The organism is Sphingomonas yabuuchiae (genome assembly GCF_001477495.1).
GTDB lineage: Bacteria > Pseudomonadota > Alphaproteobacteria > Sphingomonadales > Sphingomonadaceae > Sphingomonas > Sphingomonas yabuuchiae_A.
The window spans coordinates 1-42528 of the sequence record NZ_LDTF01000102.1; the positions used below are offsets into that span (position 1 = coordinate 1).

Sequence of the window (42528 nt, forward strand, 5' to 3'; positions counted from 1 at the left end):
ACCATGCGGCGCACCTCGTCCTGCCGATCCTGCACGGCCCAGGCGGGCATGCCGGTATATTTCACGCCGTGCTGGAGAATCCAGAACAGCTGCTTGTCGGTCCATTCGCGCGCGTTGACCGACAGGTCGGGCGCGGGCGGGGTGGCGGCCTGCATCACGGGGGCGGGCTTTTGGCCTGGGGCGCCGTGACAGACCGCGCAGCTATTGGCGAAATGCCCGGCGGCGCTCACCAGCCCGCTGGCATCGGCGGGGTCCTTGGGTGCGGTGAAGGCGGCATGGGTGCGCACCGAATTGCGCATCGCCCAATGCAGTAACCAGTCGGTGATCGCCCAATGCCCGCTGGAGGCGGCGAGATTGATGACGCCCGACCAGGCCACGCCCATGCCGAGCAGCGCCAGGCCGAGCAGGGCCGCGAGCGCCCGCTTCCAAGTGATGCGGATCGTCATGCGTGCGCCTCTTCTTTGGTCTGGAGCAGGCGCGCGAGCATCGCCAGCCCGCCGCACAGATAGGCGACGCCCCCGACCAGCAGCATCACGACGCCCGCCATCTGCTGATCCGCCAGCGCCCCCATGTCGTGATGGCTGTAGAGCGGCCGTGGGGCTAGGCCGATCAGCGCGCCCAGCAACGTCATGTGCATCGAGGTGACGAGCAGGGCCGCGACCCCGGCGGCCCGGTGGCGCGGTGCGAGCACGGCGGCCCACAGCAGCAGGCCGACCGCCAGGAAGCTGACCTGTTCGGCGACCAGCCAGAACAGTCCATGGTCCGCCAGTCGCCGCAGCGCCGGGACGTGCCAGCCCCATACCACGACCGCCTCGATCATGGCGGCGGCCAGCGGGGTGGCGAGCCGGGGCAGGCGGACCGCCGGATCGAAACGGGTGCCCTGAAGCCCCAGCGCGATCGGCGGCGCGGCGACCGCCACGGCGATCATGTGCGCGACCATATGCCCGGTCATGCCCCAGGTGCTGAAGGCCCAGCCGACGGACAACAGCACCAGCCCCAGCATCAGCCAGTTGCGCCTCATCGACAGTCACCCAGCATCAGGACGGGCATCGCCGTGAAGATCACCGCGACGAAGCTCAATCCCGCCAGCAGCATCGTCGAATAGGCCAGAAAGCGTAGCCGATCGATATCGGTGCCCTCGTTATGCGGCGGCGGGTCGCCGGGGGTGCGCGACTGCTGCCACGCGATCACGCCCGAGGCGAGGATGACGATCAGCGCGACGACCGTCCCGATCGCGAAGGCCGTGGGGAACAGTGCCCATCGGCCGATCCGCTCGCAACTGATCGCGACCCAGAGATAGGAGAAGAGGAAATGCACCGCCCAGGTCGTCGGCGGCACGATCAGCGTCCAGAGGGTGACGCGCAGCCGGTGCGCGCCCTTCAGCCAGCGCTTCATAGCCCTGTCTCCGGAAACAGGCCGATGGTCAGATAGGTGACGATCGCGGTCAGCGCGAAGAAATGCATATAGACGGTGATGTTGCGGATATCCGCGTCATGGGTCGGCGTCATCCTGCCCGCCATGCTGCGCGCCAGCGTGTAAAGCTGCATGATGGTCCCGACGGCGGCATGCACGACGGTCCAGACGACCAGCACCCAGACGATCGCCGGATAGACATTGGCCTCCGGGTCCAGCCCGTCCAGGCAGCGCAGGCCTGCGAACAGGCTGGCGATGGCGGTGACGGCGCCCGCGACCAGCAGCCCTCGCGCGGCATTGACCGAAGCCCGGTGATGAACCTCGCGCGCGGTCAGCGTGGCGACCCAGCTCGCCAGCGACAGGGCCAGCGCGATCATCGGCCCGCCGCTGCCCGGCCCGTCGAACCCCGCGCCGAAATCGGGATGGATCGTCCAGTAGAAATAATAGCCGAAGACGAGGCCGGAAAAGGCGGTCGCATCCGCCATCATGGTGATGAACATCGCCCACCAGCCGGGCGCGGCCGGGCCGGAGATATAGAGCGGCAGGCGCATACCATGACCGATCGGCTTTTCCGGCTTTTCCGGAATTTCGGCGGTGTCCCACAGCCACCACAATATGCAGCCGAGCGTCACCACGCCGCCCAGCGCCGCGATCAGGTAAAGGTGATAGGTCGTCAGGATGAACACGCTGCCCAGCGCGACGGCGGTCATCATCGGCTTGACGCTGGGCGTGCCCAGGCGGATCACCGAAACGGGCTTGGCGTCGAGGACCGAGGTGATGATCGTCTCGCGGCGGCCTTCCTCGGCATCGGGCAGGAAGAAGCGGCCCTCATCGACCTTGGCGACGAAGTCCTTTTGGTCCCAGATGGGATAGCGGCTTTCGACCAGCGGTACCGAGCGGATGCCCCAATCCTCGTCATCCGGGTGGGCCAGCCATTCCAGCGTGCCCGCATTCCAGGGGTTGCGCGGCGACTTGGCGCGGGTCGGCGACAGCATCAGGTCGACGACCAGCACCGCGACCCCGGCTGCGAACATGTATGACCCGGCGGTCGAGGCAAGGTTGAGCCAGCCGATGCCCAATTCCTCCGGATAGGTGAAGACACGACGCGGCATGCCCTCCAGACCCGACAGGTGCATCGGGAAAAAAGTCAGGTTGATGCCGACAAACATGATCCAGAAAGCGATCCGTCCCAGCCGGTCGGACAGCTTCTTGCCCGTGATCAGCGGCCAGTAATAATAGAGCCCCCCGAACAGCGGAAGCAGCGTGCCGCCGATCAGGACATAGTGGAGGTGCGCGACGATGAAATAAGTGTCGTGCGCTTGCCAGTCGAACGGCGCCACCGCGACCATCACGCCGGTCAGGCCGCCGATGACGAACACCGCCAGGCTGCCGCTCGCGTAGAGCAAAGGCGTCGACCACTTCACCTTGCCCGCCCAGAGTGTGGCGATGAAGGCGAAGATCTGGACCCCGGTCGGGATGGCGACGGCTTCTGAGGCGGCAGAGAAGAAGGCCAGGCTGATCTTGGGCAGGCCGGTCGCGAACATGTGGTGGACCCACAGCCCGAACGACAGGAAGGCGGTGCCCACGGCGGCCAGCACGATCCATGGATAGCCCAGCAGATGGCGCTGCGCGAAGGTCGGGATCATCATCGCGAACAGCGCGATGGAGGGCAGGAAGACGATATAGACTTCCGGGTGGCCGAAAATCCAAAACAGGTGCTGCCACAGCAGCGGATCGCCGCCCCGTGCCGCGTCGAAGAAGGGCCAGTTGAGCAGCCGCTCCATCTCGAACAACAGGTCGCCCGCGATCAGCGGCGGGAAGGCGAACAGGATCATCACCGCCACGACCAGGATATACCAGGCATAGAGCGGCATCAGGTTCAGCCGCATCCCCGGCGGGCGGCATTTCAGGACGCCGACGATCAGCTCGACGGCGGCGGCCACCGATGATACCTCGATGAAGGACAGGCCCAGCATCCAGATATCGGCGCCCAGCCCTGACAGGTCGGTGCGGGTGGTCAGCGGTGGATACATGAACCAGCCGCCATCGGGCGCGGCGTTGAAGAAGATCGAGCCGCCGACGAACACGCCGCCGATCAGGAAGCTCCAGTAACCAAAGGCCGACAGGCGCGGAAAGGGCAGGTCGCGCGCGCCCAAAAGCTGGGGCAGCAGGATGATCGACACCGCCTCGAACATGGGCACGGCGAAGAGGAACATCATCATCGAGCCGTGCAGCGTGAACAGCTGGTTGAAGGTGTTCGCCGAGACGAGGTCGTTGTCCGGCACCGCCAGCTGGGTGCGCATGATCAGCGCCAGCACACCCGCGAACAGCATGAAGCCGAAGGCGGTCAGCGTGTACCAGACGCCGACCCGGTTGTTGTTGGTGTCGGTCCAGCGCAGGAACACGCCGCTGGGTGGTTTCCACACCGCGCGCAGCCGCTCTTCCTGGGCGGCGCGAAGCTGGGGATCGTCCTGCGCGTGGAGGCTCATTTCAGGCCCTGAAGATAGCGGGCGAGGGCAATTGCCTCGTCATCCGACAATTGGGGGAAGGACGGCATCCGGACGCCGGGCTTGGTCTTTTCGGGATGGCGGATGAAGGATGCGACATTGGCCTCCGTCATCGGCAGGATGCCGGCCGCCAGCGTCCGGCGCGATCCGAAATGGGTGAGGTCGGGGCCGATCCGGCTCGGCGCGTTGACGCCCCTGATGCCGTGGCAGCCGCCACAGCCATTCTCGGCAAACAGGCGTGCGCCGGGGGTATCGCTCGGCCGGGCGGGGCGGGCCTGTTCGGCCAGCCAGGCGTCGAAGGCGGCGGGCGGCATGGCGATGACGTCAAACGCCATCAGCGCATGGGACAGCCCGCAAAATTCGGCACATTGCCCGCGATAGCGGCCGGGCTTGTCCGCCCGCACGACCAGGCTGTTGATGCGGCCGGGGATCATGTCCATCTTGCCCGCCAGCCCCGGTATCCAGAAGCTGTGCACCACATCGCCGCCGCTCAGGCGGAAGGCGACGGTCCGCCCGGTCGGAATTCGGATTTCATTGGCACTGAGAATGGGCGGGCGGCCCGGTGGCGCATAGGCGACGCGCCACCAGAATTGCTCGCCATCCACCGCGATGGTCAGGTCGGCGGGCGAGGCCGGGCGCGGCTTCATGTACGGGAGCGAATAGGCGAGCAGCCCGAGTAGTATGACGGTCGGGATGATCCCGCCCAGCCACAGGACGATCCGCATCCCCTTGCGATGATCGATCGATCCCTCGGGCGCCCGGACGGCATGGCGCATCAGCAGCGCGACACCGCCCGCGATCACCACCGCGCCGACCAGCATGATGATGAAAAGGTGGCGGATGTCGGCCGCATCCGCCCCGAACGGTGCCAGTGTGGATTGATGCGTGTTGCATCCTGCCAGCAAACCGGCCGTCACGATCGCTATGGTGCTGCTCTTCCCCCGCATGGCCCCCGAACGTTTCCTTGGCGGAATAGTTCATGTCGGCTTCATCTAAAGTTCATGTTGAGGGCATTTCTGCTATCGATTGTCGTTCCGACGCCACACTTCGCCCGCCAGCAGGGTCGCAAAGCCCAGCCACGCCGCCAGCGGCATGATGCTGACCGAGGCCGGGCGGTCGACTTTCCACGCGGTGGCGGCAAGCGCGGTGGTGCCGACCGCCATCGCTCCGGCGGCGGCAGTGCTGGCACCGGTGCGGCGTTCGCGGAAAAACAGCTCGGTCCAGCCGCCGATCATCGCGCTGTTGCCCAGCCACAGCGCGACCGAGGCATTGCGGGCGGGGGAGCCAGGTTGGCGGAGCAGGCGATAGCCTCCGGCCGCGGCCAGCGTTTCCAGCACCGGCCAGACCGCGCCGAACACCTTGTCCGGCGGGGTGAAGGCGGGCTTGTCGAGCCGCGCATACCAGCGCCGGATACGCGGGTGCGACGGATCGGGCGCGTTGCGTCGCCCGATCAACGCGCTCAGCCCCAGCACGCCCGCCGCGATGCCGCCCGCCACCAGCGGCGATAATCCCTTGTTCGTCATGGCCGTCATCCCTTCCGAATGTCGAAGGCGATAACGGCCTTCGCCCAAGCCCGTTCAATCGAGCGGATGCGCCCTGTCGCCCGGACCGATCAACCTGGGGACGAAAATGGCCGACATGCCGGTCGATCCGCCACCACGCGCTGGCCCGTCCGCTATCAAAGCTGGCGCTCGACCGCGCGCTGTTGCAGGGTCGCGCCATGGTGTACTCCCCCGCCTTCACTTTTCTCAACGGCGTATCGGGCCGTGTCGTCGACGAGATGATCGCGTTCGACTGGACGACGACCAGCCTCGGAGCCCCCGACACATGGCCCGCCGCGCTGAAGGCCCAGATCGCGACGATGATCGCGTGCCCGGCGCCCATGTATCTGGTCTGGGGGCCGGATCTCATATCCTTCTACAACGACGCCTATATCCCCATGCTGGGATATCGCGCCGCGACCGCCATGGGGACGCCTTTTCGTGTCCTGTGGGGGAGCATCTGGGACGATATCGCGCCGCTGGTCGACGTCGCATTGTCGGGCAGGGTCGCGCAGGTCACCGACATGCGGCTCGACCTCGCTCGCGAGGGCAAGCCGGAAGAGGCCTATTGGTCCTTTTCCTATTCGCCGGTCTTTGACGACCAGGGGCGGATTTCCGGCATGATCTGCGTCACCGGCGAGACGACCGCGCGGGTGTTGGCCGAGCGACACCAGCGGGAGGCGGACGAGCGGCTGGAACTGGCTCTCAGCTCGGGTGCGCATGTCGGCATGTGGGACTGGGACGTGGTCCACGATTCGATCCGTTCGGACCCGCGCTTCGCGACCATGTATGGCGTCGATCCGGCAGCGGCCGAGGCGGGCCTGCCGATCGTCGAGTTCTTCAAGGGCATTCACCCCGACGATCGTGAGCGCGTGGAGCGCGAAATCGCCGAGGCCATGGCCGGGCTGGCGGAGGGCGCAGGCGATGCCGCAGGCCGCTTCGCTTCGGAATATAGACTGGTCCACCCCGATGGCAGCGTCCATTGGGTGTCGGCGCGGGGCCGTTGCATCGCCGATGAGAACGGGCGTTGCGTACGATTTCCGGGCGTCAGCTTCGACATCACCGACCGCGTCTGCGCCGAACAGCAATTGCGCGAGAGCGAGGCACGGGCCCGGCTGAATGCCGAGCGGGTGCAACTGGCCCAGGAGGCCGGGGCGATCATCGGCACCTGGTTCTGGGATCTGGTGACTAATCGCTTCACCTGCGACGAGCCGTTCGCGCGCCATTTCGGACTGAATCCCGCCCGCGGTCATGAGGGCGTCGAACTGGAGCGGGTGGTTGAACTGGTCCATCCCGACGACCGTGCCGGTCTGTCGGAGGCGGTGCAGGAGGCGATTGCGCGGGGTGGGGCTTATGCGCATCAATATCGCGTTCGCCGCCATGACGGCTATTACCATTGGCTGGAAGCCATTGGTCGGGTCGATCATGCGGACGATGGTACGCCGATCCAGTTTCCGGGTGTCCTCATCGATGTCGGCGCGCGTCGCGCGCTGGAGGTCGAGCGCGACACGGCCATCGCCGAACTCCGTGCGCTGACCGAGCAGCTGGAACAGCGTGTCGCCGACCGCACCGCCGAATTGATGCGCGCCGAGGAGGCGCTGCGCCAGAGCCAGAAGATGGAGGCGGTGGGCCAGCTGACCGGCGGCCTGGCACATGATTTCAACAATCTGCTCGCCGGGATTTCGGGTTCGCTGGAGTTGATGGCGCTCCGGCTGGCGCAGGGTCGGGTCAGCGACGTCGACCGCTATATGGACGCCGCACAGGGCGCGACGCGGCGGGCGGCGGCTCTGACCCACCGGCTGCTCGCCTTTTCCCGGCGGCAGACCTTGGCCCCCAAGCCGACCGATATCGCCGCGCTGGTCGCGGGCATGACCGACCTGATCCGCCGTACGGTCGGGCCGGGCATCGCGCTGGAGACGCACGGATCGGCCGATCTGTGGACCGTGTTGGTCGATGCGCCGCAGCTGGAGAATGCCCTCCTGAACCTGTGCATCAACGCGCGCGATGCGATGCCGGACGGCGGGCGCATCACGATCGAGATGGTCAATAGTCGCCTGGACCAGGACAATGCCCGCTTCGCCGACATACCGGACGGCGAATATCTGGCGCTGTGCGTCACCGATACCGGCACCGGCATGACGCAGGAGGTGATGGAAAAGGCGTTCGATCCCTTCTTCACCACCAAGCCGCTGGGGCAGGGGACCGGGCTGGGGCTGAGCATGATCTATGGCTTTGCCCAGCAATCGGGCGGTCAGGTGCGTATCCGTTCGGCGCCCGGCGAAGGGACGACGGTGTTCCTCTATCTGCCGCGCCATCACGGCCCCGCCCAGCGGGATGGCGAGAATGCCGCCGGTGCCCCCGCCAACGCATCGGGGGCGGGCGAGACCGTCCTGGTCGTGGATGACGAGGCGACCGTGCGGATGATGATCGCCGACGTGCTGCGCGACATGGGATACCGGGTGATCGAGGCGGCGGACAGCGTCGAGGGCATGGCCGTGCTGCGCTCGGACGAGCGCATCGACCTGCTCGTCACCGATGTTGGCCTGCCCGGTGGCATGAACGGGCGGCAACTGGCCGAAGCATCTCGGGAATTGCGACATGAATTGAATGTCATGTTCGTCACGGGCTATGCGGAGAATGCGGTGCTGAACAGCGGGCATCTGTCGCCGGGTATGCAATTGCTGACCAAGCCCTTCACGGTGGATGCGCTGGTCACGGGGATACAGGCGGCGATGGGCGCGGGCGCGCGGCGGTACGAACCCCACGCGCCCTGATCGGCCCGGCGGCGATGGCCCCCGGCACCGCGGTACTGCGTAATGCCTGGGAGTTTCACGATGTTCATCACCGGCCGCTTGGCTTTTTCCACAATGGCCCTTCTGCTCGTCGGCGTGCCTGCCGCCGCTCAGAGCGGCCCCGACATTCCCGAGCCGATGGTGTTCGACATGATCCGCCCGCTGACCGCCAAGGCGGGCGAGATCGAGGTTAACACGCTGGCGCAGCGCGACCTGACCGGCCCGCGCGGCGAACTGGAATGGGCACCCGAGGTCGAGCTGGCGGTCACGGACGGCTTTGCGGTCGAACTGGAGCTGCCGCTCATCAATAACCGCGTGGTCCAGTACAAAATGGGGCTTCAGAAGCGGCTGGGCACCTTCCGGGGCGGGCGGAGCGTGCACGGCGTCCAGTATCTGGGGCTGCACGACCGCGAGGAAGGCGGCTGGACCTCGACCCTGTTATGGCTGCTCGGCAATCGCTTCGGCGAGCGGTGGAGCACGATGACGATGCTCGGCGTCGGCGACGTGACCCTGCGCGAGGGCAACGAGACGGGGACGATCATCAACCATTCGACCTTCTACGACGTGAATCCCGACACGGTGCTGGGCCTGGAGCTGAACCGGCAGAATGGGCAGGGCGCCTATTGGCTGCTGATGCCGCAGCTCCACCGCGCGATCGGCAAGCTGGGGGTGCAGGGCGGCGTCGGCGCGGAAAAGGCACGTGGCGAGCGGTTCCGGCCGCGACTGGGCTTGCGCCTGATCCGCGAGTTGTGATGGAAACGTGGGGCCAAATGGGAGACACTCGATGACCATCGCGCTGATCTGCCTGGATGCGGATGACACGCTCTGGCACAATATGCGGCACTTCGCGGCGACCGAGGAAGCCCTGGTCGGCCTGCTCGCCCCCTTTGCCGAGGCACGGGTGGCAAGGGCCACGCTGGAGGCCTGCGAGGCACGCAATCTGCGGCTCTATGGCTATGGGGCCAAGGGCTTCACCCTGTCGATGATCGAGACGGCGGTGGAACTGGCCGGGCCGACCCTGCCCACCGACCTGATCGCCCGCGTGCTGGAGGCGGGGCGGCAGCTGCTGGCGCACCCCGTCGAACTGCTCGACGGTATTGCCGATACGATCGAGGCGTTGCGCGAGCGGGGCAGGCTGGTGCTGGTGACGAAGGGCGACCTGCTGCACCAGGAAGCCAAGTTGGCGGCGTCCGGCCTGGGTTCGCATTTCGATGACGTGGCGATCGTCAGCGACAAGACGCCCGACACCTTTCGCAGCATCTTCGCCCGCCACGGTATCGCGCCCGAACAGGCGGTGATGGCCGGGGACTCAATGCGCTCCGACGTGCTGCCCGCGCTGGCGGCGGGCGCCTGGGCCGCGTTCATCCCGCAACCGCTGGCATGGAGCCATGAGGCGGGCGACGCACCCGTCGATCATCCTCGCTTCCGCCAGTTGCCGCGATTGGGCGACCTGCCCGGATGGATCGATATGATCGGTTGATGGCGGTTTGTGATGGGGAAGGTGAGGTCTGACCTTCCCATCTCCCCTTGCTCCACCCCGGCGAAGGCCGGGTCCAGTTACGGGCTGGTCCGGCAAGACTTACTGACGTTGACCCAACTGGATTCCGGCCTTCGCCGGGATGGCGTTGAAGAGTGTCATTAGCCGATCAGCCCGGGTCGCTTTCCTCGCCGACGATCACGCCGCTGGTCGCTTCCCCGCCGCCATGGGCAAAGCCGTTGCGGTGGATGCGGACCCCGGCCGTAGACACTGGCGTGGGCTTCGCATCGGGAATCCTGGCCAGGGCCTCGGCCCGCTGCTCGCCGCGATGGATGGTCACGCCGTACATCGCCTCGGCCATCGGGGCGGCGGCGGGGTTCTGGACGGCGGCGGGGACGGGAATGTTCGGCTCCACCCCGGCATAATTCTGGCGGAAGGACAGGTCGCGTTCCAGCGCCCCACGCCAGCGATAGAAGATATGCGTACCGACCGAGCCGATCCGGCTGAGGCTGGACGCCCACCAGGGCAGCACATAATTCGCGTGGTAGAAGGTCGCGGCCCCGATCGGCGCATAGACCAGTCCGGCGAGGGCGGCCTGCGCCACGGCGGCGGCGCGGTTCCAGGCGACGGGGTCGCGGGGTTGCAGCATCGATCCGTCGCAGGTGAAGCTGAACTGGCAACCGGTCGACCGTTCCGACCCCTGATAGACGACGCCGCAGATGCTCTTGGGGAAAGCGCGGTCGCGGACCCGGTTGAGCACGACCTGCGCGACCGCGCGCTGGCCATCGACCGGCTCGGAACGGGCTTCGTAATAGATGGCGGCGGTCAGGCATTCGGCGGCGCGGGCCGCGTCGGTCGCGGTGCGGGCGATGCCGTTGAAGGCGGGGGCGGCGGCCATTTCGATGGGCGTGTTGCCGCTGATCGCCTCGGGCAGGTCGGTGTCGGGCACGTCGAGCGCGAGCTGGCGCAGCAGCGTCCGTGCGGTCGGCGGCGGTACGTCCAGCGTCAGATGCGCCGCCCGCTCGCGGACGGGGGTGCAGGAGGTGGCAACCGCCAGGCTCGCCACCAACATCAACCAGCGCAGCACGATATCCGCTTCCCAACCCATGGCCCCAGGCCACCGCGTCTAGCGGGCCGGGGTTAGGAAGCGGTTAAGTGTACGCCATCCTCCCCGGCACGGGGAGGGGGACCACGCGAAGCATGGTGGAGGGGGATCGCCGCAAAGCCTGTCCCATGGGGGAACCCCCTCCGTCAGGCCTTCGGCCTGCCACCTCCCCGTGTCCGGGGAGGATATCCATCAGAAACGCGCGCCCAGTTCCACGCCGTAGAAGCGCGGTTCGCCCGCGATATAGGTGGGCGTGCTGAACGTGCCGCCGGTATTGCCCGCGTCGATCAGATAGCACTTGTTCGTCAGGTTGCGGGCGAAGCCGCCGACATGGAACCGCCCTTGGTCGCCGAACTCGACACCCGCGCGCAGATTGACCAGCGTATAGCCGCCCTGCGAGATCGCCTCGCTGTTGGGCAGTTCGAAAAACACCTTCGAGCGATAGGTCGCGCTGGGCGTCGCATAGAAGGTCGCCGACGTGCCGATCGGGATGCGGATATTGGCGCCGCCCGATGCGGTGGTGTCGGGCTGCAGGCGGAAGCGGTTGCCCGCGAAGACGCCGTTCGACGGGTCATTGCCGATGCCGCCATCGATATAGGCGAAGGTCCCGAACAGGCCGAGCCAGCGATGGACCGCGACGTTCGCCTCCAGCTCGACGCCGAGATTGTTGGCCGACCCGGCGCTGCGCGTCACGTTCAGGCCGTTCTCGAACACCGAGACCTGGAAACCCTTGTACCGCTGGTAGAAGACCGAGGCCGCGCCCGAGAACGCGCCGATCCGCCCCTTGATGCCGCCCTCGTAATTCCAGACGTCCTCCGCCGGAATGATCTGAAGCCGGGGGATCGCACCCGAATTGGCGACGCTCAGCGGCACGATGCGCTGCGCGTCGAGCTGGACCACCGGCGAGCGGCGGCCCTTGCTGATCGTCGCATAGACGTTCACATCGTCGCTCAGGCGATACAGCGCGTTGAAGCGCGGCAGGACCGCGGCATAGCTGCGCTCGGCGGTGAATTTCTGCCCCTTGGTATTGGCGGCGGCGAGCAGGCTGGTGAAGATTCCGGCCCCCGCCAGCAACCGGCTGTCGGGCATGACCGAGCTATAGCCCGACTGGCGATCCTCGATCAGCACGCGCGCACCCGCCGTCAGTTCCAGCGCGTCCGTCGGAATCCAGGTGGCGTCGGCAAAGACCGAATAGGTGTCGGTATTGCCGTAATTGGCGAAGCTGGCGCTGTAGGGCAGGACGGTCGCCGTCCCGCGCGACAGGATCGCGGTGGCGCGTGTTGCCGGGATGGTGCCGTTGGCGGCCACGCAGGCGGTGCCGGTCGGAAGGCCCGCGCCGTTCAGGATCTGGCGGATCGGCGCGAAGTCGCGTGCGACCGAACAGGCCAGATAAGTGCCTTCCTCGGTCGAGAAGGGCACGCGCTGCTGCCCATTCTCAAAAAAGGCGTTCCAGCCGAAGGACGCGCGGTAATGCGTACCGTCGAACGCGAAGCGGCTTTCATGGCTCCACTGGTCGCCCTTGGCGTCCTCGCCGAACTCCAGATACCAGGCGGGGCCACCGTCCGCGTCGAAGATTTCGAGCGCGTCGAACCGGCGGTAACCGTTGACCGTGGTGAAGGTGATGCCTGGCGCGACATCGACCGCGACCGTCAGGTTAGCGTCATAGACGTTGCGGGTCAGCCCCAGCTTGCGCTTGCCCAGCACCTCGGCGGAAAAGGGCGAGCCGGACAGCTCGGCATAGCCATAATCGCCGGTCTGACCGCCCGTCGGGGCGAAGACGCGGCTCTTGAACGCGGTCCCGGGATTGCGCTGTCCGTCATAGGTCAGCACCAGATCGGCCGTCACGGACGAATTGGGTGTCCAGCGCAGCGATCCACGAACGCCGCGCTGATCCTGCCCGTTCAGGTCGTCCTGGTCGACCCGGCCCTGATTTTGATTGGCGACCTTGGGATCGCCCGCGATGTTGCGGACATAGCCGTCGCGATATTTGTACGCGAAGGCGATCCGCCCGGCGAGCGTGTCGTTGCCCGCGTTCAGATAGCCCGACACCTGGGTCCGGTCGAAATTGCCATAGGAGGCCAGGATGCCGCCCTCGGTCCCGGCGCGCGGTTTGGCGGAGATGATGCTGATCGCACCGACCGCGGCGGCGGTGCCGAACAGCGTCGCCTGCGGCCCCTTCACCACCTCGATCCGCTCGATATCGTACAGGTCCTGATAGGCACCGCGCGTCCGGCTGATGTCCACGCCGTTATAATAGAGCGTGACCCGCGCACCCTGCTGCGCCGAGCCCGAGTCCGAGGTGATGCCCCGGATCACGAAGCCGGGATTGTTCGCGCTCTGCTCCTGGATCTGGAGGCCGGGGATATATTGCGCGACTTCGGACAGCGAGTTGACGCCCAGGTCCGCCATGCGCGCGCCCGTGACGGCGGTGACGGTGACGGGCACGTCCTCGATCCGCTGTTCTCGCTTCTGCGCGGTGACGATGACGTCGGGATTGTCACCCGCGTCGCGCGCATCCTCCTGCGGCTGGATCGTCGCCTGTGCCGCCGCCGCCTGGACGAAGGCCGCCTGTGACAGGCCAGCCAGCAGCACAGCCGCGCTGACGCGGCCGATCGTCGAATTCATCATTGCCCCCCGGATATTCCCCGTTTCGGCCGGACTTAGGGGCAAGGGATTACCAGTCGGTGTCCACCGCATGTCATTTCGATGACAAGCGGCGTTGTCGCCGAACCGTCACGGCCCCGCCATCGGACTGTCGCGCACCGCGCCTAGCCGTCCGGTCCGAAAGGACCGATACGATGACGATCATGAACCGACGCCGCGCGATGGCGCTGATGGGGAGCGGGGCCAGCCTGGCCCTGCCGACGACCCTGGTGGAGGCGGCGGCGCCGGCGGTGCGGTTCGATCACGGCGTGGCCAGCGGCGATCCGTCAGCCGTCGGCGCGATCCTGTGGACCCGCGCGACACCCGCGGAAGGGCAGGGGGGCGACATCGCCCTGACCTGGCATGTCGCACCGATGGGCGGCGCCGACGCGGTCGGCCTCCACACCGGCCGGGTGGCGGCCCGCGCGGCCCGCGACTTCACCGCCAAGGTCGAGGTGGCGGGGCTGCAACCGGGGCGCGACTATCGTTATTGGTTCGAGACGACGGGTGGCCAACGTTCGCCCGAGGGACGTTTCCGCACCCTGCCGCGCGGCCGAATCGAGGAACTGGCGCTGGCGGTGGTGTCGTGCCAACTCTATCCCGGCGGCCTGTTCAACGCCTATGACGCGATCGCGAAGACCGAGCGGCTCGACGCGGTGGTCCATCTGGGCGACTATATCTATGAATATGGCGCCGATGGCTATGGCACGAAGATCGGGCATGAACTCAACCGCCTGCCCGAGCCTGCGCACGAGATCGTGACGCTGGCCGATTATCGCCAGCGCCATGCCCAGGTGAAGCGCGATCCCGACATGCAGGCCGCGCACGCCCGCGCCGCGTTCATCTGCGTGTGGGACGATCACGAGGTCGCCAATGACGACTGGATCGGCGGCGCGGAGAACCACCAGCCCGCGACCGAAGGCGACTGGGGCAAGCGCAAGGCGGCCGCCATGCAGGCCTATTTCGAATGGATGCCGATCCGCGATCCCCGGCCCGGCCAGCCCTGGGCGGCGATCAACCGCAGCTTCGAGTTCGGCGATCTCGCAACGCTGGTGATGCTGGAGACGCGTCTGCTCGCCCGCTCGAAGCAGGTGGCGGCGGCCAAGGGCGAAGCGCCCCAGCCCGACGAATATGCATCGATGATGGCCGAGCGCGCACGGCCCGAGCGCGAGTTGCTGGGCGCGGGCCAACTCGGCTGGATCGAACGCACGCTGGCCGCGTCGGTGAAGGCGGGGACGCCGTGGCAGGTGATCGGCAATCAGGTGGTGATGGCGCGGATCGACGGTCCCGACCTGGAAAAGCAGATGGGGCCGCAGGGCTATGCCAAGCTGACCGAACGCCTGACGGAGGGCGAGCGGGCGCGGCTGGGCGAGGCGCAGGCTTCGTATCGTGCAGGCCTGCCGCTGAATTTCGACAGCTGGGACGGGTATCCGGCGGCGCGCGAGCGGCTCTATGCTGCGTTCCGGCGGGCGGGGTCGCGGCCGGTCGTCGTCTCCGGCGACAGCCACGCCGCCTGGGCCAACGACCTGTATGACGCCAGCGGCAAGCTGGTCGCGGCCGAGTTTGCGGGCACCTCCGTCACCAGCCCGTCCTGGGGCGACATGATGCCGGGTATCGGGCGTGAGATCGCGGCGGCCAATCCGAAGGTCGTCCGCTTCTGCGACCAGGACGACAAGGGGTATCTGTACCTGACGCTGACCCGCGATACCGCCACGGCACGCTACATGACCGTGTCGACGGTGCTGGCCAAGCCCTATGCGCTGGGCTGCGCCGCCGTGTGGCGGACACGCAAAGGCGCAGACACGCCGATCGAGGCGATCACGGCTTAAGCGTCCTTTCTCCGTTACGGGGCGGGGGAGGGCGCCCGGCGCACCGCCGCCTCGACATGCGCGACCAGATTGGCGTCGTCATGGTTGAGGTAATGGTCGCCGGGCAACGCGACGATGCGGACATTGGGCTGTTTCAGCATCGGGCACAGGCTGTCGGGCTCGCGCACGCCATAGATGCAGGTCACCGGCACCCAGTCGATCCGCCGTGCGGTGGTGATCCCCAGGCTGTCGGGCTTGCCCATATAGGCGAGCCCGGATGGGTCGGAGCGGAAAAAGGCCGTCTCGCCCGGCACCACCAGCACGACCGCCGAGATGGGCGCGCGCAGATCGTCGGGCAGATGCGCCAGCCCCGTCTGGAGCATGTCCGAGCCATAGGACTGGCCGATCAGCACGAGCTTGCGGCCGCCGCGTTCTGCCTCTGCGCGGCGGACGAGGTCGGCGATCACCGCGTCCACCTGCGCGGCGGTGCGACGCTTGCGGAACAGCACCGGCGAATTGACGCCCAGCACCTCGACCCCGTCGGCGCTCAGCGCGCGTGCGATCACCCCGCCCATGCCGTAGCGCAGGCCCATGTCCCCCGACAGCGACAGCACCAGGACCGGTTGGACCCTGCCCTGCGCCGGAAAGCGGGTGAACGGGTCCTTGTCGAAATAACTGCCCGAATAGAGAAGGATAGCGGCAATCGCGGCAAGCAGCACCAGCGCGCCGCCAAGCATAAGGCGCCATCTGGAGCGCAGGCGGGCGAGAAATTCGACCATGACGTGTCCTAATGTCTGGCGGCAACCAATGTCACGGACTGGATGAAGGACAGGCGGGGGGATCATGAAAGATCTGTAATATGGCGATCACGCGCTCTATGTCAGCGATCTGCCATCGGCTCGCTGATGGAAACGCGAGGTTAAGCGGTCGGGGGTAGTGAGCCGCCGCGGCATTCGCGTATTGGACCAAGGATCGACACCGTTGAGCAACCCGATCTTCTTTGACCCGACGGGCCGTCGGGGCACCTGGGCACGGCGCGCCGTCGCGGTGACGATCCTGGCGGTGGTGGTCGCCGCCATCGCCTTTGCCACGACGCTGGTCGCGGTGCCCAATTCGGGGGTGTTGCCGCTGCCCTTCGCCCGGCGGCAGGCGATGACGCTGGAGCCGACGGCACAGCTGAAGGGGCGGCGGGGCGAATGGCTGCCCCGCAAGTCGGTGGCGCAGAACCACACGCCGCTGACCATCGCCTTCTATACCCCGGGCAATGACTCCGCGCTGGCCTCGCTCCATGCGCATATGGGCCAGATCGACTGGCTGGTGCCCAGCCTGATGAACGTGGCGGGCCCCAAAGGCCAGCTGACCATCGGCAACGACCCGAAGCTCGCCACTCTGTTGTCGCGGGCCGCCAAGCCGCCGCGCCTGTTGCCGATGGTGCAGAACCTGTCCGACGACGAATGGGACGGCCAGACCATCGCGCGGATCATCGCCAGCCCGGCGGCGTCCGAGAAGCTGGCGACGCAGCTCGGCCAGTCGGTGACGGTCAACCGCCAGTCGGGCCTGGTGATCGACTTCGAGAACCTGCCCGCCAGCGCGATGGCGGGCTATCCCCGGCTGCTCCAGCGGATCAAGGCGCACCTGCCCAAGGGCACCGTGCTGGCCGTCACCGTCCCCGCCGAGGACGAGGCGTGGCAGTTGCAGCGTCTGGCCAAGGTCGTCGATCGCATCATCCTGATGGCCTATGACCAGCATTGGCAGACCGGCACCCCCGGCCCGATCGCGGCGCAGCCCTGGTTCCTCCAGGCGTCGGAAAAGGCGTTGCGCGAGGTCGGTCGCGACAAGCTGATCGTGGCGCTGGGCAGTTATGGCTATGATTGGCCCGCAAAGGGGCCCGCCGAGGCGCGGTCGATCGAAGAGGCATGGCTGATCGCGCACGACAGCCAGGCGAAGGTGACGTTCGACCAGGCGAGCGGCAATGCCGGTTTCGCCTATGACGAGAATGGCGAGCACCACACCGTCTGGATGCTCGACGCCGCGACCAGCTGGAACCAGCTTCAGGCGCTGAAGCGGCTGGGCATCGATGACGTCGCCTTCTGGCAACTGGGCAGCGAGGACCCCGGTCTCTGGGCCGATTTCGCCGCGTTCCGCAGCACGGCGCGTGGTGTCATCCCCCGGCTGGGCGCCATCGCCTCGCCGCTGAACGTCGATGTCGAGGGGGCGGGTGAAATCCTGCGCATCACCGCCCAGCCGACCCAGGGCGAGCGCGGACTGAAATATGACAAGGACGGTGTGATCCGGAACGAGGTCTATCGCACCTATCCGACGCCCTATGTCGTGCAGCGGGCGGGCGCCGTTCCCAAGACGATCGCGCTGACCTTCGACGATGGGCCCGATCCGGAATGGACGCCCAAGATCCTGGACGTGCTGGAGCGCGAGCATGTGCCCGCCACCTTCTTCGTGATCGGCGAGAATGCCCTGCAACACCCGCAGCTGCTCCGCCGGATCGTCGCGGGGGGCAGCGAACTGGGCAATCACAGCTATACCCATCCCAACATGGCGACGACGGGCGCGCGCACGAACAAGCTGGAGCTGAACGCCACCAAGCGGCTGATCCAGGCTTATACCGGGCGTTCGACCACGCTGTTCCGCGCGCCCTATTTCGGCGACGCCGAGCCGACGACGGCGGACGAGATCGATCCTGCCCTGATCGCGCAGAATCTGGGCTATACGGTCGTCGGCCTGCACGTCGATCCGAACGACTGGCAGCGGCCCGGCACCGACGAGATCGTCCAGCAGACGATCGACCAGGTCCACGGCGCGACGCCCGACAATTCGGCCAATGTCGTCCTGCTGCACGATGGCGGCGGGGACCGTGAACAGACGGTCGAGGCGCTGCCCCGCATCATCGATACGCTGCGGGCCGAGGGCTATCGCTTCGTCCCCGCGTCGCAGCTGGTCGGGGTCAGCCGCGACCAGGCGATGCCGCTGGTCGAGGGGCATGACTTGCTGGCGGTGCGTACCGACGTCGCGATCTTCGTCCTGCTCGCCTTCCTGTCGGCCTCGCTCGCCTGGCTGTTCTACCTCGCCATTGCGCTAGGCATCGCACGCGCGGTCGTGATGGCGGGGCTGGCCTGGTTCCAGGGGCGCAAGTCCAAGCCGGTGCCGCCCGTCTTCACGCCCAGCGTCTCGGTCATCATCCCCGCCTATAACGAGGAGCGGGTGATCGTCCGGTCGGTCGAGCGGGTACTGGCCAGCGACTATCCGGGCCTTCAGGTAATCGTCGCCGATGACGGGTCGAAGGACGGGACGAGCGCCGTGGTGCGCGAGGCGTTCGCGAACGAACCGCGCGTCCGGCTGCTGACCCTGGTCAATGGCGGCAAGGCGGCGGCGCTGAACCGCGCGCTTCAGGATGCGACCGGCGAGGTGCTGATCGCGCTCGACGCCGATACCCAGTTCGAGCCGGAGACGATCGCCAAGCTCGCGCGCTGGTTCGCCGACCCCAAGCTGGGGGCCGTGGCGGGCGATGCGCGGGTGGGCAACCGGGTCAACCTCGTCACCCGCTGGCAGGCGGTCGAATATATTACCGCGCAGAATCTGGAGCGCCGCGCGCTCGCCGGGTTCGATGCGATGACGGTGGTGCCGGGCGCGGTCGGGGCATGGCGTCGCGCCGCGCTCGACGCGGTGGGCGGCTATCCTGAAGATACGCTGGCCGAGGATCAGGACCTGACCATCGCGATCCAGCGGGCCGGGTGGCGCGTGACCTATGATCCGCGCGCCGTCGCCTGGACCGAAGCACCCGAGAGCTTCCGCGCGCTTGCCAAGCAGCGCTATCGCTGGGCCTTCGGTACGCTGCAATGCCTGTGGAAGCATCGCGCCGTACTGCGCACCGGCAAGCCCGCCGGTCTGGCACGGGTCGGCCTGCCGCAGGCGTGGCTGTTCCAGATCCTGTTCGCCGCCATCTCGCCGCTGATCGACCTGGCGCTGGTCCTGTCGGTCATCGGGACGGCGGTGCGCGTGGGCCAGCATGGCTGGGCGCAGACGCAGACCGACGTGTTCCAGATGGCGGCCTATTGGACGGCCTTCACCGCGATCGACGTGCTGTGCGGCTGGCTGGCCTATCGCCTGGACGGGAACCGGGTGCGCTACCCTGCGCACCTGCTGGTCGCGCAGCGGCTGGTCTATCGTCAGATCATGTACTGGGTCGTGATCCGCGCCATCGCGTCGGCGATCGGCGGGTGGATCGTCGGCTGGGGCAAGCTGGAGCGGACGGGGAATGTGGGGGCGTAACCTGCCATTCCTCCCCATCTCCGATCGGGAGGAATGAGGTCAGCCCAGCGTCAACCGCACCCGCAACCCCGGCGCATTATCCTCCAGCGCCACACTGCCTCCATGCAGATGCGCCACCGCACTGGCCAGCGACAAACCGAGCCCCGCGCCGCTTTCCGTCCGTGCGGCGTCCAGTCGCCCGAACCGCTTCAACGCCTCGTCCCGGCGGTCCTCGGGGATGCCGGGGCCGTCATCGGCGACGATCAGCACCGGCCCCGGCTCGACCCGGACGACCACTTCGCCCGCGCCATATTTCAGCGCATTGTCGATCAGATTGGCGACCGCCTGACCCAGCAATTCGCGGTGGACCCGTGCGACCAACGTCTCCGGCCCCTCGGCGCGGATGGTCATGCCGCGATCCTCGGCCAACGGCTCGAACATGTCGGCCACGTCACGGATCATGGCGCCCAGGTCGGCCTCGACAAAGGCGTCGCGGCCCAGCCCGGCCTCGGCCCGGCTGATGCGCAGCGCCGTGTCGAGCATGGCCAGCAGCCGGTCGCCTTCCTCCAGCGCACGGCCGACCGCGACCCGCGCATTCTCGTCCCGGCTCTCCGCCAGCGCGCGGTCCAGCGTCGCGCGCAACCGGGTCAGCGGCGAGCGCAGGTCATGCGCCAGCCCGTCGGTCGCGACCTTCAGCTCGGTCATCAGCAACGCGATCCGGTCGAGCATCGCATTGACCGCCAGCGCCAGCGCGTCGAAGGCGTCGTCGCCGCCATTGGGCGCGACGCGGCGCGACAGGTCCCCGGCGGCGACCGCATGGGCGGTGGCGACCGTATCCTCCAGCCGCCGCTCGATCATCCGCGCGGCGATCCAGGCGGCCAGCGCGGCCAGCACGATCGCCGCCGCCATGCCCACCGCCATCGCCTCTTCCATCGCCAGCGCGACGCGCAGCTCGCTCTCGACGACATGGCCCGCCAGCATCCGCGAGCCATCGGGCAGCCGGGTCGCCATCACCCGCATCCGTTCGGGCAGCGAATGGCCGATGCGGAAAATCTCGATCGTCGCGGCGCCTGGCGCGGGGACGTTGGGCGGCCATTCGGCGATATTGCCCGCCACGAAGCGCCCCTGCGCATCGGTCAGCAGGATGACCGACAGGGGCAGCCGGTCAGTGGTCAACCGCCGATCGACCGCCGCGCGCACGGCCTTTTGTCCGCCCGACAGCCACATGCCCGCCAGCTCGTCGCGCAGGTCGCTGGCGGCATCCTCGGCCTGCGCCGTGATCTCGCTGCGGGTCAGGTGGCGGATCATGACCACCATCGCGCCCGCGCCGATCAGCTGCAGCGCGAAGACCAGCAGCGCGAACCGCAGCGTGGTCGAGCGGAGGACCGCCGGTGCTATTTCTCGACCCCCAGCTTATAACCCGAACCGCGCACCGTATGCAGGAGCGGGCGGGCAAAGCCTTCGTCGATCTTCTTGCGCAACCGGCTGATATGCACGTCGGTGACGTTGGTATTGGGGTCGAAATGGAAATCCCATACCCCCTCCAGCAACATGGTGCGGGTCACGACCTGGTCGACATGCTGGAGCAGATATTCGAGCAGCCGGTATTCGCGCGGTTGCAGCTCGATCGGCTTGCCCGCGCGCCGGACGCGGTGGGCGAGCAGGTCCATCTCCAGATCGTCGCACACCAGCTTGGTCAGCGGCGCATTGCCGGTGGTCCCGCCGCGCCGGATCAGCAGGCGGACGCGCGCCAGCAACTCGGCGAAGACGAAGGGCTTGGTCAGGTAATCATCGGAGCCGGAGGTCAGGCCCGCCACCCGGTCCTCGGGCGAGGACAAAGCCGACAGGATCAGAACCGGCGATTCGATTCCCGCCGCGCGGATCGCGGCCAGCACCGACATCCCGTCCATGCCGGGCAGCATCCGGTCGAGGATGATGCAGTCATAGGTGCCGTCGGTCGCATGGAACAGGCCGTCGCGGCCATTGGCCGCATGGTCGATCAGAAAACCCTCTTCCCGCAAGCCGTTGGCGATGTAATCCGCCGTCGAGCGGTCATCTTCGATCAGCAAAATCCTGTTGGCCACGCTGTCCTCCCGAGCCGCTCCTTAGCAGCGTGATCATGAGGAGGCCATGGTCGCGCGCGACCTCAAGCCGCATGGGCGTATCGCTGGCCAGCGCGGCTTCGTCGCGCAACATCGCGAAGGACGTGGCCGGGTGGCCATCGACCGACAGGACCATGTCGCCGACATGCAGCGGCGGCTTGACCAGAGCGGCGGCATCGTCGTCGACATCGCTGCGCAGGCTGGTGACGATCAGGCCGGGGCGCCCCTCCGCCACCGGTGCGAAGGTCGCGCCGTACAGCGTCGAGGGGCGGTGGGGGCCGGCATGAAGCGGCATATGCCCGACCAGCAGCGCAAAGGCCGCGCCGCCGATCAGCGCCGCCATGCCTGCGCTCCAGCCGACGATCCGCAGGCTTTTCATCGCGGCCGCCGATCGCGCACGCGCCGCCCCGGCAAGGCGATGGCCAGCCGATTTTTCGCGACGGAGAAAGGCGATGCGTTCACGCCTCCGTCTTAGCGCTCACCACCTGAGGGAAGGGTGGGCGAAGCATGACGCTTATGTCATGAATGGCAGGAAGGGTGGATGACGAACTTGTCATGGCCCCGTAAGGCGGCGGGGGCGGCGACGCTTCTATGCCGCTGTCCGGCCGGCATATCTGGGGGCCAAAGACAAGTGAGATGGACGCGAGTGGGGCGGATATGACAGGCGGTCGGATCATGACGATCGCGAGATGGGCGGCCCTGTGACGACGCATTCCAGGCTGGCGTCGATGGTCGATCGGGTCCTCGCCTATGCCAGGGCGCGGCGCGGTTATCTGGCGGCGGGCGCGGTCCTGCTGCTCGTCGCGCTCGGCCTGTCGGCGCTGCATCACCTGACCCGGACGGTTCGCCTGAGCGACGTCCGCGCCGCCTTTTACGCCATCGACCCGCGCCAGATCATGATGTCGGTCGGCTTCACCGTCGCGAGCTATATCGCGCTGACATTCTACGACGTGATCGCGCTGCGCGTCATCGGGCGGCCCTTGCGCTGGCGGACGGCGGCGACGGCGTCCTTCACCAGTTACACGCTCAGCCACAATCTGGGGCTGGGGCTGCTGACCGGCGGATCGGCGCGCTACCGCGTCTATGCTGCCGCCGGACTGGACGGGCCGGATATCGCGCGGGTCATCGCCATCGCCAGCGCGACCTTCTGGTTCGGCGTGTTCACCGTCACCGGACTGGGGCTGCTGTTCCATGAGGGGCCGATCACCGTCGAGACGTTCGTGCTGGGCCAGGGCATCGTCCGCTGGCTGGGCGGTGCGGTGGTGGCGGGGGCGCTGGGGCTGATCCTGCTGTGCGCGTTGCGGCCCGGACAGCGGATCGGCTGGCGCGCGTGGAGCGTACCGCTGCCGACTCCTGCGCAAGCTTTGGCGCAGATCGGCATCGCCTCGTTGGATCTCGCCTGTGCCAGCTCGGCGCTGTTCGTGCTCCTGCCGGGCGCGTCGATCGACCTGCTGCCCGCCTTCCTGCTCGCCTATGCGCTGGCGATCATCGTCGCGCTGGTCAGCCATGTGCCGGGCGGCATCGGCGTGTTCGAGGCGGTGGTGCTGGCGACGGTGCCGGTCGACCGGACCGAGCTGTTCGCCGCGCTGATCGCCTATCGTGTCCTCTATTATCTCGCCCCGCTGGCTCTGGGTATCGCGCTGCTGGCCTGGGACGAGGTGCGGCGGCGACCGATCCGGGCGCTGCGCGATCTTCGCCGGGTGCTGTTGGGCATCGCGCCGACCGTGCTGAGCGCGGCCTGTTTCGGTGGCGGTGCGATCCTGCTGCTGTCGGGATCGCTGCCCGCCATTCCGCAGCGCGTGCACCAGCTCGTCCATATCGTGCCGCTGCCCTTTATCGAGGCGTCGCATTTCGCCGCCAGCCTGGTCGGCACCGGCCTGTTGCTGCTGGCGCCGGGGCTCTATCGCCGGCTCGACGGGGCGAGCCTGTCAGCGCGCGCGCTGCTGGTCGCAGGCGCGGTTTTCTCGCTGGCCAAGGGTATCGATTATGAGGAAGCGGCGGTCTGCCTGAGCATCGCGCTGCTCCTTCAGATGAGCCGCAAGGCCTTTTACCGGCGCACCTCGCTGGTCGCGCGACCCTTGTCTCCCGCCTGGCTGTTGAGCGTCGCGGTGGTGATCGTGGGCACGGCCTGGATCGGTTTTTTCGCCTATAAGCATGTCGATTATCAGGAATCGCTCTGGTGGCGGTTCGCGCTGTCCGACGACGCGTCGCGCTTCCTGCGCGCGGGGCTGGGCGTGGCGGTGATGCTGGCGGGAGCAGGGCTATGGCGGCTGTTCCTGGCGGCCCCGCCGGGCGAGACGGACCATCCGGCGATGGAGCAGGTGCTCGGCGTGGTCGAACAGGCCGAGCGGACCGACGCCGCGCTGGCGCTGCTGGGCGACAAGCGCTTCCTGTTCTCGCCCGAGGGCGATGCCTTTGTGATGTATCAGGTCCGCGGCACCAGCTGGATCGCGATGGGCGATCCCGTGGGCCCGCGTGCCGCCTGGGCCGACCTGTTGTGGCAGTTGCGGACGATGGCGGACGCCGCGCAAGGCAGGCTGCTCCTTTATCAGATCACCCCCGACGGCCTCGAAATCGCGATTGAGATGGGGTTGCAGATCATCAAATATGGCGAAGAGGCGCTGATCGATCTGTCCGGCTTCGCGCTGGAGGGCGGACGGATGCGCGGGCTTCGTCAGACGCTGAACCGGTTCCGCACGCGCGAGAATGCCAGCTTCGCGATCCTGCCCGCCGCCGACGTGCCCGCCATCCTTCCCGAACTGAAGGCGGTTTCCGACGACTGGCTGCTGGAAAAGGGGCATGGCGAAAAGGGGTTCAGCCTGGGGCGGTTCGACCCGGCCTATCTGGCGCTGACCGACTGCGCCGTGGTGCGGGTCGAGGGACGGATCGTCGCCTTTGCCAATATCTGGAAGTCCGGGGATCGGCGCGAACTGTCGGTCGACCTGATGCGCCATGTCGAGGACGCACCCGGCGGCGTGATGGACTATCTGTTCGTCGAACTGATGCTGTGGGGGCAGCGGCAAGGCTATGGCCGCTTCGCGCTGGGGCTGGCGCCGCTATCGGGCGTGGACGGGCGGCGGCTGGGGCCGACCTGGGCGAAGATCGCGGCGCTGGTGTTCCGCCATGGCGAGCGCTTCTACGGCTTTCGCGGCCTGCGCGCGTATAAGGAGAAGTTCCAGCCGGAATGGGCCCCGCGCTATATCGCCGGGCCGCGCGGGCTGGGGCTGGTCAAGGCGCTGCGCGATTTGAACGCGCTGATCGCCGATGGGGGTGAGGCCAACTGATCCTCCCCGGTACGGGGAGGGGGACCGCCGCGGAGCGGTGGTGGAGGGGGCGTGCGGCAAAGACCATCCCTTGCCGAAGCCCCCCTCCGTCAGCGCTCTGCGCTGCCACCTCCCCGTGCCGGGGAGGAATAATCAGGACTTGAACAGCGACGGGGCCTTTTCGACCCGCGTCTTTCCGGTCGCATCCGTCACCGCATAGGTGAACCCCGGCAACAGACAGAACGCCCCGATCCGCCCCCGAACATCCATCGCCAGGAAGCCGACCTGCACCCCCTTGATCGCATCGCCGCGCAAGGAAGCGATATGCTTGGCGGCTTCCTCGCACGCCGCCTGCGGGCTCATCCCATGGCGCATCGAGGCGACAACGCGCGCGGTGCCGACGGTGCGGGTGACTTCCTCGCCCAGCCCGGTGGAGGTCGCACCGCCCACGCCGCGCTCGACATAGAGGCCCGAGCCGACCTGCGGCGAGTCCCCGACGCGCCCGCGCATCTTGAACGCCATTCCGGACGTGGTGCAGGCGCCCGCCATCCGCCCGCTGGCATCGCGCGCCAGCATTCCGATCGTGTCATGGTCCAGCGCCCCGCCCGGCGTGCCGGGCCGCCCCGCGCCATAGGTGCCGGTCTCGCTATTGGCGACAGGCTTGTAGTTTTGCGTCTTCAGCCAGTCGCGCCACGCCTTTTCCGCCTCCGGGGTCAGCAGGTTGACGCGAGGGAATCCCCGGTCGCGGGCGAAGCGCGTCGCGCCTTCGCCGACCAGGAAAGTGTGGGGGGTGTGCTCCATCACCGCGCGGGCGACCGAGATGGCGTGCACCGTATCCTCCAGCGCGGCGACCGCGCCGACGCCGCCTGCATCGTCCATGATGACCGCGTCCAGCGTGACATGCCCGTCGCGATCGGGATAGCCGCCGTAGCCGACCGAATGGTTGTTTGGATCGGCCTCCGGCACCATCACGCCCGCCTCGACCATATCGATCAGCGATCCGCCACTGCGTCCCCTGGCGAAGGCGGCGTCATTGGCGGGTGCGCCGAAGTCCCAGGTGGACACGATGACGGCGTTGGACCCGGTACCTGCCGTCGTCGTTACCGTCTTGGCCAGCGCGCGCACCGGCGCGGTCAATCCTCCGCCAACGCCCGCAAGTGAGGCGATCCCGCCCAGAAAACCCCTTCGACCCTCGATCATGCCCGCTCCGTTATACCGTCCGTGCTTGCGATGGATTGTGCGTTGATGCGCGCCGGGCGGCAAGCCTGTTTGGGAAACCGATATGACACCAATTTTAAGCTGCAATTGCTGCTGGAGAGCGCAGGGACGGCAATCTCTGGGAAAGCGTCGAGGGCAGCTTAAAAAATGTCAGGTGATTCAGCTCGTTGAAGTTGCTTTCGATTGTGTCTTTTAAGTGACACGCTTCGGACAAAGAAGGATTTAGGGCTCGATAGGTATGGTTTAGGTATTGACCAAACGAGGTAAAAAATCTGTTTCCTTGCCGGCGCCCGACAACCAGACTTAGCCTTGGGCCCAGGGGAGACGTATGAAGATCCAGCATTCCGCATCGTGGTTGGCGCTGTCCGCCGCATCGATGCTGTTCGCCGCGCCCGCCATCGCAAAGCAGGTCGGCGCCAGCGACGCCCAGACCGCCGCGCCGCAGGGCGACGCCGACCAGGCTTCCAACCCAAATCCCGGAACGGTCAGCGCCGATGCGGCAGCGACCCGCTCCGCCGCGATTTCAGGTACGCCGCAGGCCGCGAGCACCGGCGACGTGGTCGTTACCGGCACCCGCATCAGCCGACCCAACCTCGCCTCCGCCGCGCCGATCACCTCGGTCACGCGCCAGGACATCCAGGCGCAGGCGGCGGTCAATGTCGAGGACGTGCTGAACCGCCTGCCGCAGGTCGCACCCGACAGCCAGCAGACCTATAACGACTCCGACGGTCGCCAGCGGATCAAGCTGCGCAGCTTGGGCTTCGAGCGGACGCTGGTCCTGATCGACGGCAAGCGCCTGGGCACTCAGAACGGCCAGGACGTCGGCATCATCCCGACCTCGCTGCTCCAGCGCGTCGACGTGCTGACCGGCGGCGCCTCGTCGGTCTACGGTTCGGACGCGGTCGCGGGCGTCGTCAACTTCGTCCTGCGTAAGGATTTCGAGGGCGTTCAGCTCGACGCCAATTACAATTTCTTCAATCACAACAACAAGGACACGATCGTGTCGCCGCTGGCCCGTGCGGCGGGCTTCGGCAGCCCACGCGGCCTGACCAACGATGGCGGCCGGGCCGACCTGACCCTGACGGCGGGCACCAAGTTGCTCGACGACAAGTTGCACGTCAGCGGCTTCGTCAACTATCGCCAGACCAACGAGATCGCGCTCACCTCGCGCTCTAACGCGGGCTGCTACCTGACCCAGCTGACGCTGAACGGCCCACTGTCGTGCGGCCTGACGCCCAGCAGCTCGACGAGCGGTCTCATCACCCCCGGCACCGGTCCGAACAAGGGAGCGCAGCTGGTCAACAATCCCGACGGCTCGCGCACCTTCGTGCCGTTCGCTGCGGGTCCCGGCAACGCGTCCAACTATTTCAGCGGCTATGCCTATCAGCGGCCGTCCGAGCGGGTGAATGCCGGCGGCTTCGTCACGCTCGACCTGGCACCGGAAGCCGAGCTCTATGCCTCGGGCATCTGGTTCCGCGACAAGTCGTACACCAACTACCCGACGATCGCGAGCGGCACCGTCAACGTCAACTGCAACAACCCCTATCTGTCGGCGTCCCAGGCGACCACGATCGGTTGTGCCGCTGGCGTGGGCAGCGTACCTGTCTCGCTCGCCTATCGCCTGGGTGAAAACAACGACCGTCCCGACACCTTCATCAACACCGGCCTGCGACTGACCGGCGGCGTTCGCGGCAAGGTGGGCGATGCGTGGACCTATGATGTCGGCGGCGTTTACGCCCGCAACCATCAGGATTATATTCCCAGCATCCGCATCCCCGGCAACCTGCAGAATGCGGTGAACGTCGGCGGCACGCAGGCCAACCCGGTCTGCAACAGCGGTGCGGCCGGTTGCGTGCCCTTCGACATCTTCAGCGCGGGCAATACCAACCCCGCCCTGATCAACTATCTGTTCGGCAATGGCACCAACCAGACGATCGGCACGCTGTACGACGTGCAGGCGAACGTCACGGGCGACCTGACCAGCTATGGCATCACCTCGCCCTTCGCCGAGCAGGGTCTGGCCATCGCGCTGGGCACCGAATATCGCAAGGACACGCTAAAGTCGCGGGCCGACGCGGCCTATCTGGCGGCGGTCGGCGGGACCGACACCGATCTCAGCCAGGATGTGATCGAGGCCAACATCGAAGTCCAGGCCCCTCTGATTCAGCACAAGCCGTTCGCCGAGCTGGTGCAGGTCAATGGCGGCTATCGCGTGTCGAAGTACAGCAGCAATCCGAAGTCGTTCAACACCTGGAAGATCGAGGGCGTGTACGCGCCGGTGAGCGACATCACCTTCCGCGCCTCGTTCAACAAGGCGCAGCGCGCGCCGACCGTGGTCGAGATCCGCCAGGCGACCAACATCGCGTTCGCGAACGGCGGTGCGGGCACCTTCACCGACTTCTGCGCCCCCACGCCGATCCCCGGCCCGAACGGCGTCACCTATGGTGCGCCGATCGCATCGCGTGAAGTCTGCCGCGCGACAGGCCTGTCGGACGCACTGTACGGCAGCCAGAACCTGTTGTGCAGCAACGGCACCGCGCCCAATGGCAGCGCCGCCTGCTCGGTGCGTTCGGGCGGCTTCACCGCCGACCCCGAAACCGCCTACACCCAGACCTATGGCCTGGTCCTGAAGCCGCGCTTCGTGCGCGGGCTGGTCTTCTCGGTCGATCGTTACCGGATCAAGATCGACAACTCGCTCGGTTATAACGACTACAGCTATTACACCGATGGCTGTCTGCGTTCGGGCGGCGACCAGTTCTTCTGCCAGGGCATCGTCCGCAACGCGAACACCGGCACGCTGTTCAACGGCGGCTATATCCGCCAGGGCACGACCAATTATTACACGTCGGTTGCGCAAGGCTGGGACTTCCAGGCGCAATATGCGCTGAACCTGGAATCGATCGGTCGCCTGGACTTCGGCTTCAACGGCTCGCTGACCACCAATGCCGGTGGGCAGGACTCGCCGCTCCAGCCGAACCGCAACTGCGCGGGCTATTACGGCAATGGCTGCGGCCAGCTGATCCCCAAGTGGAGCCATGGCCTGCGCACCACTTATACGACCGAGGACAAGAAGTTCAGCGCTTCTCTCAACTGGCGCTATGTCGGTGCATTGACCAACGCCAACAACTCGGGCGATCCGGCAATCGGCGGTACCCCGGCGCGGGCGCTGACCAACTATTACCGTGTCGACCCGCAGAACTATTTCGACCTGGCATTCAACTTCGCCATCGCCAAGCAGTTCTCGCTGCGCCTGATCGCGAACAACCTGCTCGACCGAGCCGCGCCGATCGTGCCGGACTCCTACAATATCAGCCTGGCACGCACGAACACCATCCCGCAGCGTTACGACTCGCTGGGTCGCAACATCGCGATCGGGACCACGATCAACTTCTGATGAAGGGGGCGGGGTGCTTCGGCATCCCGCCTTCGCCCGAACGGAAAAGGCCGGTCGTCCTGATGGACGACCGGCCTTATTTTTTGGTTCGATCCCAACCCGTTCGCGGCGAGCGAAGTCGAGACGCCATCCCTTGGCCTTTGACTTCACTTATGCTGAATGGAGGGCGGGGAAGGGGGATTACTCCACGAAGTCTTCCACCTCACGCCGCTTGCCGCGCATGAAGGCGTCGGCGACGTGGCGGAGCGGTGCGATGTCGACGTCCGACCGCCCACCCTGAACAAGTTCGGCGAAGCGCGCGTACAGGCCCGGATATTCCCCGTGCAGCCCCTCTTCCCGATGCGGTGTCGAGCCGTCGGGCAGGGTCAGCACCGCGCCGCCCTCGGCCAGCTTCAGCGTGCCGTCGGTCGTCTCGACGACGATGTCCCAGCTCTGATGCCCTTCCTGCCGCCAGTCGAGATCGAGCGTGACAGGTGTGCCGTCCGTCGTGCGGAAGGCCACGTCGGCCGCGATCGGCGCGTCGCGATTGGCGGGGAAGTCCAGCGTCGCCCGCTCGATGAAGAAGGGCTGCGGCATGATATGCGTCGCGATCGACAGGGCGTTGATGCCCGGATCGAACACGCCGAAGCCGCCCGCTTCCCAGATCCAGGCCTGGCCCGGGTGCCATTGGCGCACATCCTCCCGCCAGGTGATCGCGGCCGATTGGACCTTGCGGCTCGACAGCCATTCGCGGGCAGGCTCGACGCCGAGCGCATAACGCGAGTGCCAGCTGGCGAAGAGGGTGACATTGGCCTTCGCCGCCAGTTCCTCCAGCACCGCCACTTCGGCGAGCGTCGCGCCCGGCGGCTTTTCCAGGAAGACGTGCCAATTGTTCGCCAGCGCGGCGGCGGCGATGGCGTGGCGGACCTGGGGCGGGGTGCACAGCGCCACCGCATCGACCTTCACGTCGCTTTGGGCGAGTTCGGCGATGTCGTGGAAATGCGGCACGCCTTCGACACCGTTGGGCGAGCGGCTGACAGTCGCAACCAGTTCGAAGGCCGGGTTGCCGGCAATGGCGGGGACATGCTGGTCATGGGCGATCTTGCCCATGCCGACCAGTGCGAGACGGATCGTGTCGGTCATCGGTATCAGCGTGCCTTTTCGACATAAGCGCGCGCCGACACGGCGACATCCGCCGCCGGCTTGCCCGCGCGATAAAGGTTGGAGCCTAGGCCGAACCCGTCCGCGCCGTGCGCGCGCCATTCGGCCATGTTGTCGGGGGTGATGCCGCCCACCGCCAGCACCGCGACGTCGCGCGGCAGGACGGCGCGCTGCGCCTTGAGGAAGGTGGGCGAGGCGCCCTCGGCGGGGAACAGCTTCAGGCCATGGGCACCGGCCTTCAAGGCGGCGAACGCCTCGGACGGGGTGAAATAGCCGGGTAGCGAGATCAGCCCCTGCGCGACGCTGTGCGCGATGACCTCGACATCGGTGTTGGGCGAGACGATCAGCGTTCCGCCCGCCGCCTTGACCCGGTCGACCTGTTCGGTGGTCAGGACGGTGCCTGCACCGACGATCGCCCTGTCGCCGACATGCGCCGCGATCGCCGCGATGCTGTCATAGGGCTGGGGCGAGTTGAGCGGCACTTCGATCAGGGTGAAACCGGCCTCGACCAGCGCGTCGGCGACCGGGATCGCTTCGGCGGGCGTCAGGCCGCGCAGGATGGCGACGAGCGGACAGGCGGCGAACGCCTTGGCAAAGGTCTGGGCGGGGTCGGTCATGACAAATGCTCCCGAATGGCGTGAAGTCCGGCAAGGAAACCGGCATGGCTGTCGAGCGCGACGACGGTGCCGCCCCGCGCCTCGATCCCGATGGTGTAGAGGTCGGCGAGCAGGCCGCTCGACAACAGATGGACGGCGCCGCCCTCGATATCGGGCACCGCACCGATGTCGCTGCCGATGAGCAGCCCGCTGGCATAGGCCGCCGCGTCCTCCGCCGCGATCCGGCCGAGCAGCACCGAGGCCCGCACTCCGAACAGCGCCGCCGTCAGATCGCAGGCACCGCTGCCGCGCGCCAGACCGTCGCGAAAGGCGGGGCCGTCCGCGACCGGGCCGTCGAGCATTCCAGCCAGGATGCCATGCCCCTTGACCAGCGCGAACAGCTCGCCGGTCATGGTGGTGGCGAAGTCGGTGATCCGGCCGCTTTCGACATGGACCCATTTGTTGTGCGTGCCGGGCTGCGCGAACAGCGCGTCGGCGGGGGCGAAACCCGCCGCGACGGCACCCAGAACCTGCACCTCTTCGCCGCGCATGACGTCGGCGCGCGTGTCGGTCAGCAGCGAGACGCCGGGGACGATGGTGACGTCCGCTTCCTCGATCCGGGTCGCGGCCCGCGCCAGGCTGGCGAGATCGGCGGGGGCGGGGACATAGGCCGCCTCGCGCCAGCCGCGTGTCGAGCCGACCATACCCGCCGCGATGACGGGCAGCTCGCCGAACCGCGCGCGGATCGCGGCGATCTCAGCCGGATAGTCTTCAGCGTTCATCGCCAGCACGCCGCGATCGTCACGCACCGTGTCCAGCATCGTGCCGTCGGCGGCGATGACATAGCTGCGTCGGTTGGTGGTACCCCAATCGATCGCGATATAGGCGGGCGTCACGTCTGATGGCACGGCGGGCACGCCCTCTCCTGAATTTTTTCTAGAAAGATTTGTAGGACAATACGACCGGCCGTGCAAGCGGGCCGCTTGGGGCTTTTTGAGCGGATTGCCGAACAACCGTCCGAAGGGCTGAGCGGAAAACAGCACGATATCGACCGCCTATAATATATCGCGACGCATTACCAATAAGCATGGGGAAATGGGCAATGCCTGTCCCGCCGAATGCGCCGACAAAGCCGCCAAACCGCGAAATGCCCGGACATGGACAGCCCGGCAGACTCGGCTATGCGGGATGACAGATACATGAAATCGACCATTGGGATGGGGATCGGAAGGCCGGCTGCGGCCGCTTTTCCGCTCGCGCGATCGCGGCTGGCGGACGGGCGGCGCCCGAATTTGGACATCATGGCCATGCCGTTCGTCGCGACTATGGATCGCCGACAGCACGGATGACCCCCATCGAGAAGGCGTCGAACATGCAGAGTGACGATCGAAACCAGCAGAGCCGGACGTGTGCATCCGAAACCGGGGCGCAGCGCGGAATCACGCGACGCGCCATGATGGGCTCCGCGCTGGCCGCCAGCACGGCGGCGGTCGCGCCCTTCGCGGCGGAGGCGGCGGGGTCCGAGCAGAAGGTCGACGTCCTGCTGATCGGCGGCGGTATCATGAGTGCGACGCTGGGCGTGCTCCTGCGCGAACTGGAACCGAGCTGGACCATCGAGATGGTCGAGCGGCTGGACAAGGTGGCGGAGGAAAGCTCCAACGGCTGGAACAATGCGGGCACCGGCCACTCGGCGCTGTGCGAGCTGAACTACACCCCGGTCAACGAGGCGGACGGCAAGGTCGAGATCAAGAAGGCGATCGAGATCAACGAGCAGTTCCAGGTCACGCGCCAGTTCCTCAGCCACCAGCTGCGTACCGGCGTGCTGAAAAACCCGCGCAGCTTCATCAATTCGACGCCGCACATGAACCTGGTCTGGGGCGACGAGAATGTCGCCTTCCTGCAAAAGCGTCATGCCGCGCTCCTCGCCAGCCCGCTCTTCTCGGGCATGGAGTTCACCACCGATCCGCGCCAGATCGCCCAGTGGGTGCCGCTGATGATCGAGGGGCGCAAGGCGGGGCAGACCATCGCCGCGACCCGCTCGGTGCTGGGCACCGATTGCGAATGGGGCGAGGTGACGCGCCAATATATCCGTGCGCTCCAAGGGCAGCCGGGCGTGACCCTGACCACCGGTCATGAGGTCCGCTCGCTCGAGCGCAATGCCGATGGCACCTGGCGCGTGACCGCGCGCGATCGCAAGACCGACGAAAAGCGGATTATCACCGCGCGTTTCGTCTTTGCGGGTGCGGGCGGCGGCGCACTGCCCATCCTGCAGAAGTCGGGTATCCCTGAGGGCGACGACTATGCCGGTTTCCCGGTCGGCGGATCGTTCCTGGTCACCGAGAACCCCGCCATCGCCAAGCGGCACATGGCCAAGGTCTATGGCAAGGCCTCGACCGGATCGCCGCCCATGTCGGTGCCGCATCTCGACACCCGCTATCTGAACGGCAAGCAGGTTCTGCTGTTCGGGCCCTTCGCGACCTTCTCGACCAAGTTCCTGAAGGAAGGGTCCTATTTCGACCTGCCCAAGTCGGTGACGCTCGACAATTTCCGCCCGATGCTGTCGGTCGGCTGGGATGAATTCTCGCTGGTCGAATATCTGGCGGGCCAGCTGATGATGAGCCAGGAAGACCGGATGAACGCGCTGCGGGAATATTTCCCGAACGCCAAGGACGGCGACTGGCGGCTGTGGCAGGCGGGCCAGCGGGTACAGATCATCAAGCGCGATCCCGAAAAGGGCGGTGTGCTGAAGCTCGGCACCGAGATCGTCGCGTCCAAGGACGGCTCGATCGCCGCGCTGCTGGGGGCGTCGCCGGGTGCCTCGACCGCGCCGTCGATCATGCTGAACCTGCTCAAGAAGGTCTTCCCCGATCGGCTCGCGACCCCGGCCTGGCAGGCCAAGATCCGCGAGATCGTGCCGAGCTACGGCACCGCGCTGAACGAGGATCGCGATCTGCTGGCGCATGAATGGGCCGCGACCGCCGAGACGCTGCAACTCGCGCTCGCCCCGCCGCCGGTCAGCGCGCCTTCGACCACCGAGGCACCGCGTCCCGAAGCCACGCGGGTCAGCCCCAACCGGCATCCCGACCTGGCGCTCTGATCGCGGCCTATCTGTCCCCTCCCTCGAATGGGAGGGGACAGGAACTGTCCTCACGTTTAATCGAAAGTGATCGCCCGGGGATGACGGAGGGCGCACATCGTCCTACATCCGGCGTCATGTACCAGTTCGACATCGCCGCCGGATCGAAGGCGGAGCTTTACCGGGACCTCCACGCCGCGCTCGATGCATTGACCGCAGGGGAGGGGGATGCGGTCGCCAACATGGCCAATGCCGCTTCGCTCATCTGGCAATATCTGCCCGATCTCAACTGGGCGGGCTTCTATCGCATGGTCGGTGGCGAGCTGGTGCTCGGGCCGTTTCAGGGCAAGGCGGCCTGCATCCGCATCCCGGTCGGCAAGGGCGTGTGCGGAACGGCGGTCGCGGAGGCGCGGACGCAGCGCGTGGCCGATGTCCATGCTTTCCCGGGCCATATCGCCTGTGACGCCGCCAGCCGGTCCGAACTGGTCGTGCCGGTCCTGTTCGACGGCACGGTGATTGGCGTGCTCGATCTGGACAGCCCCGAGCCCGGCCGGTTCGACGAAGAGGATCAGGCGGGGTGCGAGGCACTGATGGCGCTGCTGGCCCCGCGTCTCGCGGCGATGGCGGGCTGACCCGTTTCGGGACTTTCGGCGTCGCTATCGATGGGGGCAGCGCGCTGATATCAAACCTTGTTCCGGTTTCGACGTTGAGGGGGCGACGTCATATTGAACAGGGGAAGATATCTGCCATGCGAAGCGCGCCGCGCCTGATCGTCCTGACCCTATCCATGATCGCCAGCGTGCCCGCCACGGCGCAGGCGGGGGCAAGCTACCCGCGTCCCGATTTCGCTCCCGACCGGCCGGCGGGGCCGATGCGTGGGCCGATGCCGGTCGTCCGGACCGACTCGGTCGGGGTACCGCCCGCGCGGGGGAACCGCTGGGGCAGCCGGGTCGGCGGACGCTGGTGGGGCGGGGCCAACGCGCCTGGCGGCTGGCCCGCCTATCGCCGCCCGGTGCGTGGCATGACGGTGCCCTCCTATTGGACCGATCGACGCTTCGGGGTGGAGGACTGGGCGGTCTATACCTTGCCGCAGCCGCCGCACGGGTATCGCTGGTCGCGCTATTATGACGATGCGGTCCTGATCGACCAGCGCGGGACGGTCTATGACAGCGTATACGGCGTGAACTGGGACGGGACGCCCGATTATGCGGGCGCGCCCAATGCGCCCCCGCCGCCGCCGGTTCGGCGCGACACGGGGTTGGGTGGCGCGGCGATCGGCGCGACCGCGGGCGGCGTGGCGGGCAATCTGATCGCCGGGCGGGGAAACCGTCTGGGCGGTACGCTGATCGGTGCGGGCGTGGGTGCGGCGGCGGGCTATGCCATCGACCGGGCCGAGGGTCGCGGACGGCGCATGGAGCCGGGCTATGACGACTACAGCTATCAGGACCCATATGCGGCGCCTCCGCCGCCGCCTGCCATGGGGCGGCGCGTGGTGACGCGGGACGGCACGACCGTCACCACCACGACCACGGTGGGCACGACGGGGGCGCTGCCTTCTCCGCAAGCGGGTTATTATGCGGACGGCTATTATTATCCGGCTCCCACGGTCACCACGATTGTGGTACAGGGCGCTCCTGTCATTACCACGACGACGAGCACCACGACTGAAGTGGTGCGCTCTGCCCCGCGCCGTGCGCGCGTTCGCAGTACGCCGGTCCGTCGCTGACGCCTTCCCCCAGGGGGGATTTCAGCCCGAGAGACGCCGGGCTGGAAACCGGGATGCCGCTCCGATTCTCCCGCGGGGCGGCATCCTTTTCCTATTTCGGCCTATGACCGTTCACCGGCCGCCAAAGGTGACCAGACTCTCCGCGCCGTCCGCCGCGATCGACGAGACGCCGATGAAATGATCGTCGACCGGGACCTGGGTCAGCACCGTCTTGGTCTCGGTCACGTCGCGCGACTCGCTCCACTGGGCGGTGTCGTTGCGCCGCCAGTGGACGCGGTAACGGACCGCGCCCGGCACCGCCGCCCATTCGACCTGGGTGTCGCGGGATAGCGCGCCGCTGATCGTCACCTTGTCCGGCGCGGCCGGGGCGGCGGCCAGACGGCCGAGCGTGGCGATGTTGATCGCCGTCACCTTCGCCAGATAGGGGAAGTCCATCTTGTCGATGGTGTCGCCGAACGCGACCGTGCCTTCCTTGCGCAGGTCCTGGTGCTGCGCATCCCAATCCTCGTTCGCCACCGAGAAGCGGACGGCGGGGTAGCCGAGCTTCAGGAACGGCTCATGATCGCCGCCGCGCCCGAAACGGTCGGGCCGCCGGTCGAGGAACACGTCAAGGCCACCCAGCTTGTCGGCCACGCCGTCGATCGCCTTGGCCAGCGCACGGCTGGGGCCGTCATCCTCGCCGCCATTGCCGCGCCGCTGGATTTGCTGGGGCAGGTCCTCGGAGGCGCGGATGCCCTCGGAAAAGACCCGCACCCAGCGCGCCTCGCGGACGCCGCCCTGGCCGACCGTGTTGCCGACGATATCGTTGTTGAGCATCGCCGAGACACGCCAGTTGCGGGCCTTGGCGGTGTCGGCGAGCAGCGTCGCGCCCCACAGCCCCTGCTCCTCGCCCGAGAAGACGGCATAGACGATGGTCGCGTCGAACTGCTGCTTCGACAGATGGCGCGCGGCCTCCAGCACCAGCGCCACGCCCGAGGCATCGTCATTGGCCCCCGGCGCGTCGGAGGTGGCGTCCATCACATCGGTGACGCGGCTGTCGATATGCGCACCCACGATGACTACGCGGTTGGGATCGCGTCCGCGCTGGATGCCCAGCACATCCTCGACCATCACGCCGTTCGGCGCGCGCGGGCCGGTGAAGCGTCGGTTGATGCGCTCCACGGTGATGCAGCCGTTACAGCCCTGGCCGATCGTCTCGAATTGCCTGGCCGCCCAGTCGCGCGCCGCGCCGATGCCACGCTTGGGATCAGTGGTCGTGGAGGCGGTATGGCGCGTGCCGAAGCCGACCAGTGTTTCGACATCGGCCTTCAGCCGGGCGGGCGAGGGAGCGGCGGCAGGCGTTGCGGCGGCGACGAGCAGAAGCGGAAGGATCATCGCGCCAGACTGGCCGAGTGGGAATGCGCAGGCAAGTGCCGGATTTTGCGGGCAAAGCGGTTCGGCCCGGCGTATCGCCACCCGCGTGGCATCGATCGTCATAAACCGTTGTCAACATATTGATCTGGATGGAATTATGGACCGTCATAGGCGCGCTCACGTTGGCTTTTGACGCATGACAGCGACGAAGGAACCATCATGAACGCCAAATCCGTCAGCCTGGGCCTCGGCCTGTTCTCGCTCGCCTTGGGGGCCGCCGAACTGCTCGCCTCCCGCCGCATCGCCGAGCGTTTGTCGGTGCCGGGAGGGGCAGGGGCCGTCAAAGCTTACGGCGTGCGCGAGGTCGCCGCCGGGGTCGGACTGGTCCAGGCACCCGCCCATTCGGCGCGGGTGTGGAACCGGGTGATGGGCGATCTGCTCGATCTGGGGACGCTGGCCGTGTCGGCGCGTCGGTCGCCGCGCGAGAAGGCGGTCTGGGGCGCGATCGGGTTCGTGGCCTTTGCCACCGCACTCGACGTGCTGACCGCGCGGGCGCTGGATCGCACGACAGGCAAGACGATGCCGGTCGGGGCCTGACGCGAAAAACCGCCCCGGACCGGACGGTTCGGGGCGGTTTTCGATCCTCCCCGGTACGGGGAGGTGGCAGGGCGTCAGCCCTGACGGAGGGGGGCTTCCGCATAGGGCATCCCTTGCGGCACTCCCCCTCCACCATGCTGCGCATGGTCCCCCTCCCCGTGCCGGGGAGGATTTTCAGGGCCGCTCGCCGATCTGTTCGGCCTGGGCGCTGCTGTCGGGACGGGCGGGGCCGAGCACCGGCTCTTCGCCCATCGGTTCGTTGCGGAACACGGTGAACTCGCCCTTGCCGTCGACGCTCGGCCCCTGGGTCCAGCGCCCTTCGGGATAGGTGCCGTCGACCGAGGTGACGAAGAAGTCGTAGTTATGGTCCTGGCTCTCCTTCGCTTGCGGGAAGGAGTTGGGGATGGGGAGCGACGCCTGTTCGCCCAGTTCCTCGATCACGGCCAGCCATTGCTCCTGATGCATCGTGTCGCGCGCGATCATGAAGTGGAGCATGTCCTTCATGCCCTGATCATGCGCGGCATTGTAGAGCCGGGTCGCCAGCACGCGGCCGGTGCTCTCGGCGGCGACGTTGCAATACATGTCGGCGGCGATGTTCCCGCTGGCATAGATATGGCTCATGTCGAACGGCACGCCGTCCGAGTCCGATGGATGTGCCGCCAGCCCGGTCGACAGGATATGCTTGTGCAGCGTCCCCTCGATCGCGTGGCGGGCATTGCCGCCGCCCATGACCGCGCCGACGATGCCGTCCGCCGCGCCCTCTTCCTGAAGCGAGGCGGGGGCCTTGTCGAGATTGAGCGCGACGGCGGTCGCCAGCATCTCGATATGCCCGATCTCCTCGGTGGCGGTGTGGAGCAGCATGTCGCGGTATTTGGGCGTCGGGGCACGGTTGCCCCAGGCCTGGAAGAAATACTGCATGCAGACGCGGATCTCGCCCTCCACGCCGCCGATCGCCTGTTGCAGCATCCGCGCGAACAAGGGGTCGGGGTTCTCGCAACGGACGGGATATTGCAGGCGTTTGTCGTGATAATACATGATCGGCCTCGCTTGGTGGGAGTGTCGGGGATCAGTGGCTGGCGGTTTCACCCGCCGCGCGCCGTTCGAGATAGCGGCGGGTCAGCGCGGCATTGTTCTCGTCCACCCAGGCCGCCATCGACAGTTCCTCGTTCAGCGACTGGGTGAGCAGCGGCGTGGCGCTGCCGAAGCCGCCGACATCGGCGATGGTGATGAGCGACTTGTAACTGGCCGCCTCGAAATTCTCGAAGGCGAAGTTGGCAAAGCTGTTCTTTAGGATTTCATCGGGCGCGAAGGTGTGGCCCAGAGCCGCCATATTGCCCGAGAAGCTGAGCGCCGCGTCCTTCAGCATCGAGCGGCTCTCGTTGAAGCCGTCGAGAATATCCTCCAGCCGGACGATCTGCTGTTCGGTTTCGCCCCGATGCATCCGCAGGTGATCGGCGACATCCGGATAGTTGGACAGGTGATCGAGTTGCCGGTCGATCAGCGCCAGCGCCTGATGCTCGACGGCATGGGCGTTCTTCAGCCCGGCGACAAAGACTGCCGCGACGACGTCATTGGGTAGGGTAGCCATGGATCATCGCTCCTTGGGTTGAGGATCAGAGGAAGGGGGTGCCGCCGGTGACGGGGATGGTCGCGCCGCTGATGTAGCTGGCCTCCCCGCTCGCCAGCAGGACGTAAGGGGGCGCGAGTTCGGCGGGTTGCGCGGCGCGCCCCATCGGCGTCTGTTCGCCGAAGCTCTTCACCGCCTCGGGCGGCATGGTGGAGGGGATCAGCGGGGTCCAGACCGGGCCCGGTGCCACCGCATTGACCCGGATCTTCCGCTCGGCGAGCATCTGGGCCAACCCGGCGGTGAAATTGTGGATCGCGCCCTTGGTCGTCGCATAGGCCAGCAGTTGCTGGTTGGGCTTGTCGGCGTTGATCGAGGTCGTGTTGATGATCGACGCGCCTTTGCCCATGTGCGGCAGCGCGGCCTTCACCAGATAGAACATCGCATGGATGTTGGTGGCGAAGGTGATCTCCCACTCTTCGTCGCTGATGTCCTCGACCGCCTGGAAGCTCGCCTGATGCGCGGCGTTGTTCACCAATATGTCGACCCGGCCGAACGTCTGGACGGCGCGCTCGACGATGGTGCGGCAATGCGCCGGATCGCTGACATCGCCGGGGATCAGCAGTGCCTTGCGGCCCGCCTGTTCGACCAGCCGCTGGGTCTCGGCGGCATCCTCGTCTTCGGACAGGTACGAGATCACGACGTCCGCGCCCTCGCGGGCAAAGGCGATGGCGACCGCGCGGCCGATGCCGCTGTCCGCACCGGTGATGATCGCCTTCTTGTCGGTCAGCTTGCCATGGCCGACATAGCTATGTTCGCCATGGTCGGGGCGCGGGTCCATCGCCTCGGTCTGGCCGGGCATGTCCTGCTGTTGTTCGGGCTGGGGTGGGGTAGGGCGTTCGTTCATGGACCGTCTCTCCTTGCCCCATCCAATGGGCGGGGCAGGGAGGCGTTCCGGAAAAAATCCTGATCTTAAAACGCGTTAATCTGTATTTTCGAGTTCCGTGTCCCCGTCGTGCAAAGGCGTCGCTCCGTCCGATCCGGCCCGCGCCAGATGGACGAGGATCACCTTTTCCAGCGCGTCCATCGCATCGGCATAGCTGTGCGAGTCCGTCGCCAGCGTCTCGATGGCAAAGCCGTGCCCGCGCGCGGCGGCGCGAAAGGCGACGCCGGTCGCATCGCCCTGTGCCACGATGATCGCGGCGTCCTCGGCCCAGCCATGGATGGCGCGGATCAGCGGCGCGGCGGTCGCGTCGAGGGGCGAGGGGGCGGCGGCGATCTTGGTCAGTCCCTGGCGCAGCTTGCCCAGATCGACCGCACCGCGCGCCAGCCGCAGCCATTCGGCCGGGTTGACCAGCTTCTTCGCATAATGGCGGCGGATCGCGGCGGCGGGGGGCAGCGCGTCGGGTTCCTCCGACAACCACGGGTTGGAGAGCAGGACCTTGGCGAACCCGGCCTCCGCGCCGAACATCGCCAGCGCGGCGGCGGCGTCGCAATTGCCGAAGCCGATGATCCGGGTAAGATTTGCGGCCTCGGCAAAGGCGTCGATGGCAGCCGCGATATCGGGGCCGCTCGACTCCCAGCCGCCATTGGCGCCTTCGCTATCGCCGACGCCGCGCCGGTCGAAACGGAACACCGGATAGCCATGGGCAGCGATCCGGGCCGCCAGCATCGCCTGGCCCCGATGCGCGCCCATGCGCGGCTCGTTGCCGCCGGAGACGATCATCAGGCCGGTATCGCGGTCCGCTTCGTCCAGCGTGCCGATCAGCGTCGCACCCTCGCAGGGAAAAGAGATCAGCCTTCGCATGACGCGATCCACTGCGCGATATCCTCGGCCAGCCGGGCGGCGAGTTCGGGGTCTTCCTGCGGCTCGGCCCGACGCCAGGGCGGCACGGCATTAATCACGCGGTCGGCGGGCGCACGGTCATGGCCCAGCCGCACGACGCGGCGCGGCACGCCAGGCTGGTCGTGAAGTCCGGCCCCCGCCAGCCCGGCGAGGAAATGCGGGGAGACCCGGTTGCCCGCGACGCGCACCGGCGACTCCGCGCCGAATACGCCATGTTCGTCGCCACGCAGCCCCGCCGCCGCGCGCACCCGGATCACGTCGCGTAGTACGGCTTCCCCCGTCATCGGCGTCAGGTGCCAGCGCCCGGCCAGCAATGCGAACCCGTCGACCAGCGCGCCGCCCCGGATCGACACGGCGTAACAGGGCCGATCGCCGAGCGACTCCGCCGCGGCCTGATGCGCGTCGCGCCATTGCAGGATGCTGGCATTCTCGGTGGGGATCAGGCTCTCGCCCGTCCCCGGCCAGTCGGGCAGCGCGCCGCCGATGCCGTGATCGGCCAGCCGCCGCAGCATCGCGACCGCCACGCCGCGCGTCCGGTTCGCTTCCTCCCAGAAAGGCAGCGCGACCAGCACGACCGGCCCTTGCGCGGGGCCGAAGCACAACATCGCCTCGCGCCCGCCGGGCCAGTCGTAATAGTCGATCAAGCGCCCGCCTTGGATTGTGCGAAGGCGACCAACTGGCCGAACGTCTCCAGCATTTCGCCGTCAATCTCGTCATCCTCGATCAGGATGCCCAGGCGATCCTCCAATTCGGTCAGCACGCCCGCGACCGCCATCGAGTCCAGCTCGGGCAACGCACCGAACAGCGGCGTGTCCGCGTCGAAACGGTCCACGCGCTCGGCCGACAGACCCAGCACATCGGCCAGTACGCCGCGCACTGCCGCTTCCACTTGCCCGTTTGTCTGGAGTTCCAAACCCTGTCGCCCTGCTCTTTGTAATGTTTGCGACAGCGTTAGTGCGGTGGGGGGCGTTGGGCAACGGGTGTTGGCGTGACGTTTGGTGTCCAGGCAAGCATCGGAGACCCAAGCCCTCCCCGGCCCCTCCCGCCTGCGGGAGGGGATAGGTTTGGGGCAAGCGCACGGCCAGGCAAAGCCCCATCCCGCAG

The 42528-nt window shown here is 67.2% G+C and carries 34 protein-coding genes; 11 read left to right on the top strand and 23 right to left on the bottom strand.

What is annotated here, in order from left to right; all coding sequences use genetic code 11:
• The 6 genes from NS355_RS16120 to NS355_RS16145 all read right to left on the bottom strand — a co-directional run.
• A partial coding sequence (locus NS355_RS16120) for a c-type cytochrome (protein ID WP_167345479.1) occupies positions 1 to 446 on the bottom strand: 446 nt, incomplete at its 3' end.
• On the bottom strand, positions 443 to 1021 hold the full coding sequence (locus tag NS355_RS16125) for a cytochrome c oxidase assembly protein (protein WP_058746610.1): 579 nt from the start codon (positions 1019 to 1021) through the stop codon (positions 443 to 445). The genes NS355_RS16125 and NS355_RS16120, both read right to left, overlap by 4 nt.
• Positions 1018 to 1395 carry a hypothetical protein gene (locus NS355_RS16130; protein ID WP_058746611.1) on the bottom strand — a complete coding sequence of 126 codons (378 nt, stop codon included), beginning with the start codon at positions 1393 to 1395 and terminating at the stop codon, positions 1018 to 1020. Before NS355_RS16130 ends, NS355_RS16125 begins: the two co-directional genes overlap by 4 nt.
• Entirely contained in the window at positions 1392 to 3902 is a 2511-nt protein-coding gene (ctaD, locus tag NS355_RS16135) for a cytochrome c oxidase subunit I (protein ID WP_058746612.1), read from the bottom strand. The genes NS355_RS16130 and ctaD overlap by 4 nt, the downstream gene beginning before the upstream one ends.
• Positions 3899 to 4867 (bottom strand): cytochrome c oxidase subunit II, encoded by a 969-nt coding sequence (gene coxB, locus NS355_RS16140; protein WP_058746613.1) that lies wholly within the window; start codon positions 4865 to 4867, stop codon positions 3899 to 3901. The genes ctaD and coxB overlap by 4 nt, the downstream gene beginning before the upstream one ends.
• A 72-nt stretch (positions 4868 to 4939) precedes the next feature.
• Positions 4940 to 5443, bottom strand: a complete 504-nt coding sequence (locus tag NS355_RS16145) for a TspO/MBR family protein (protein WP_058746637.1) — start codon at positions 5441 to 5443, stop codon at positions 4940 to 4942.
• Positions 5444 to 5640: 197 nt separating this feature from the next.
• Here NS355_RS16145 and NS355_RS16150 point away from each other — a divergent pair, with 197 nt between their 5' ends.
• The 3 genes from NS355_RS16150 to NS355_RS16160 all read left to right on the top strand — a co-directional run bounded on the left by NS355_RS16150 (position 5641) and on the right by NS355_RS16160 (position 9733).
• Positions 5641 to 8235 (top strand): PAS domain-containing protein, encoded by a 2595-nt coding sequence (locus NS355_RS16150; RefSeq protein ID WP_209445122.1) that lies wholly within the window; start codon positions 5641 to 5643, stop codon positions 8233 to 8235.
• A 93-nt stretch (positions 8236 to 8328) separates the two neighbouring features.
• Positions 8329 to 9006, top strand: coding sequence for a hypothetical protein (locus NS355_RS16155; protein ID WP_058746614.1), 678 nt, complete (start codon positions 8329 to 8331; stop codon positions 9004 to 9006).
• Between the two features lie 31 nt (positions 9007 to 9037).
• Complete coding sequence (locus tag NS355_RS16160; RefSeq protein WP_058746615.1) at positions 9038 to 9733, top strand: HAD family hydrolase; 696 nt, start codon at positions 9038 to 9040, stop codon at positions 9731 to 9733.
• Between the two features lie 166 nt (positions 9734 to 9899).
• Here the strand turns inward: NS355_RS16160 and NS355_RS19455 are convergent, their stop codons facing one another.
• Positions 9900 to 10817: a cell wall hydrolase gene (locus NS355_RS19455; RefSeq protein WP_345938816.1), complete on the bottom strand. Its 918-nt coding sequence runs from the start codon at positions 10815 to 10817 to the stop codon at positions 9900 to 9902.
• A 210-nt stretch (positions 10818 to 11027) separates the two neighbouring features.
• Positions 11028 to 13460 carry a TonB-dependent receptor gene (locus NS355_RS16170; RefSeq protein ID WP_058746640.1) on the bottom strand — a complete coding sequence of 811 codons (2433 nt, stop codon included), beginning with the start codon at positions 13458 to 13460 and terminating at the stop codon, positions 11028 to 11030.
• Between the two features lie 173 nt (positions 13461 to 13633).
• Here NS355_RS16170 and NS355_RS16175 point away from each other — a divergent pair, with 173 nt between their 5' ends.
• The gene (locus NS355_RS16175; protein WP_058746616.1) at positions 13634 to 15307 is read left to right on the top strand and encodes an alkaline phosphatase D family protein; all 1674 of its coding nucleotides are present in this window, start codon (positions 13634 to 13636) and stop codon (positions 15305 to 15307) included.
• A gap of 14 nt (positions 15308 to 15321) precedes the next feature.
• Here the strand turns inward: NS355_RS16175 and NS355_RS16180 are convergent, their stop codons facing one another.
• Entirely contained in the window at positions 15322 to 16065 is a 744-nt protein-coding gene (locus NS355_RS16180) for an AcvB/VirJ family lysyl-phosphatidylglycerol hydrolase (RefSeq protein WP_058746617.1), read from the bottom strand.
• Positions 16066 to 16267: 202 nt separating this feature from the next.
• Between NS355_RS16180 and NS355_RS16185 the strand changes: the two genes are divergently transcribed.
• Entirely contained in the window at positions 16268 to 19570 is a 3303-nt protein-coding gene (locus tag NS355_RS16185) for a glycosyltransferase (protein ID WP_058746618.1), read from the top strand.
• A 39-nt stretch (positions 19571 to 19609) separates the two neighbouring features.
• On the opposite strand, the gene NS355_RS16190 is transcribed toward NS355_RS16185, so the two are convergent.
• The 3 genes from NS355_RS16190 to NS355_RS16200 all read right to left on the bottom strand — a co-directional run bounded on the left by NS355_RS16190 (position 19610) and on the right by NS355_RS16200 (position 22030).
• Positions 19610 to 20857 (bottom strand): sensor histidine kinase, encoded by a 1248-nt coding sequence (locus NS355_RS16190; protein WP_244489719.1) that lies wholly within the window; start codon positions 20855 to 20857, stop codon positions 19610 to 19612.
• Positions 20858 to 20943: 86 nt separating this feature from the next.
• Positions 20944 to 21633, bottom strand: coding sequence for a winged helix-turn-helix domain-containing protein (locus NS355_RS16195; RefSeq protein ID WP_058746620.1), 690 nt, complete (start codon positions 21631 to 21633; stop codon positions 20944 to 20946).
• On the bottom strand, positions 21602 to 22030 hold the full coding sequence (locus NS355_RS16200; RefSeq protein ID WP_058746621.1) for a hypothetical protein: 429 nt from the start codon (positions 22028 to 22030) through the stop codon (positions 21602 to 21604). Before NS355_RS16200 ends, NS355_RS16195 begins: the two co-directional genes overlap by 32 nt.
• A gap of 349 nt (positions 22031 to 22379) precedes the next feature.
• Between NS355_RS16200 and mprF the strand changes: the two genes are divergently transcribed.
• Positions 22380 to 24935 (top strand): bifunctional lysylphosphatidylglycerol flippase/synthetase MprF, encoded by a 2556-nt coding sequence (mprF, locus tag NS355_RS16205; RefSeq protein WP_084788046.1) that lies wholly within the window; start codon positions 22380 to 22382, stop codon positions 24933 to 24935.
• Between the two features lie 132 nt (positions 24936 to 25067).
• Here mprF and NS355_RS16210 read toward each other — a convergent pair whose 3' ends face one another.
• Complete coding sequence (locus tag NS355_RS16210) at positions 25068 to 26114, bottom strand: N(4)-(beta-N-acetylglucosaminyl)-L-asparaginase (protein ID WP_058746623.1); 1047 nt, start codon at positions 26112 to 26114, stop codon at positions 25068 to 25070.
• Positions 26115 to 26460: 346 nt separating this feature from the next.
• On the opposite strand from NS355_RS16210, the gene NS355_RS16215 reads away from it, so the two are divergent.
• Entirely contained in the window at positions 26461 to 29526 is a 3066-nt protein-coding gene (locus NS355_RS16215) for a TonB-dependent receptor domain-containing protein (protein WP_058746624.1), read from the top strand.
• 180 nt (positions 29527 to 29706) lie between these two features.
• Here the strand turns inward: NS355_RS16215 and NS355_RS16220 are convergent, their stop codons facing one another.
• The 3 genes from NS355_RS16220 to NS355_RS16230 are packed head-to-tail and all read right to left on the bottom strand — an operon-like array spanning position 29707 to position 32170.
• Complete coding sequence (locus tag NS355_RS16220; protein WP_058746625.1) at positions 29707 to 30648, bottom strand: Gfo/Idh/MocA family protein; 942 nt, start codon at positions 30646 to 30648, stop codon at positions 29707 to 29709.
• Positions 30649 to 30653: 5 nt separating this feature from the next.
• Entirely contained in the window at positions 30654 to 31283 is a 630-nt protein-coding gene (locus NS355_RS16225; protein ID WP_058746626.1) for a 2-dehydro-3-deoxy-6-phosphogalactonate aldolase, read from the bottom strand.
• Positions 31280 to 32170, bottom strand: coding sequence for a 2-dehydro-3-deoxygalactonokinase (locus NS355_RS16230; RefSeq protein ID WP_058746627.1), 891 nt, complete (start codon positions 32168 to 32170; stop codon positions 31280 to 31282). Before NS355_RS16230 ends, NS355_RS16225 begins: the two co-directional genes overlap by 4 nt.
• Positions 32171 to 32715: 545 nt before the next feature.
• Between NS355_RS16230 and mqo the strand changes: the two genes are divergently transcribed.
• From mqo to NS355_RS16250, 3 genes are all read left to right on the top strand, one after another.
• Entirely contained in the window at positions 32716 to 34359 is a 1644-nt protein-coding gene (gene mqo / locus NS355_RS16240) for a malate dehydrogenase (quinone) (protein ID WP_244489720.1), read from the top strand.
• Between the two features lie 116 nt (positions 34360 to 34475).
• Entirely contained in the window at positions 34476 to 34970 is a 495-nt protein-coding gene (locus NS355_RS16245; protein WP_058746630.1) for a GAF domain-containing protein, read from the top strand.
• A 116-nt stretch (positions 34971 to 35086) separates the two neighbouring features.
• Positions 35087 to 36064, top strand: coding sequence for an RcnB family protein (locus tag NS355_RS16250; protein ID WP_058746631.1), 978 nt, complete (start codon positions 35087 to 35089; stop codon positions 36062 to 36064).
• A 111-nt stretch (positions 36065 to 36175) separates the two neighbouring features.
• Here the strand turns inward: NS355_RS16250 and NS355_RS16255 are convergent, their stop codons facing one another.
• On the bottom strand, positions 36176 to 37438 hold the full coding sequence (locus tag NS355_RS16255) for a M20/M25/M40 family metallo-hydrolase (RefSeq protein WP_058746632.1): 1263 nt from the start codon (positions 37436 to 37438) through the stop codon (positions 36176 to 36178).
• A gap of 198 nt (positions 37439 to 37636) precedes the next feature.
• Between NS355_RS16255 and NS355_RS16260 the strand changes: the two genes are divergently transcribed.
• The gene (locus NS355_RS16260; protein WP_058746641.1) at positions 37637 to 38014 is read left to right on the top strand and encodes a hypothetical protein; all 378 of its coding nucleotides are present in this window, start codon (positions 37637 to 37639) and stop codon (positions 38012 to 38014) included.
• A gap of 174 nt (positions 38015 to 38188) precedes the next feature.
• On the opposite strand, the gene NS355_RS16265 is transcribed toward NS355_RS16260, so the two are convergent.
• The 6 genes from NS355_RS16265 to NS355_RS16290 all read right to left on the bottom strand — a co-directional run bounded on the left by NS355_RS16265 (position 38189) and on the right by NS355_RS16290 (position 42337).
• The gene (locus tag NS355_RS16265; protein WP_058746633.1) at positions 38189 to 39049 is read right to left on the bottom strand and encodes a manganese catalase family protein; all 861 of its coding nucleotides are present in this window, start codon (positions 39047 to 39049) and stop codon (positions 38189 to 38191) included.
• A gap of 31 nt (positions 39050 to 39080) precedes the next feature.
• On the bottom strand, positions 39081 to 39602 hold the full coding sequence (locus NS355_RS16270; protein WP_056434062.1) for a ferritin-like domain-containing protein: 522 nt from the start codon (positions 39600 to 39602) through the stop codon (positions 39081 to 39083).
• Positions 39603 to 39627: 25 nt separating this feature from the next.
• On the bottom strand, positions 39628 to 40485 hold the full coding sequence (locus NS355_RS16275) for an SDR family oxidoreductase (protein WP_058746634.1): 858 nt from the start codon (positions 40483 to 40485) through the stop codon (positions 39628 to 39630).
• Positions 40486 to 40560: 75 nt separating this feature from the next.
• Complete coding sequence (locus tag NS355_RS16280; RefSeq protein ID WP_058746635.1) at positions 40561 to 41385, bottom strand: hydrolase 1, exosortase A system-associated; 825 nt, start codon at positions 41383 to 41385, stop codon at positions 40561 to 40563.
• Positions 41373 to 42068, bottom strand: a complete 696-nt coding sequence (locus NS355_RS16285) for a hypothetical protein (RefSeq protein WP_244489721.1) — start codon at positions 42066 to 42068, stop codon at positions 41373 to 41375. The genes NS355_RS16280 and NS355_RS16285 overlap by 13 nt, the downstream gene beginning before the upstream one ends.
• Positions 42065 to 42337, bottom strand: coding sequence for an acyl carrier protein (locus tag NS355_RS16290; protein ID WP_058746636.1), 273 nt, complete (start codon positions 42335 to 42337; stop codon positions 42065 to 42067). Before NS355_RS16290 ends, NS355_RS16285 begins: the two co-directional genes overlap by 4 nt.
• Positions 42338 to 42528: the final 191 nt, after the last annotated feature.

What these genes read in the sequence shown, in the direction of transcription:
- NS355_RS16255 (WP_058746632.1), bottom strand. Translation starts at nt 37,438, where the DNA reads ATGATCCTTCCGCTTCTGCTCGTCGCCGCCGCAACGCCTGCCGCCGCT.
- NS355_RS16170 (WP_058746640.1), bottom strand. Translation starts at nt 13,460, where the DNA reads ATGAATTCGACGATCGGCCGCGTCAGCGCGGCTGTGCTGCTGGCTGGC.
- NS355_RS16220 (WP_058746625.1), bottom strand. Translation starts at nt 30,648, where the DNA reads ATGACCGACACGATCCGTCTCGCACTGGTCGGCATGGGCAAGATCGCC.
- NS355_RS16125 (WP_058746610.1), bottom strand. Translation starts at nt 1,021, where the DNA reads ATGAGGCGCAACTGGCTGATGCTGGGGCTGGTGCTGTTGTCCGTCGGC.
- NS355_RS16245 (WP_058746630.1), top strand. Translation starts at nt 34,476, where the DNA reads ATGTACCAGTTCGACATCGCCGCCGGATCGAAGGCGGAGCTTTACCGG.
- NS355_RS16180 (WP_058746617.1), bottom strand. Translation starts at nt 16,065, where the DNA reads ATGGTCGAATTTCTCGCCCGCCTGCGCTCCAGATGGCGCCTTATGCTT.
- NS355_RS16175 (WP_058746616.1), top strand. Translation starts at nt 13,634, where the DNA reads ATGACGATCATGAACCGACGCCGCGCGATGGCGCTGATGGGGAGCGGG.
- NS355_RS16200 (WP_058746621.1), bottom strand. Translation starts at nt 22,030, where the DNA reads ATGAAAAGCCTGCGGATCGTCGGCTGGAGCGCAGGCATGGCGGCGCTG.
- NS355_RS16280 (WP_058746635.1), bottom strand. Translation starts at nt 41,385, where the DNA reads ATGCGAAGGCTGATCTCTTTTCCCTGCGAGGGTGCGACGCTGATCGGC.
- NS355_RS16225 (WP_058746626.1), bottom strand. Translation starts at nt 31,283, where the DNA reads ATGACCGACCCCGCCCAGACCTTTGCCAAGGCGTTCGCCGCCTGTCCG.
- mqo (WP_244489720.1), top strand. Translation starts at nt 32,716, where the DNA reads ATGATGGGCTCCGCGCTGGCCGCCAGCACGGCGGCGGTCGCGCCCTTC.
- mprF (WP_084788046.1), top strand. Translation starts at nt 22,380, where the DNA reads ATGGTCGATCGGGTCCTCGCCTATGCCAGGGCGCGGCGCGGTTATCTG.
- NS355_RS16130 (WP_058746611.1), bottom strand. Translation starts at nt 1,395, where the DNA reads ATGAAGCGCTGGCTGAAGGGCGCGCACCGGCTGCGCGTCACCCTCTGG.
- ctaD (WP_058746612.1), bottom strand. Translation starts at nt 3,902, where the DNA reads ATGAGCCTCCACGCGCAGGACGATCCCCAGCTTCGCGCCGCCCAGGAA.
- NS355_RS16190 (WP_244489719.1), bottom strand. Translation starts at nt 20,857, where the DNA reads ATGATCCGCCACCTGACCCGCAGCGAGATCACGGCGCAGGCCGAGGAT.
- NS355_RS16145 (WP_058746637.1), bottom strand. Translation starts at nt 5,443, where the DNA reads ATGACGAACAAGGGATTATCGCCGCTGGTGGCGGGCGGCATCGCGGCG.
- NS355_RS16265 (WP_058746633.1), bottom strand. Translation starts at nt 39,049, where the DNA reads ATGTATTATCACGACAAACGCCTGCAATATCCCGTCCGTTGCGAGAAC.
- NS355_RS16210 (WP_058746623.1), bottom strand. Translation starts at nt 26,114, where the DNA reads ATGATCGAGGGTCGAAGGGGTTTTCTGGGCGGGATCGCCTCACTTGCG.
- NS355_RS16275 (WP_058746634.1), bottom strand. Translation starts at nt 40,485, where the DNA reads ATGAACGAACGCCCTACCCCACCCCAGCCCGAACAACAGCAGGACATG.
- NS355_RS16260 (WP_058746641.1), top strand. Translation starts at nt 37,637, where the DNA reads ATGAACGCCAAATCCGTCAGCCTGGGCCTCGGCCTGTTCTCGCTCGCC.
- coxB (WP_058746613.1), bottom strand. Translation starts at nt 4,867, where the DNA reads ATGCGGGGGAAGAGCAGCACCATAGCGATCGTGACGGCCGGTTTGCTG.
- NS355_RS16150 (WP_209445122.1), top strand. Translation starts at nt 5,641, where the DNA reads ATGGTGTACTCCCCCGCCTTCACTTTTCTCAACGGCGTATCGGGCCGT.
- NS355_RS16155 (WP_058746614.1), top strand. Translation starts at nt 8,329, where the DNA reads ATGGCCCTTCTGCTCGTCGGCGTGCCTGCCGCCGCTCAGAGCGGCCCC.
- NS355_RS16250 (WP_058746631.1), top strand. Translation starts at nt 35,087, where the DNA reads ATGCGAAGCGCGCCGCGCCTGATCGTCCTGACCCTATCCATGATCGCC.
- NS355_RS16160 (WP_058746615.1), top strand. Translation starts at nt 9,038, where the DNA reads ATGACCATCGCGCTGATCTGCCTGGATGCGGATGACACGCTCTGGCAC.
- NS355_RS16215 (WP_058746624.1), top strand. Translation starts at nt 26,461, where the DNA reads ATGAAGATCCAGCATTCCGCATCGTGGTTGGCGCTGTCCGCCGCATCG.
- NS355_RS16270 (WP_056434062.1), bottom strand. Translation starts at nt 39,602, where the DNA reads ATGGCTACCCTACCCAATGACGTCGTCGCGGCAGTCTTTGTCGCCGGG.